At 36.3% G+C, this 57,671-nt stretch carries 61 protein-coding genes, 5 pseudogenes and 1 other annotated feature; of the genes and pseudogenes, 44 read left to right on the top strand and 22 right to left on the bottom strand.

The window, feature by feature from the left end; genetic code table 11:
- Positions 1 to 178 precede the first annotated feature (178 nt).
- From AC3EA5_RS00330 to AC3EA5_RS00315, 4 genes and pseudogenes are all read right to left on the bottom strand, one after another.
- On the bottom strand, positions 179 to 961 hold the full coding sequence (locus tag AC3EA5_RS00330; RefSeq protein WP_488606574.1) for an alpha/beta fold hydrolase: 783 nt from the start codon (positions 959 to 961) through the stop codon (positions 179 to 181).
- A 419-nt stretch (positions 962 to 1,380) separates the two neighbouring features.
- Complete coding sequence (locus tag AC3EA5_RS00325; RefSeq protein ID WP_488606573.1) at positions 1,381 to 1,662, bottom strand: hypothetical protein; 282 nt, start codon at positions 1,660 to 1,662, stop codon at positions 1,381 to 1,383.
- Between the two features lie 10 nt (positions 1,663 to 1,672).
- Positions 1,673 to 2,066, bottom strand: a pseudogene (locus tag AC3EA5_RS00320) (SHOCT-like domain-containing protein).
- Positions 2,067 to 2,081: 15 nt separating this feature from the next.
- Positions 2,082 to 2,447, bottom strand: coding sequence for a DUF2089 family protein (locus tag AC3EA5_RS00315; RefSeq protein WP_488606572.1), 366 nt, complete (start codon positions 2,445 to 2,447; stop codon positions 2,082 to 2,084).
- A 280-nt stretch (positions 2,448 to 2,727) separates the two neighbouring features.
- Here AC3EA5_RS00315 and AC3EA5_RS00310 point away from each other — a divergent pair, with 280 nt between their 5' ends.
- The 8 genes from AC3EA5_RS00310 (at position 2,728) to AC3EA5_RS00275 (ending at position 9,422) form a co-directional block, all read left to right on the top strand.
- Complete coding sequence (locus tag AC3EA5_RS00310; RefSeq protein ID WP_488606571.1) at positions 2,728 to 3,144, top strand: MarR family winged helix-turn-helix transcriptional regulator; 417 nt, start codon at positions 2,728 to 2,730, stop codon at positions 3,142 to 3,144.
- A complete protein-coding gene (locus AC3EA5_RS00305; protein ID WP_488606570.1) occupies positions 3,135 to 3,485 on the top strand; it encodes a DUF3147 family protein in 351 nt (116 codons plus the stop codon). The genes AC3EA5_RS00310 and AC3EA5_RS00305 overlap by 10 nt, the downstream gene beginning before the upstream one ends.
- Positions 3,486 to 3,499: 14 nt before the next feature.
- Positions 3,500 to 4,369: a phosphotransferase gene (locus AC3EA5_RS00300; RefSeq protein ID WP_488606569.1), complete on the top strand. Its 870-nt coding sequence runs from the start codon at positions 3,500 to 3,502 to the stop codon at positions 4,367 to 4,369.
- 189 nt (positions 4,370 to 4,558) lie between these two features.
- On the top strand, positions 4,559 to 5,317 hold the full coding sequence (locus tag AC3EA5_RS00295) for an HAD-IIB family hydrolase (RefSeq protein WP_488606568.1): 759 nt from the start codon (positions 4,559 to 4,561) through the stop codon (positions 5,315 to 5,317).
- Positions 5,318 to 5,550: 233 nt separating this feature from the next.
- A complete protein-coding gene (locus AC3EA5_RS00290) occupies positions 5,551 to 6,435 on the top strand; it encodes an EAL domain-containing protein (protein WP_488606567.1) in 885 nt (294 codons plus the stop codon).
- Positions 6,436 to 6,639: 204 nt separating this feature from the next.
- Positions 6,640 to 7,221 carry a CBS domain-containing protein gene (locus AC3EA5_RS00285; protein ID WP_488606566.1) on the top strand — a complete coding sequence of 194 codons (582 nt, stop codon included), beginning with the start codon at positions 6,640 to 6,642 and terminating at the stop codon, positions 7,219 to 7,221.
- On the top strand, positions 7,143 to 7,553 hold the full coding sequence (locus tag AC3EA5_RS00280) for a diguanylate cyclase (protein WP_488606565.1): 411 nt from the start codon (positions 7,143 to 7,145) through the stop codon (positions 7,551 to 7,553). Before AC3EA5_RS00285 ends, AC3EA5_RS00280 begins: the two co-directional genes overlap by 79 nt.
- Before the next feature lie 171 nt (positions 7,554 to 7,724).
- The gene (locus AC3EA5_RS00275) at positions 7,725 to 9,422 is read left to right on the top strand and encodes a methyl-accepting chemotaxis protein (protein WP_488606564.1); all 1,698 of its coding nucleotides are present in this window, start codon (positions 7,725 to 7,727) and stop codon (positions 9,420 to 9,422) included.
- Between the two features lie 647 nt (positions 9,423 to 10,069).
- Here AC3EA5_RS00275 and AC3EA5_RS00270 read toward each other — a convergent pair.
- The gene (locus AC3EA5_RS00270; protein ID WP_488606563.1) at positions 10,070 to 10,978 is read right to left on the bottom strand and encodes an N-acetylmuramoyl-L-alanine amidase; all 909 of its coding nucleotides are present in this window, start codon (positions 10,976 to 10,978) and stop codon (positions 10,070 to 10,072) included.
- A gap of 1,233 nt (positions 10,979 to 12,211) precedes the next feature.
- Between AC3EA5_RS00270 and AC3EA5_RS00265 the strand changes: the two genes are divergently transcribed.
- Complete coding sequence (locus AC3EA5_RS00265; protein ID WP_488606562.1) at positions 12,212 to 12,634, top strand: SRPBCC family protein; 423 nt, start codon at positions 12,212 to 12,214, stop codon at positions 12,632 to 12,634.
- A gap of 202 nt (positions 12,635 to 12,836) precedes the next feature.
- Here AC3EA5_RS00265 and AC3EA5_RS00260 read toward each other — a convergent pair.
- Positions 12,837 to 13,115 (bottom strand): annotated as a pseudogene (locus AC3EA5_RS00260) (hypothetical protein); the annotation flags it as partial.
- A 10-nt stretch (positions 13,116 to 13,125) separates the two neighbouring features.
- Positions 13,126 to 13,515 (bottom strand): SHOCT-like domain-containing protein, encoded by a 390-nt coding sequence (locus AC3EA5_RS00255; protein ID WP_488606561.1) that lies wholly within the window; start codon positions 13,513 to 13,515, stop codon positions 13,126 to 13,128.
- Between the two features lie 324 nt (positions 13,516 to 13,839).
- Between AC3EA5_RS00255 and AC3EA5_RS00250 the strand changes: the two genes are divergently transcribed.
- The 7 genes from AC3EA5_RS00250 to AC3EA5_RS00220 all read left to right on the top strand — a co-directional run bounded on the left by AC3EA5_RS00250 (position 13,840) and on the right by AC3EA5_RS00220 (position 18,413).
- A complete protein-coding gene (locus AC3EA5_RS00250) occupies positions 13,840 to 14,373 on the top strand; it encodes a sigma-70 family RNA polymerase sigma factor (RefSeq protein ID WP_488606560.1) in 534 nt (177 codons plus the stop codon).
- On the top strand, positions 14,357 to 15,529 hold the full coding sequence (locus tag AC3EA5_RS00245; protein WP_488606559.1) for a hypothetical protein: 1,173 nt from the start codon (positions 14,357 to 14,359) through the stop codon (positions 15,527 to 15,529). Before AC3EA5_RS00250 ends, AC3EA5_RS00245 begins: the two co-directional genes overlap by 17 nt.
- A 256-nt stretch (positions 15,530 to 15,785) precedes the next feature.
- The gene (locus AC3EA5_RS00240; RefSeq protein WP_488606558.1) at positions 15,786 to 16,226 is read left to right on the top strand and encodes a MarR family winged helix-turn-helix transcriptional regulator; all 441 of its coding nucleotides are present in this window, start codon (positions 15,786 to 15,788) and stop codon (positions 16,224 to 16,226) included.
- A gap of 41 nt (positions 16,227 to 16,267) precedes the next feature.
- Positions 16,268 to 16,903: a nitroreductase family protein gene (locus AC3EA5_RS00235; RefSeq protein WP_488606557.1), complete on the top strand. Its 636-nt coding sequence runs from the start codon at positions 16,268 to 16,270 to the stop codon at positions 16,901 to 16,903.
- Positions 16,904 to 16,922: 19 nt separating this feature from the next.
- Positions 16,923 to 17,195, top strand: coding sequence for a putative quinol monooxygenase (locus tag AC3EA5_RS00230; protein ID WP_488606556.1), 273 nt, complete (start codon positions 16,923 to 16,925; stop codon positions 17,193 to 17,195).
- Between the two features lie 236 nt (positions 17,196 to 17,431).
- The gene (locus AC3EA5_RS00225) at positions 17,432 to 17,980 is read left to right on the top strand and encodes a DUF6155 family protein (RefSeq protein ID WP_488606555.1); all 549 of its coding nucleotides are present in this window, start codon (positions 17,432 to 17,434) and stop codon (positions 17,978 to 17,980) included.
- Between the two features lie 298 nt (positions 17,981 to 18,278).
- Positions 18,279 to 18,413 carry a hypothetical protein gene (locus AC3EA5_RS00220; RefSeq protein ID WP_488606554.1) on the top strand — a complete coding sequence of 45 codons (135 nt, stop codon included), beginning with the start codon at positions 18,279 to 18,281 and terminating at the stop codon, positions 18,411 to 18,413.
- Between the two features lie 614 nt (positions 18,414 to 19,027).
- Here AC3EA5_RS00220 and AC3EA5_RS00215 read toward each other — a convergent pair.
- Positions 19,028 to 19,654 (bottom strand): 5'-methylthioadenosine/S-adenosylhomocysteine nucleosidase family protein, encoded by a 627-nt coding sequence (locus AC3EA5_RS00215; RefSeq protein ID WP_488606553.1) that lies wholly within the window; start codon positions 19,652 to 19,654, stop codon positions 19,028 to 19,030.
- A gap of 473 nt (positions 19,655 to 20,127) precedes the next feature.
- On the opposite strand from AC3EA5_RS00215, the gene helD reads away from it, so the two are divergent.
- From helD to AC3EA5_RS00195, 4 genes are all read left to right on the top strand, one after another.
- Positions 20,128 to 22,431, top strand: a complete 2,304-nt coding sequence (gene helD / locus AC3EA5_RS00210) for an RNA polymerase recycling motor HelD (protein WP_488606552.1) — start codon at positions 20,128 to 20,130, stop codon at positions 22,429 to 22,431.
- 261 nt (positions 22,432 to 22,692) lie between these two features.
- The gene (locus tag AC3EA5_RS00205) at positions 22,693 to 23,100 is read left to right on the top strand and encodes an organic hydroperoxide resistance protein (protein ID WP_488606551.1); all 408 of its coding nucleotides are present in this window, start codon (positions 22,693 to 22,695) and stop codon (positions 23,098 to 23,100) included.
- 494 nt (positions 23,101 to 23,594) lie between these two features.
- On the top strand, positions 23,595 to 23,969 hold the full coding sequence (locus AC3EA5_RS00200) for a hypothetical protein (protein WP_488606550.1): 375 nt from the start codon (positions 23,595 to 23,597) through the stop codon (positions 23,967 to 23,969).
- A gap of 7 nt (positions 23,970 to 23,976) precedes the next feature.
- Positions 23,977 to 24,357: a hypothetical protein gene (locus AC3EA5_RS00195; RefSeq protein WP_488606549.1), complete on the top strand. Its 381-nt coding sequence runs from the start codon at positions 23,977 to 23,979 to the stop codon at positions 24,355 to 24,357.
- Between the two features lie 108 nt (positions 24,358 to 24,465).
- Here the strand turns inward: AC3EA5_RS00195 and AC3EA5_RS00190 are convergent, their stop codons facing one another.
- The 4 genes and pseudogenes from AC3EA5_RS00190 to AC3EA5_RS00175 form a co-directional block, all read right to left on the bottom strand.
- The gene (locus AC3EA5_RS00190) at positions 24,466 to 26,208 is read right to left on the bottom strand and encodes a tetratricopeptide repeat protein (RefSeq protein WP_488606689.1); all 1,743 of its coding nucleotides are present in this window, start codon (positions 26,206 to 26,208) and stop codon (positions 24,466 to 24,468) included.
- Positions 26,209 to 26,223: 15 nt separating this feature from the next.
- A pseudogene (locus AC3EA5_RS00185) lies at positions 26,224 to 26,289 on the bottom strand (SEC-C metal-binding domain-containing protein); the annotation flags it as partial.
- Positions 26,290 to 26,562: 273 nt separating this feature from the next.
- Positions 26,563 to 27,546: a GMP reductase gene (gene guaC / locus AC3EA5_RS00180; protein ID WP_488606548.1), complete on the bottom strand. Its 984-nt coding sequence runs from the start codon at positions 27,544 to 27,546 to the stop codon at positions 26,563 to 26,565.
- Positions 27,547 to 27,761: 215 nt separating this feature from the next.
- Complete coding sequence (locus AC3EA5_RS00175) at positions 27,762 to 28,040, bottom strand: hypothetical protein (RefSeq protein ID WP_488606547.1); 279 nt, start codon at positions 28,038 to 28,040, stop codon at positions 27,762 to 27,764.
- A 538-nt stretch (positions 28,041 to 28,578) separates the two neighbouring features.
- Between AC3EA5_RS00175 and AC3EA5_RS00170 the strand changes: the two genes are divergently transcribed.
- The 9 genes from AC3EA5_RS00170 to AC3EA5_RS00130 all read left to right on the top strand — a co-directional run bounded on the left by AC3EA5_RS00170 (position 28,579) and on the right by AC3EA5_RS00130 (position 38,810).
- The gene (locus AC3EA5_RS00170; RefSeq protein ID WP_488606546.1) at positions 28,579 to 29,394 is read left to right on the top strand and encodes an MBL fold metallo-hydrolase; all 816 of its coding nucleotides are present in this window, start codon (positions 28,579 to 28,581) and stop codon (positions 29,392 to 29,394) included.
- A 199-nt stretch (positions 29,395 to 29,593) separates the two neighbouring features.
- Positions 29,594 to 30,085 carry a DUF2975 domain-containing protein gene (locus tag AC3EA5_RS00165; RefSeq protein ID WP_488606545.1) on the top strand — a complete coding sequence of 164 codons (492 nt, stop codon included), beginning with the start codon at positions 29,594 to 29,596 and terminating at the stop codon, positions 30,083 to 30,085.
- A gap of 10 nt (positions 30,086 to 30,095) precedes the next feature.
- Positions 30,096 to 30,317, top strand: a complete 222-nt coding sequence (locus tag AC3EA5_RS00160) for a helix-turn-helix domain-containing protein (RefSeq protein WP_394191482.1) — start codon at positions 30,096 to 30,098, stop codon at positions 30,315 to 30,317.
- Between the two features lie 217 nt (positions 30,318 to 30,534).
- Positions 30,535 to 30,789, top strand: a binding site (T-box leader).
- Between the two features lie 79 nt (positions 30,790 to 30,868).
- Positions 30,869 to 32,422: a lysine--tRNA ligase gene (gene lysS / locus AC3EA5_RS00155; RefSeq protein WP_488606544.1), complete on the top strand. Its 1,554-nt coding sequence runs from the start codon at positions 30,869 to 30,871 to the stop codon at positions 32,420 to 32,422.
- A 348-nt stretch (positions 32,423 to 32,770) separates the two neighbouring features.
- Positions 32,771 to 33,937 (top strand): TraB/GumN family protein, encoded by a 1,167-nt coding sequence (locus AC3EA5_RS00150; protein ID WP_488606543.1) that lies wholly within the window; start codon positions 32,771 to 32,773, stop codon positions 33,935 to 33,937.
- 182 nt (positions 33,938 to 34,119) lie between these two features.
- Entirely contained in the window at positions 34,120 to 34,734 is a 615-nt protein-coding gene (locus tag AC3EA5_RS00145) for a TetR/AcrR family transcriptional regulator (RefSeq protein ID WP_488606542.1), read from the top strand.
- Positions 34,735 to 34,765: 31 nt separating this feature from the next.
- Positions 34,766 to 36,238 carry an MDR family MFS transporter gene (locus tag AC3EA5_RS00140; protein WP_488606541.1) on the top strand — a complete coding sequence of 491 codons (1,473 nt, stop codon included), beginning with the start codon at positions 34,766 to 34,768 and terminating at the stop codon, positions 36,236 to 36,238.
- Between the two features lie 224 nt (positions 36,239 to 36,462).
- Entirely contained in the window at positions 36,463 to 37,995 is a 1,533-nt protein-coding gene (locus AC3EA5_RS00135; protein ID WP_488606540.1) for a DEAD/DEAH box helicase, read from the top strand.
- A 32-nt stretch (positions 37,996 to 38,027) separates the two neighbouring features.
- Complete coding sequence (locus AC3EA5_RS00130; protein ID WP_488606539.1) at positions 38,028 to 38,810, top strand: YqhG family protein; 783 nt, start codon at positions 38,028 to 38,030, stop codon at positions 38,808 to 38,810.
- An 80-nt stretch (positions 38,811 to 38,890) separates the two neighbouring features.
- On the opposite strand, the gene AC3EA5_RS00125 is transcribed toward AC3EA5_RS00130, so the two are convergent.
- The 9 genes from AC3EA5_RS00125 to AC3EA5_RS00085 form a co-directional block, all read right to left on the bottom strand.
- Entirely contained in the window at positions 38,891 to 40,015 is a 1,125-nt protein-coding gene (locus AC3EA5_RS00125; RefSeq protein WP_488606538.1) for a DUF4179 domain-containing protein, read from the bottom strand.
- A gap of 3 nt (positions 40,016 to 40,018) precedes the next feature.
- On the bottom strand, positions 40,019 to 40,555 hold the full coding sequence (locus AC3EA5_RS00120; protein WP_488606537.1) for a sigma-70 family RNA polymerase sigma factor: 537 nt from the start codon (positions 40,553 to 40,555) through the stop codon (positions 40,019 to 40,021).
- A 269-nt stretch (positions 40,556 to 40,824) separates the two neighbouring features.
- Positions 40,825 to 41,010 carry a hypothetical protein gene (locus AC3EA5_RS00115; RefSeq protein WP_488606536.1) on the bottom strand — a complete coding sequence of 62 codons (186 nt, stop codon included), beginning with the start codon at positions 41,008 to 41,010 and terminating at the stop codon, positions 40,825 to 40,827.
- Between the two features lie 353 nt (positions 41,011 to 41,363).
- On the bottom strand, positions 41,364 to 42,275 hold the full coding sequence (locus tag AC3EA5_RS00110) for a S16 family serine protease (RefSeq protein WP_488606535.1): 912 nt from the start codon (positions 42,273 to 42,275) through the stop codon (positions 41,364 to 41,366).
- A gap of 139 nt (positions 42,276 to 42,414) precedes the next feature.
- Entirely contained in the window at positions 42,415 to 43,011 is a 597-nt protein-coding gene (locus tag AC3EA5_RS00105) for a DUF899 family protein (protein ID WP_488606688.1), read from the bottom strand.
- Positions 43,012 to 43,015: 4 nt separating this feature from the next.
- Positions 43,016 to 43,468 (bottom strand): SRPBCC domain-containing protein, encoded by a 453-nt coding sequence (locus AC3EA5_RS00100; protein WP_488606534.1) that lies wholly within the window; start codon positions 43,466 to 43,468, stop codon positions 43,016 to 43,018.
- Positions 43,469 to 43,581: 113 nt separating this feature from the next.
- Positions 43,582 to 43,845, bottom strand: coding sequence for a YqhV family protein (locus AC3EA5_RS00095; protein ID WP_488606533.1), 264 nt, complete (start codon positions 43,843 to 43,845; stop codon positions 43,582 to 43,584).
- A gap of 99 nt (positions 43,846 to 43,944) precedes the next feature.
- The gene (locus AC3EA5_RS00090; protein WP_488606532.1) at positions 43,945 to 44,613 is read right to left on the bottom strand and encodes a peroxiredoxin; all 669 of its coding nucleotides are present in this window, start codon (positions 44,611 to 44,613) and stop codon (positions 43,945 to 43,947) included.
- A 78-nt stretch (positions 44,614 to 44,691) separates the two neighbouring features.
- Positions 44,692 to 45,243 (bottom strand): TVP38/TMEM64 family protein, encoded by a 552-nt coding sequence (locus AC3EA5_RS00085; RefSeq protein ID WP_488606531.1) that lies wholly within the window; start codon positions 45,241 to 45,243, stop codon positions 44,692 to 44,694.
- A gap of 241 nt (positions 45,244 to 45,484) precedes the next feature.
- Here AC3EA5_RS00085 and AC3EA5_RS00080 point away from each other — a divergent pair, with 241 nt between their 5' ends.
- The 15 genes and pseudogenes from AC3EA5_RS00080 (at position 45,485) to AC3EA5_RS00010 (ending at position 56,045) form a co-directional block, all read left to right on the top strand.
- Positions 45,485 to 46,597 (top strand): GNAT family N-acetyltransferase, encoded by a 1,113-nt coding sequence (locus AC3EA5_RS00080; RefSeq protein WP_488606530.1) that lies wholly within the window; start codon positions 45,485 to 45,487, stop codon positions 46,595 to 46,597.
- 24 nt (positions 46,598 to 46,621) lie between these two features.
- Complete coding sequence (locus AC3EA5_RS00075; protein WP_488606529.1) at positions 46,622 to 47,014, top strand: hypothetical protein; 393 nt, start codon at positions 46,622 to 46,624, stop codon at positions 47,012 to 47,014.
- A gap of 75 nt (positions 47,015 to 47,089) precedes the next feature.
- Entirely contained in the window at positions 47,090 to 47,839 is a 750-nt protein-coding gene (locus AC3EA5_RS00070; protein ID WP_488606528.1) for a class I SAM-dependent methyltransferase, read from the top strand.
- 45 nt (positions 47,840 to 47,884) lie between these two features.
- Complete coding sequence (locus AC3EA5_RS00065; protein ID WP_488606527.1) at positions 47,885 to 49,054, top strand: M20 family metallopeptidase; 1,170 nt, start codon at positions 47,885 to 47,887, stop codon at positions 49,052 to 49,054.
- 82 nt (positions 49,055 to 49,136) lie between these two features.
- Positions 49,137 to 49,640: a DUF6933 domain-containing protein gene (locus AC3EA5_RS00060; RefSeq protein ID WP_488606526.1), complete on the top strand. Its 504-nt coding sequence runs from the start codon at positions 49,137 to 49,139 to the stop codon at positions 49,638 to 49,640.
- 154 nt (positions 49,641 to 49,794) lie between these two features.
- Entirely contained in the window at positions 49,795 to 50,037 is a 243-nt protein-coding gene (locus tag AC3EA5_RS00055; RefSeq protein WP_488606525.1) for a hypothetical protein, read from the top strand.
- Positions 50,022 to 50,081: pseudogene (locus tag AC3EA5_RS00050) on the top strand (hypothetical protein); the annotation flags it as partial. The gene AC3EA5_RS00055 and the pseudogene AC3EA5_RS00050, both read left to right, overlap by 16 nt.
- A 170-nt stretch (positions 50,082 to 50,251) precedes the next feature.
- The gene (locus tag AC3EA5_RS00045) at positions 50,252 to 50,404 is read left to right on the top strand and encodes a hypothetical protein (RefSeq protein WP_488606524.1); all 153 of its coding nucleotides are present in this window, start codon (positions 50,252 to 50,254) and stop codon (positions 50,402 to 50,404) included.
- Positions 50,405 to 50,616: 212 nt separating this feature from the next.
- Positions 50,617 to 51,351 (top strand): cytochrome c biogenesis CcdA family protein, encoded by a 735-nt coding sequence (locus tag AC3EA5_RS00040; RefSeq protein WP_488606687.1) that lies wholly within the window; start codon positions 50,617 to 50,619, stop codon positions 51,349 to 51,351.
- A 104-nt stretch (positions 51,352 to 51,455) separates the two neighbouring features.
- Entirely contained in the window at positions 51,456 to 51,677 is a 222-nt protein-coding gene (locus AC3EA5_RS00035) for a copper ion binding protein (RefSeq protein WP_488606686.1), read from the top strand.
- Positions 51,678 to 51,682: 5 nt separating this feature from the next.
- Positions 51,683 to 52,372 (top strand): hypothetical protein, encoded by a 690-nt coding sequence (locus AC3EA5_RS00030; protein WP_488606523.1) that lies wholly within the window; start codon positions 51,683 to 51,685, stop codon positions 52,370 to 52,372.
- Between the two features lie 71 nt (positions 52,373 to 52,443).
- On the top strand, positions 52,444 to 53,865 hold the full coding sequence (locus tag AC3EA5_RS00025; RefSeq protein ID WP_488606522.1) for an MATE family efflux transporter: 1,422 nt from the start codon (positions 52,444 to 52,446) through the stop codon (positions 53,863 to 53,865).
- Between the two features lie 20 nt (positions 53,866 to 53,885).
- Complete coding sequence (locus AC3EA5_RS00020; RefSeq protein ID WP_488606521.1) at positions 53,886 to 55,148, top strand: multicopper oxidase family protein; 1,263 nt, start codon at positions 53,886 to 53,888, stop codon at positions 55,146 to 55,148.
- The gene (locus tag AC3EA5_RS00015; RefSeq protein WP_488606520.1) at positions 55,145 to 55,369 is read left to right on the top strand and encodes a multicopper oxidase domain-containing protein; all 225 of its coding nucleotides are present in this window, start codon (positions 55,145 to 55,147) and stop codon (positions 55,367 to 55,369) included. The genes AC3EA5_RS00020 and AC3EA5_RS00015 overlap by 4 nt, the downstream gene beginning before the upstream one ends.
- 355 nt (positions 55,370 to 55,724) lie before the next feature.
- On the top strand, positions 55,725 to 56,045 hold the full coding sequence (locus AC3EA5_RS00010) for a hypothetical protein (protein WP_488606519.1): 321 nt from the start codon (positions 55,725 to 55,727) through the stop codon (positions 56,043 to 56,045).
- A gap of 163 nt (positions 56,046 to 56,208) precedes the next feature.
- Here the strand turns inward: AC3EA5_RS00010 and AC3EA5_RS00005 are convergent.
- Positions 56,209 to 57,446: pseudogene (locus AC3EA5_RS00005) on the bottom strand (IS110 family RNA-guided transposase).
- Between the last annotated feature and the right edge of the window lie 225 nt (positions 57,447 to 57,671).

Here is a 57,671-nt window from a genome sequence, read left to right as displayed (position 1 = left end):
TTGTAGTATTAATCTGGTGCTTTTGTTGAATATCATCTGACTACTTATACTGCTCTTTCTTATTGGACGAATGGGGAAGGCTCTTTTATCGTTCATTGTTGATTTTTGACCATAGAAAAAACCGCACATGATATGAGCGGTTAATTGAACTATCATTATTTCTTGCTGAAGTGAACGATCAACCAATAAATTGTATCAATAGCTGGTTAAACTTCTCTCGTTCTTCCCAAAAAGGAGCATGACCGCTGTAATGAAAGGGAACGAGCTGTGAATTTTTAATTAGCGCATTTGTTTCCTGAGCTTTGTCAAACGGAACAATTTTATCATGTATTCCATGTATAATCAGTGTGGGAACTTGTATTTTGTCTAAATCATAGTACACGTTCTCATCTCTTAGTGCATTCATGACTGCTACAGTCGACCAACCAGCTGCTTGTAATCCTTGCTGAAAAAACCAGTCCGAAAATCTGGTGGTAATATACTGGAAGAAAAAGAGATCCGTTAATCCCTGCAACATTTTAGGTCGATCATTAAGTGATCCTGAAATGAACATATTTGCAACTTCTTTTTGAACACTATACGGAGATTGCGCGTCAATAAGGACAAGTTTGGATACTCCATAACCTTGGTATCGAGCGATATATCGAATCGAGATTGCCCCTCCTGTAGAGTGTCCTGCTAGTGTGAAATCTTTTAACTGCAACGCCTCAACTACTGCGTGGATATCATCTGCCAATCTGTCAAAATTGTAGCCAGTGAATGGTTTATCCGAATTACCGAAACCCCTCCAGTCAATACCTATACATCGATATCCCATTGCCGGAAGAACATTAAACTGATATTCATACTGATTATGGTTTAATGGCCAACCATGTATAAATAGAATGGTTTTATTTCCCTCTGGGTTTACATCCTCTACATATATTCTTACACCAGGTTCCACTGTAACAAAGTATCCCATGTCGTTCCCTCCGTTTATTTAAAGTGGCATCAACAATAAGATACTCATCTATGGAGACATAAGTGAATTCTAAAAAGGTACTTGTACATTTTTGTGTGAAAAGTGCCATCCACATCAATCCACACTGAAGGGTTTGAGAATGAATTGTCTTTCACTGCAAATAAAGCAAGCTACCGAAAGATACAATTTCGGCAGCTTTTAAGTTTCTATTATGTGCGTTGCTGACCAGTACCTGAAAAAAGATAAACGTAAAAAGCCTTCTGGAATAATCAATTTCATTCCAAAAGGCTTTTGCTATTTCATTCATATATATTTTGTAAGCTGTCCAACCGCTATCTGCTGTAACGACTTGGGCATTAATAAAGCTTGCTTCATCTGGTGCTAAGAAGAAAGCTATGGTAGGTGTATTCTATAATAAATTATAGTCTAACCTTAACCTCAGTACCGTCCTTAGCTTTGACATCTACTAGCACGATTCCCTTATAATTTTTCAGTTCCTTGACGATAGGCATTAGCGTTTTTTTGTCTATTAGTGGGAAGGTAAAGTCCTGTTTTCTTCTTTCGAAGTGCTCTTTTGTCCATTTATTTGCATGTTGCTGAAAAAATTTTGAAGACAAAATTGACATAATGATGTTTAAAATAGCATATGGAATTGGGATGGTAACCCGAACGTCTTTTGCTTTCACTTTTACATGTATCATAAGCAAATCACTAATCAATTATGATTGAAACGGTATCCCCGTTTGCCGATTTAATATCAACAATTTGTCCATCTAATTCGTTTTCGATTGCTTCTTTCAATAATGAGGTTTATGTCTATATTTTTAATGTATTTTTCCGATTGAGGCATACTCGCTGCGATACTATGTCCAGCCATTAATACTACCTTAACAAGTTTTATTGGCAAATTGATCGTGACGTTATCATTGTCGACTGATACAACACGAATTTTTAATGTTTTATCTAAATATTTAGTCGGTTTTTCAAAAAGCTTATTTCCTGTTTCTTCTTTCTCTTTTAATACTTGAATCAGTTCTGACCCCGTATCAGCGTCAATCTTCCCTTCTTGAACCATTGTTAACACTCTTGAAATTTCCTCTTTCATATGAAAAATTCCTCCCTATTCTTCTTTTAAGAGCTTAATGGCTTCTTCTGGTGTGATTTCGCCATTTTCCAACATAGTGACAACTTTTTTCTCGTCTACTTCATTTTTCTTCTTCTGTACATATCCAAGGGATGTAATGATGTCTGTTAGCTTGCCTCGAACCGTTGGATACGAAATCCCCAGTTCTTTTTCAACTTCTTTGATATTCCCTCTGCATGTTAAAAATACTTCCACAAAATGAAGCTGATCCTTTGCTAAGGATGCCAGCTTAGATAATTCAAACTCATTTTCAATCGTAGTGTGACAATGAGAGCACTGCAGCTTTGTGATTTTTAAAGTTTTACTACAAACAGGGCAATCTGTGATTACTTTATAAGCCATAATGAACATCCTTTCTTTTAGTAGTTGTTTCGATTATACAACAAGTAATTGTAAATAAAAATAATTAAAATTTATTTTTTTATTATAAATAATTAATAATATTAAATTGTTATTTAATATTATTAATTATTATTCGATATTATTCATTAAATTAGACAACTGTATTTTAACCACATCCTGAATTTGAACGTGGTTATTTCTTTTGGTATTAATTGTCTTTTATTACATCTTATAATACGATACAATCTTAAGGTAAGATGTAATTAAAGGAGCGTTCGCTATGAATGATAAAGTAAAGCAATTAAATCAATACTGGACAGATATTTATTTTCATCTGCATTACTTCCATAAAGAAAAAATCACCCACCAAGTGGTGCGTATTCTGCAGCTTGTAGATAAAAAGGAAGAGGTTGGGGTGAATGAAATTGCCTCATACCTCCAAGTCTTTCAGAATACGGCTTCCGAACACGTGAAACGTATGATTGAGAAGAAATTTTTGACCAAAGAGAGGGACTTGCTTGATGAAAGAAGAGTCATACTACGACTTACAGAATTGGGGAAAGATGTTCTGCATCGGAATACAAGCCTAGATGAAGAAAAACTGGAACAAATACTGAACCAGTTAGAGGAAAACGAAAAAGAGGTAGTAGAACAGGCATTCAAAATCTTAAGCGAGCGAGCCAAAACATGTTTGTAGTCATGAAGATTATAGCCTCTGCGATTGTGATTGGTGTAGTGACGGAGATTTCCAGAAGATTTCCAACATATGGGGGAGTGGTGGCGGCTCTCCCACTCGTGAGCTTACTTAGTATCATTTGGCTTTATGTACAAGGAGAACAATCAGCCACTTTGAGCAAATTTGCATTAGGGGTATTATGGGGATTTCCGGCAACTGCAATTCTCTTAATAATCGTTTACATCGCTTTGCAAAATTCTATCCATCTATTTCTCTCAATTGCTTTAGGCGGATGTGGTTGGTTGCTGTTCTTATTTATTCAAAATCTTGTTTTAGATTATGTGCGAGAGATTTTAAGTTAGAGAGGACTATATAAATGGAAAAAATTAATGATATTATTTACCTTCTTGTAAACCAAGGAGTAATAAATGATGAAGGTATAGTATTTGGAAAATTAACAAGCGGTACAACAAATGGGACTTTATTTACTATAACAACTACTGAGATACCGAAATATGTAGTGAAAATAGACCAACCTAAAGTTATATCTACAACAGAGGATTTTCTCCTTACTTATAAAGATGTAACGTTGTTGCCTAATGTGCTTTATACAGACGAGAAAAAAGAATTTATAGTCTACTCGTATGTTTTTGGTGAAACCCATATTAATCGAGGTTCTAAATTAGAGTGGATGACTATTCTAATTAAGGAACTTTTAAATAAATACGAAAAAGTAAACAAAGATAACTGGGGAAGAGTAAGTGGTATACAAAGAAATTCATGGGCAGACTTCAATCGAAGTAGTTTGGAATTCGCTCAAAAGGATATAGGCGATGTATTACCAAGTGAAGATCATAAAAGAGTAGAATTATTGGTTAATAAATTGGAGTCATATGAACATCAAGAAGAAATGTTTTACATGCATGGAGATGCTGGTGTTCATAATTTTGTCTATAAGGACAATAAATTAAATGGAGTGATTGATCCTTCGCCTCTAATCGGACCTAAAATGTATGATTTTACTTATGCATTTTGCTCTTCTCCAGATGATTTAAATGTAAGCACACTATTATCAGCTTTCTCATTATTGACTCAAGAAGTTTCCTTTAGTAAAGAACGGCTTTTGGAAGAAGTTCTTTTTCAATTATACACACGGATAGGCGTTTGTATTAGAGTCCATCCTCATGACTTAAGTGACTATCTAAAAGCTTGGAAAGAATGGAGGGAGTATCTTCCTTCTGAATAAACAGGGATTCTTGTTATCTACCTATTGTTTGGATGCCATATGCTCTGCTGCAATAGCTGAAGTAGTACCTGTAGAATGTTGATTAAAAAGTACTACCCAATGCATTCCACACTGAAATGTTTAGGTAAGATCGAATTGTCCTTTTTAGTGTAAAGAAGATTAGTTAAGATGTTAGAGAGGTGATTAATCATGCAATTTGTATTCGATCTTGACGGAACCATTTGTTTTAAAGGCCAACCCTTAACTCAAGAGATTTGCGCTGCTTTAGATGATTGCCAGGCGATGGGGCATGAGATCGTCTTTGCATCGGCAAGACCGATACGTGACTTGCTACCGGTGTTGCCGAAAAAATATCATCATTTAAGAATGGTTGGGGGGAACGGCGCTTTTCGGAATGTGGAGGGCTCAATTGAAGTGAATAGTTTTGATGCATTAGCTTGTAAGCATCTATTTAATATTATTGATACATACCAAGTTCCTTATTTGATTGATAGCAGCTGGGATTACAGCTATACCGGTGAGTTAACCCATCCAATTTATCAAAACATCGACCCTTTAAAGAGTGCAAAGAATATGTCGATCGATTTACTTGAAAATATAGTGAAAGTGGTTCTTTTTACTAGTAATACAGAGATACAAAAAAGTCTGGAAGCACTTTCTTTAACGATACACCTTCACCAAAACGAAGGGATACTTGATATAAGCCCAGAAGGAATTGATAAGTGGAGCGGTTTACAGCAAATTGGACTTAAAGAGAGAGAATTTATTGCATTTGGCAATGACTCAAATGACATCTGCATGTTCAAAGCCGCAAAAGAAAGCATCTGTATTGGAAACCATCCTGTTGCCCAGGAAGTCGCAAGTATCCAAATTGCAGCTGATGAAGTAGCGAAAATGATTTTGTTTATGAGTGAGAAGTATCATACTCAACAAATTGAAGTTATTTAAACTACTAAAAAGTTTCATTTAAGTTAGAAGATCTAAAAACATAGAAACCCAGCAATCTTGTGTAATAAGATTGCTGGGTTTCTATGTTTGAATGGCATATATTTTGAAAACATTTATACGTAATCGATCTAACAGTAAAAAGAAGAGTGAGGAGTATTTACAAAAACTTAACACTGGAAAAATAATCGGTAAGTATACTAAAAGAGGAGTGAAGTAAGCTTTAAGGAGTTCAAATGAAAATTAATCAAATAAACAAATTAGTTAAATACGTAAGATATCTACATAAGCATCATAATAATTTTAAGCAAGAATTTGAAAAGAGTGAAGAGTTTAAAGGATTAATTCAGAAACAAAAAATAACAACCGTATTTCAACCCATTTTATCCTTAAAAGAAAATGAAACGCTTGGATTTGAAATATTAAATCGGCCAGAACCTACATCTTTTTTTCCTACGACAGACAAATTTTATGACTATGTTGGGCAAAGCGAAACTGTGTTTATGGTTGAAGCCTTTTTACGGGATCTTTCGTTAGAGAGATATTCCGAACAGGTTAAACATACGCAAAACCATGATGAAAAACTGGTATTTCTTAATATTCAACCCCAGGTTTTAGCAGACTCAGCATATCGTAGCGGAAAAACATTAGAGTTATTAAGTAAGTACAATCTTTCACCGAGTCAAATCGTCTTAGAATTAACCGAAAAAGAAGCTGTGATTGACTATAGTCGATTTGAAAAGATAATCGACAACTATCGTCAGCAAGGTTTTAGAGTGGCAGTTGATGATGCTGGAACCGGATACAATAGCTTGAAAACACTTGTCTATTTAAAACCAGAATTCATTAAAATCGATAAATCTCTAATTCGTAATATACACAATAACCCCGCACAGCAGCATCTCGTCGAGTTGTTATTGGAATTTGCAGCCCAATCCAAAACTGATGTCATTGCAGAAGGAATTGAAACATTATCAGAGTTAACGTTTCTTCAAGAATTAGGTGTTCCCTATGGACAAGGATATGCCTTAGGTAAACCGAGTTCATTATTAACTAATGGACAGCTTCCTCTCCACCCATCAACTGTTTTACCAACAACTCCTTTTTATCTAGCAAAATAATGTATACAGATGTTTATATAAAGTTGACCCATCTAGTTACTCGAGTAGTTGAGTATAGAAGATGGGTTATTTTATAAATTATTTTCCAAATGTATCTAAAAAGTAAAGTCAAAAGAACCAATTGGTGTAGTTAAATTGAATTACTTTGAGTCGAAAATAAGAAGTTTTACATGTTAATGACTTTAAAAAAATGGAGGAGTTTGTGTGATAGCTTACATAGGAGATATTGCTAAAGAAACACCTATCCTAAATTTTGAAACACCTTGTAATCAGATTGATCTCGTGTTTCAAGACAACCCCAAACTACAAGGAATTGTGTTAAATGACCATAGTTTAAGACCAGGTTTAATTACCCGAACTCGATTTTATCAAAAAATGGGTACTCGATATGGGTATAATCTGTTCATGACAAAATCTATAAGCATCTTGGCAAATAAACAACCGTTAATTGTGGACTATTTCACCTCCTCTATTGAAGTCAGCAAATTAGCAATGAATAGACCAGAAGAAGAGATATATGATGATGTCATCATTGAATTGGATCATACAATCGTTGGGGTTGTAAGTATCAAGAATTTGCTCATGAAAGTGGCGGATATTCAGGTGGAGTTTGCCAGCTACTTAAATCCCCTCACAAGATTGCCGGGTAACAATATTATTAATGAGAATATTAAACAAGCCTGGCGCAGAAAAAGGAATTCAGTTTATTGTATATCGATTTGGATCGGTTCAAAGCATACAACGATTATTATGGTTTTAAAAAAGGTGACGAAATCATTCAGTTAACAGCGGACATATTATCAAATGCAATAGTTAAGAAAGGTGAAGACTTTTTAGGGCATATTGGGGGTGATGACTACATCGCAATCTTTAACCACTATGACTTCCACGACTTCTGCGAGTATGTAATCAAGAGTTTTGACGAAGAGATTATAAAACACTACTCAAAAAAACATATCGAGGAAAAGTTCATTTACGCAGAAAATCGCTCAGGAGAAATGGAAAAAATCCCTTTAGTCACCATATCCATTGCGGTTGTCACAAATCAAAAGAAACAGTTTAGCGGTATAGAAGAAGTAATTGAAGAGGCAACGCGATTAAAAAAATGTGCAAACTGAGAAATGAGAGCTGTTTCTTTGTTGAACCTATCTATCAATCTAAATACGTTCTAAAATAGCCCATGTAGTTATGTTTGTTAAATCAATGTAAAAGGTTTGTAAACGTTTGTGTAAAAGAGACTTTGCCTAAATAGAATATGCTATATTTCGATTTAGGAGGTCGATATAACTATGATGAAATGGGATAAAATACCCTTAAGAAAGAAATATATGGTTGCTTTAGGAAGTTCTTTTTTATTGTTTACATCGGTTATAATCATTTTGGTTTTCCAGGTCTTAGCCAATCTACAGTGGTCTCAAAAACTTGAAAAAACGGCCAATCAACTAGCGGAAACCGATTTGTTATTACTCGAACTTAATCGGCAATATATTTCAATGAGTTTATACGCTGGCGATCCAATGGATGAACACTTAGAAAATTATCAACAATCAAAGACAAATATAGAATTAGTAAAAAGCCAAATTGAAAATGCAATACATGAAATTAATTGGTCGTCATTCGATAAGACTCTAGAAGCGATGTACGTTACATTCGATCAAAGACTACCGGAATCCATTTCTGAGAAAGATAATGTTTCAAAAAGACGTCAATTGATGAGTCTACATAAAAATACAATGGGGTTAGTTGAAGACCTCACTACATATAGAGAAGATCAAAATAGCATAAGAACAGAAGCGTTGAACAAAATGCAAGTGCAAAAGACATGGACAATACTAATTGTGATCGTTGCTTCTCTATTGGCTGTTGTTCTATCTTCGGGTTTATTAATTATGACCAATAGACAAATTAAATCACAATTAAATCGAGTTGCTACAAAAGCGAATGGAATTTCTCAAGGAAATCTGATTCATGAAGATTTAAAAATTCATGCATCCGATGAAATTGGTCAAGTTTCAAATGCAATGAACAATATGAAACGTCAGTTAACTGAGATGATTTTACTCATTCAAGACACTGCTTTTCATTTATCTGATAATAGCTCTGCACTAAATGAATTTTCGGCTGATACGAAAAAAGGATCTAAGACGGTAGAGCAATCTATGAAAAAAGCCCTTTTAAATTCGAAAAGTCAGTTTGAATCAGCACAAACGATCCAACTATTTTTTCAATCATTTTCAAACCAAATGAAAAACTACCGAAGAAAATCACAAGATTTATTGGAACAATCATCACATGCAGAAGAGCATGCATTAGCCAGTAGCGTTTCGATGACAACGACAGTTAATCAAATGATGAAATTAAAAGATTTGTTAAATCAAGCTGAAAATGAACGAAGTAAACTCCAACAACGAACAAATGAAATTGTCAGTATAGCAAGTCAGGTGAAGCAAATTTCAAAACAGACAAATTTACTCGCATTAAATGCTGGCATTGAAGCAGCTAGATCAGGTGAACATGGCAAAGGATTTGCAGTGGTAGCTGAAGAAGTTAGATCGCTTGCAGCACAAGTATCCAGTGCGGCCTCCCATATCCATGAATTAAGTTCGGAAATAACCAGTCAGGGACAAAAAATGTCAGATGTTTTTGCAGCTGGATTATCAGCGTCTGATACGAGCAGTGAAACGATTAATGAAACAGCCTCTAAATTGAAACTAATCACTTCATTTATTGGTACAACCAAGATGCAATTTGAAGAAATGGAAATAATGATGCAAACTCTGGATGCTGAACAAGAATCTACTTATACATCAATCGGCAATTTAACAAATGCTATTCAACAGAATATGGCATTAATAGATGAAACGAATATCTATTTAACAAACCATACCGACGACATAGATACACTTTCTAAACGAATTGAAGATGTAGGCGCACAATCCGAAACACTCTTAAACTCGACATCTCAATTTGAATTAGTAAAGGCTTAAAGAAAACAGAATCCCATTTGAAAATATATTGCTAACTTTGGACAATTTGACACTGAAATCAATGCCGGAACCACGTCTTATTCATACAATAAAAACAGCTCACTTCATCCATGATGATTGAGCTGTTTTTATTGAAATAAGGAATGAAAATTGAGTGTGTAAAAACTTTTACTATCGAGTTTTTTTATTATATTTTAGTTTTTCCAATAAAGAATGTAGCGAACTCAAATACCAAGAAGGCGATAAGCAAGATGGTTTCGCCGACGATAAAGTACACCACACTTCCACTGTTAACTTGTTTATCGCCAGTCCGTTCAGTCGGAACTTTTGCCTGACTTTGTTCGCCGCGATTTTATTTGTCGTAGACTTGTCATGGCATATCCGATGATGCCGAGTACAGCCGTTCCCCAACCTAACATGGATAATAATTTCTCTCCACCCGACAAACCGAATGTCCATATGCCAATGCCGGCAAGCAGTAACATGACGGCATTCTTTTTGTCGTTCTCGAAAGTTGAATGCCGGAGAGTCTGGAAATGGTGAATGTCCCGTTGCTCCAATGTACTGAAAAAACGGCATGGCTGCTATGAGTCTATCAACAAAAGAAATCAGAAATGGCTTTTCCAATACCATCAAACGTAAATGATTCAAGATTCATGAATATATACAGGATACCCAAAACTCTTCAGTTCTTTTGCTAATCGCTCAGCATTTTCTTTGTCATTGAAGACTCCTACTTGAACTGTATATAATGTTCCTTTTGGTGGTGTTGGTTTAGGTTTTACTGCGTTCTCCAACTTAGCTTTAGTAGTCGGTCCGTAAAAACCATCTACAAGTAGTCCATTTAAAGTTTGGAATGCCTTTACTGCGTTTTCGGTCAAAGGTCCAAAATTCGAATCTGCAACCAACTTATAACCTACTTTAATCAAGTTCTCTTGTAGTTGTCTTACATCTTTCCCGGTATCTCCTATACTTAAATAGTCTTTTTCTGTTACTTTCAATTTTAACCCAAAGTATTGAACTAACCCTGCTGCTATCGCTTCTCCATGAGCCTTGAGTTTAGAGTTATCGCGCAATACATTAATGTCGATATATGAATCCATAAAGCCCCCCTCAATCAAGATGGCCGGCATAGATGTTTCTCGTAAAACATGGAAGTTTTGCTTTTTCACCCCTCGGTCTTGTAGTCCAACTGCCTTTACGACTAAAGCATGTATAACCTCGGCAATCTTTTCGGACTTCACTTGTGAATGATTATGCGTATATGTTTCTACTCCTGTCCACGGCCCCCAAGTACCCGTGTTTGCATTGTGGTGGCATGCGATATAGACGTCTCCATTAAATGCATTTGCTTTGTTTGTACGAATATTTAACGATATGTCCGTTTTCCCCGTCGGATCATCAACTCGCAAAATTTCAACATTCTCGTATTTTCGAAGTTTATCGATTGCTGCAAGTACAACTTTATTGTTGAAACTCCATTCTCTTTCCCCATCCGGTGTTCGTTTACCAGGTGTACTTAATCCATGTCCTGCGTCTAATACTATTTTAACCATTCTATTTTCACCCCATTTCTATTTGTCTTTAGTGGAGCTGCAAATGAGAAACTAGTTTTGCTTCCACATCTATAAGTTATTCAGCGGACTCTATTAAACTTGAGTAATTTTTGGGAGAATCTATTGTACGAAACAGTGAAAGATAGGATGACACAACAAACACTGAAGGATTGGTGGTGGAAATTAAAAAATTTATAAATCTTTTCTGAAAAATTGTCCTAGCAAATATACACTCTGACAAAGAAATGTAGATTTCTCGTACTTCTCGTTTCCTATCAATACAATCCTTGACTTTTAATAGTTATGTAATTCGGCGAGACCGTAGAAATTAATCGATTTTTACTGATGCCATTAGTTGATATGTGCATACCTGTTTGAATTTTATAACTTTCATATTCTTTACAACCTTAATCCCACTGAATAAAGTTTGTTATATGACATATCCTAATTTTTATTCAGGAAAATATGACAAATCAACAAAATACCGATCAACAAGGAAACTAAATTTCCAAAAGTGTTAAGGATACGGCTGGAGCAGCACATTGGAAAAGACTGAATTTGCTACTATGAATACAGTGGGTAAAACTGCAAATATGGTGAAAGGTCCAACTAATGTGGCCAAAAAGAATACTGTCAATTCTCCTGGCAATACGAATACAAGCAATCGATTACAAAATTAGCAGTAATAATGCAGCCGCGAATTAATCGTTGGGTGCTTTATATATCTGTAGGATCAGTTAACGAGTACTTTATTACATTTTTTCCAACAGGTTTTTGAAGACGGTGGATATCACCGTTTCAATAACATTTCAACGTTGATACGGTCCATTACTTCAGCTACTGGGTGGGACTCCGGAACTGGATTTGCTATCAATAAAGTCTGTGGAATTAGAAGCTGAAACAAGATTGGTTTAATAAGAGCATTACAACACAATCAGAAATTAGCACATCCATTTCACAAAATCGAAACTCATTTTAAAAAAGCGATCAGCCTACGAAAAATAATTCAGAACAAACATCAGTTGCATAAGAAATTTTAAGAATCCATCAATGAAGTTGATGTTGGATTCTTTTTTGAATTAAAATAGCTCCCTAGGGCAGAAACAAACACGAATGTTTAAACTTTCATGATGATTGTTTAATTTCCGTGGGCATTTTTAAGAAGGAATAAGGGATAGAAATAGCGAATCTAAAGTGAGTAGCTTAGAAAAATTAGAAAAAGGAGTCGAAAAAATGGAGACGAATCATCCGGTAATAACGGTTGAAGCAATTGTGCATGCGCCAGTTGAAAAAGTATGGGAATATTGGACCGTGCCGGGTCATATAACGAAGTGGAGTAATGCCTCTGATGATTGGCATACGCCATACGCTGAAAATGATTTAAAAGTCGGTGGGAAATTTGTTACTAGAATGGAAGCGAAAGATGGCAGTTTTGGTTTTGATTTTGGCGGCACTTATGATGAAGTACGTGTCCAGGAGTTCATTTCTTATACATTAGAAGATGGAAGAAAAGTTGAAATCACATTTATCTCCCATGGGAACGACACGAAGGTAATTGAAGTTTTTGATCCTGAAACGACTAATCCGGTTGAAATGCAGCAAGAAGGATGGCAGGCGATTTTAGAAAACTTTAAAAAATATGCGGCGCAACAGTAATTTAACTTGACAGGTACATGTGCCAAATACAATTTCTATTACATTTTTAACCCCGTCCTATATTTAGAACGGGGTTAAGCTTGATTGATCTTTTAAAATTACATAACTTTATGTCTATTACAGTTTTCTTGGTTGTGTAGCGAGATATTCGGCAATTTCTTTGAAATGCTAACCAATGGTCAGTGTATTCAACAAAAAAATATAGTCTAACCTTAACCTCAGTACCGTCCTTTGCATTGACATCTACAAGTACGATTCCCTTATGATTCTTCAGTTCTTTGACGATAGGAGTGAGCTTTTTTTTGTCTAGTAATGGGAAGGTGAAGTCAAGTTCTCTTCTTTCGAAGTGGTGTTTTGTCCATTTGTTTGCATGTAGCTGAAAAAAATTTGAAGACAGAATTGAAATAACAATGCTTAAAATCGCATATGGAATTGGGATGGTAAACCGAACGTCTTTTGCTTTCACTTTTACATGCATCATAAGCAAATCACTAATCAGTGATGATTGAAACGGTATCCCCGTTTGCCGATTTAATATCAACAATTTGACCATCTAATTCGTTTTCGATGGCTTCAATAATGAGGTTTATGTCTACATCTTTAATGTATTTTTCCGATTGAGGAATGCTCGTTGCGATACTGTGTCCAGCCATTAGTACGACCTTGACAAGTTTAATTGGCAAATTGATCGTGACGTTTTCATTTTCGGCTGAAACAACACGAACTTTTAATGTTTTATCAAAATATTTCGTTGGGTTTTCAAAAAGCTTCCTACCTGTTTCTTGTTTCTCCTTTAATATTTGAATCAGTTCGGATCCCTTATCTGCGTCAATCTTCCCCTCTTGTACCATTGTTAACACTCTTGAAATTTCCTCTTTCATATAGAAAATCCCTCCCTATTCTTCTTTTAAGACCGTTCTGCCAATATATTAATCCTTGGTTTTGGGTTTCGTAATATTCCCTCAGATTTTTACTCGCGTCTTAATAGTAAATTGTAAATAGCTCAATCCATCCTGTACGATTGAGAGCTATTTTTTATTGGAATAAAGAATGGGAGTGAAAAAGTCCGTTTTTAGTAAAGAAAAAAGCAAATGTGTATTAGAAATGTGTTTAAATATGTGTTTAAACAATAGCTTTTATTTTCGTGAAAATGAAACCAAAATCTATTTTGCTTTGTCTAACGGTTAATGAAAGGAGGGGGAAGTTTGAGTAAGCTTGAAAGAGACCGGTTGCTAACGGAAGCAATGGTTCGATATGGAGATTATTTAATTCGTCTCGCTTATGCTTTAGTAAAGGATAAGACACGAGCTGAAGATATTGTGCAAGAAGCCTTTATTCGCTATTACATAACTCTTGAGAATTTTGAGAATCGCTCTAGTGTCAAAACATACTTATATCGGATAACAGTGAATGAGTGTCATAACTATTTTAGAAGTTGGGCGTATCGCAAAACGGAAATTTCTAATTTTGTTAGTACATTAACCGTTCACAAACAAACGCCAGAAGATGAAATGTTGCTACAGGAAAATAATATAAATGTAGCACAGATGGTTGAGAACTTGCCCCTAAAATATAAAGAAGTAGTGTGGTTGCATTACTTTGCGGAGCTGTCGGTAAATGAAATTGGAGTTGTGTTGAACTGTTCAGCAAATACCGTGAAAACAAGATTGGCAAGAGGAAGAAAAATTGCACGCTTATCTTTAAGTGAGGAGGACATCGAACATGCGAGAGAATATTAGACGCCAATTAGATCAATCCATACCAGAAAAAGTCAGCTTAACAAACGATCGAAAGAACAAAATTTTAAACGAAGCAAGTTATCGTTTGGAGAACAAAAAATTCTCGCGTCCAAGACTGTTTAAACCCTTACTTGTTAGCGTAGCAATCGCTGGATTATCATTGTTTTTAAGTTTTCCTTACGTACAACAGTGGTCAGAAGATAGAGCGTTTCAGCAATCGAATAAGAATTCCCTAGTCGATGTAACCATTCCCGACGTGGAATATCCATCATTAATTCGAGCCAAATATGTTGGTGCTACAAATGAATTGGTATACACAGACAACAATGGTATTTATTCTTATTCGATTGATTCAGAAACGAAAAGAGCGCTTGTTGAACCAAAAAAAGGAGCGGGATTATTCGAATTTGCCGTAAATGAAAATTGGCTCGCGTGGGAAGAGAATAAGAATAGTTCATCAAAAATGTATGTCTTAGACCGAACGACTAACGAAATCAAAGAATACTCGGATGAGAATGTAGGAGATTATCATCTTGATGGAGATATCCTGACCTTCAAATCATTTGGCAAAGAAGATCTAAATCCTACATATCAAAGGTTTGATTTACCGTCATTTGAAGAAACAAAAATATATGAATTAATAGGTGATGGTGCTAATAGCAGAGCTTCAATTAGTGAAGGAACGATGGCCATACCCGAACGATTGAAAACGGAAAATGGAAATCGAACAGAATTCTATTTATATGATTTGCATGAAAAAGTTTCAAGAGGTAAATATGCAGTACCTTTTGAAAATGCTCGACTTGTCACATTTACAGACGGTAAGATTTACTCCCAGCTAACGAATGAAGTGGATAGTGAGTCGGTCTTAGCTTACATTGATTTAAAGGATGGGAGATTATATGAATTAGAAGCACCTCCTTTTGGTGATTATGCCGTATATAAAAACTACGTGGCATTAAGTGTCCAATGGAAAGATTCCAATACAGTCAAACTATTTAAAATCTCAGGCAATACGTTAGTTGAATTGCCAACCTTTAATCAAATTAAGGAAAGGCTTGTCAGACCAAGGTTTACTGACGAGGGGGTCCTGATAGTTAACGGAGAAAGTGATCAATTCACCATGTATCTGCAGGATGTAAATCAATTAAAATGATAAGCTAAAACCTGTCCAAGTTGTTGTAATAGATGGTTAAGTTTGGACAATTTGCATTCAAATGAATTAGAAGTTGGACTTGTCCATTATTGATAAAAGAAATGATCCTCCGTATGGTTGGGTCATTTCTTTTTGTCTTATAAATCAGGTGAAATAAATTCCTCGATCCAATCAGTTGATTTTTGTGGGTAGAAGATATATATTAATTGACGGGTCAATGATTGACCTATCAATTACCGGTGGGAGGTAGTTTTAAATGGTCAACTCATGTTCTGAAGAAGGAAAAATTGTTTATAGATTATACGAGATTAGTAAGCAGACGAGTGCAAAGTTTGAGCGTTGTACAGGAATTAGCCAATCACGACTAGATTTATTGAACAAACTGCTTGAAGTGGATGAAATCAGTCAGACAGAATTGCAAAAAGAAGTAAACATTGATCATGCAGCGGTTACGAGACACTTAAAGCAACTAGAAGAAAAGGCTATGGTGACCCGTCGTAAAAATCCAGCAGATAATCGCTTTACGTTTGTTCGTCTAACTGACGAGGGACGTGAAAGAATCATTGCATATCAAGATGAGAAGCAACAATTCATTAAAAAATTATTAACGGGATTTAATGCCGAAGAACGTTCTATTCTTTTAAGTATGCTCACACGTATACAGGAGAATGTCACCAATATTGATCCAAACCAATGATGCAATGTATCAAATTCATGTATGTAAAAAGGAGAATGGAAATGAACAATACACTTATTAACAACTTTGATGAAATCGTAACAGGACGTCGTTCGATTCGAAGTTATGATCCATCAGTAAAAATCAGCAGACAAGAAATGACTGAGATTTTATCAAAAGCAACGCTTGCCCCTTCATCTGTTAACCTCCAACCTTGGCGCTTTGTCGTAATCGACAGCCCAGAAGGCAAAGCAACTTTGGCTCCCCTTGCCAAGTTTAATCAAAATCAAGTGAAAACCTCTGCCGCAATGATTGCTGTATTTGCCGATATGAACAGCATCGACTATGCCGATGACATTTATGGAAAAGCTGTGGAACTAGGACATATGCCTGCTGAAGTCCGTGACACACAACTACCGGCAATCAAAGGCATGGTGTCTGCTATGTCAGTTGAACAATTGAAAGAAATGAACTTAATTGATGCCGGTTTAGTTTCTATGCAATTGATGTTGGCAGCCCGTGCTCACGGTTACGATACAAATCCAATCGGTGGTTATGAAAAAGACCAAATCGCAGAAGCCTTTGGGATGGATAAAGAGAGATATTATCCAGTAATGCTTATTTCAATCGGAAAAGCTGCAGATAAAGGCTATCAATCTGTCCGCCTACCAGTAGAAGCAATCACGGAATGGAAATAAGAAAAGAGGAATCATTTTAATGATAATCATTCACGCTGAATTTAAGATTCAAGAAGATAAAGAACAAGCATTTTTAGAAGAAATCCGCCCATTGCTCACAGCTTCGAAAGATGAGAATGGGAACATTGCTTATGATTTAATGAAGAGTACAGAAAATAATTGTGCTTACACTATGGTAGAAGTGTGGCAGGATTTGATGGCTGTCGAGAGTCACAACAAGAGTGAACACTATACTTCTTTTGTTAATAATGCGCCACAATTTCTAGCAGCACCATTAGATGTGAAACTTTAAGAAGGTACCGAATTAGTAAAATAGATCTGAAAATCAGGTGCTTTTCCAAGAAACAAAATTAAATACACTAATTTTTAGAATCCAGCAGACTACTCGTTGCTGGATTCTTTATTTGCTTAAGATTGATGGTAACTCACATGAAAATACCGATTTCTTTATTACGAAGTGAGTGATTTATTGACTTAGATAATGATATAATTCAATCGAATTTAATTGAATATCAATATTTGAGGAAGGTGAAGTCCTTGGTAAAGCTTAAGGTTAGTGAACTAAAGCAACTCTTAAAAGCGTATGATCAGAAAGAATTAATTCAGCTCGTATCTGAGATTTACAAATTAAACACTGAGGTTCAACAATATGTGTCAATTAAGTTCATGGGTGAGGAATCCATAAATTTTGCTTATGAAAAAGCCAGAAAGGAAATTAAGGATGAATTTTTCCCTAGTAGAGGACATGGAAGCTTGCGTTTAGTGAAAGCTAAAAAAGCGATTAGTGATTTCAAAAAATTAACAAGTGATGAAGATAAAACCCTTGATTTAAAACTTTATTACGTAGAAATGGGTAGTAAGTTTACAAATACTTATGGTGATATTGATAGTAGATTCTATAACAGCATGATCACGATGTTTAGGGATGTTGTAGAAGCTTGTGACAAAGATGAACACGTTTTTACCAAGTATAATGAGAGGTTGTTTGAAGTTGTAAACGAAAGTGAAGGAATTGGATGGGGATATAGTGAATGCTTAAATGACTACTATTACTCAATCGAATGGTTGAATAGTTAAGTGGTAGATTCTATTGTGCACAGGTGAGTAATGCCGGTCTCTTCAAATCAAGAATTACTCAGTTAGTTAACTGGTAAGAATCAGATACCTTTGCAAGAAGCAAATCAAAATAAATACTCAATTATTTAAAAATCCATTAGAATCCAGCAGACTACCCGTTGCTGGATTCTTTATTTGCTTAAAGTTGTATCAATGTTTAATTCTCAATTTCTAAATAATGTCTTAACACCTCATTTACACCCTCTTCATAATCATCTTCTACACTAAAGATGTAAGCTCAAATACAAGGAGGTCCTACATGAGTCAAACACGTTTGAATAAGAAACCCCTACCCATCGCAATCCTTTCGTTTTTAGTGATCAGTGGAGTAGCTGGAACCCTTGCTGTATACCCCTTACATAAACGGCAACGAATTCCTCTAAAAGCTAGATAAGTGAAAATAAAAAATTGCGGTATAAAGGAGAATCATTAACGTGGAAATTCAACGGAGACCTAGGAAAAGAATTACTTTTATCCGAGTTTTAGACTTCTTAAGTAAGTCCACTCAAAGTGCCGAAGCAAAAAGAATTTCTCAATTAAATTCATCACATACTCTTTGGAATTAGCTATAAAAATTTGTAGCGGATCGGTGAGGTGAAAGTTTTGGGTACTATTCGACTTGTATGTCTTACAAACGCCAACATGATCAAAAAATTTGGTGTGACCACTTCAGTAATAACATTCTATTTATTGTCTCTTTAATTATAATTCTCGGAAACCCATGTGCTTATAAAATAATTTACTGTATATCTTCATGTTGGAAATCAAAAAACAGAGGTAAGTTTACTTTTTTGGTAAAGCATTAAAATATAAAATTACAATAAAAAAACACCCGTTTTTAAAACAACGGGTTCTCTTTTGGAGTTCAAAAAATAAATATAGAGAATCGCATATAAATTAGCAAACGAAAAAGCACTGCAAACGCAGTGCTTTTAGCATTTTTATTGATTGCAATTGGACAGAGCTTCATTCTTTGTAATCGCACTATTCTACTTCAATAACATTTTTTTAAATAAATCTTTTTAGATATTCGCCAAATATTTTGTTCATAACTTTGGGGGTGTTTTCTAAATAAACATTAATTTGTTCAATGTTCGATTCGAATTTATCAGAGTTTCTTTCATCTGTTGGAAAATCAGATATCCCTTTAATAATAATGCATTCAACATCATTCTTCTTACAGATATAAGCAATTGCACCCGCTTCTGTATCGGCTATTGTTATTTCGTTTTCTATAAGTTCTAAATAGTCCTTCCACATAACTACGGCTTTATCAGCGGTGCCAATTGTTCCAGTATAAAAATCATTTCCATATTTGGACAAATCAATCTCTACTATGAAGGATTGTTTAATAAGAGGCTCTACTTCTTTTACTGTGCAATCATATTGAATGGCTTTATCGGGCACAATAATATCTAAATTACTGAACTTATCATCTATTCCTGCACAAGTTCCAGCAACGATTACTTTAGTTAGATTAAATTTAGAAATCATATACTGATTACCACCAACACCATTTACTTTTCTTACACCTGTACTATAAAAAACAAGTTCGGTATCATCAATTGTTCTTATGAAATACTCGCCATAAGGATAACCAAAGCGTTCATTATCTTGTATGCCGAAATATGCCAATGACGCTTCATATTCCCACTTTGTTGCTATGCTTATTCCTAATCTAATTATGTATTTGATTTAGCGTCGTCGATTCTTTTCCGCCAAATTTGGTAAGTCTTTTAACAAGTGAATACGCATACCAATCGCAACGAGACAATTATTAATTTTATCGTGCTAATCGTTATGCGAATTAGGGTGCAAATTCAAACATAAACATCTAATAAACATAGATATAGCAACAAAAAAGCAAGCTAATTCATATCCGAACTAGCTTGCTTTGTGTATTATTTTTTCTGTTTTCTAGTGTATGTAAAGAGAGTTAGAAAATGAAAAGCATAAAAAACATGTCCAATACATTGAAAAAATTGTGGACATATGGTAAATTTATATAGTTATACGTATAAAATAAAAAAGGTTATTGTATCCCTATTTTAAATTGTACAGCAAAGTTTTCCGTTTGTCAAATCCATCAATTTTAGGAGTGATTTTTAATGGATTCAGAATTTCAAAAGGAACAAAAACGTGTGGGATGTGTAATTGAGACAATAACGGAGGGAATTAAAAAGTTAGAGGAAGAAAATTCTCAGCGTCGAAACGAACTGGTTACGATACGTAAACATTTTTGGGATGATGTGAAGGTGAATGTTGATAGCTTCGATGATTATCTTGAAACCATCATCGGTTTAAGACAAGAGGCTCAAGTTCTATCAGTAAGCCAAAGCACCGTTAGACAGGTAGCCAAAAAATTATCCGAGCTTCGACGTATGCAAGAGGCACCTTACTTTGCCCGAATCGATTTTATTGAAGAAGGGGATTCCACTCCGGAACAAATATATATTGGAATTTCTACACTAACCGATGCTAGTGGCGAGGAATTTCTTGTATATGACTGGAGGGCACCGGTCTCAAGTGTTTACTATGAGTATCAAACAGGGCCCGCCAAGTATGTAACGCCTGGTGGTGAAATTAAAGGTAACTTGGAGAAAAAAGGGCAATACCTTATCCGTGGCGGTGTTCTAGAGTCTATGTTCGATACGAGTCTCACCATTGGGGATGAGATTTTACAACAGGTGCTAGGAAAAGGAACAGACAAACATATGCACAATATCGTTGCTACTATTCAACAGGAGCAAAACAGAATCATCCGTCATGATCGAGGGAGACTGCTCATTGTGCACGGGGCAGCTGGTAGTGGGAAAACATCGGCCGCCTTGCAGCGGATTGCTTTTTTACTTTACAAATATCGAGAAATGATAAGTGCCGATCAGATTATTCTATTTTCACCTAACTCAATGTTTAACAGTTATGTGTCCAATGTACTCCCTGAACTGGGAGAAGAGAACATGCAACAAGTCACTTTCCAAGAATATTTAAATCATCGGCTAAGTAAAGAGTTTCAAGTAGAAAATCCTTATGATCAATTGGAATATGTGTTAACTGCTAAGGGTACTACTTCCTACAAATCAAGGGTTGCGAGCATTCGATTCAAAGCATCTCCTACTTTTTTCGAAGCGATCCAATCCTATAGAAAGTCTTTAGAGTTATCTGGCATGTTATTCAAGGACTTAAACTTCAGAGGAAAACCGATTGTTACTGCTCAACAAATAGCAGAAAGATTTTATAGTTACGACACAACACTCCGCTTCCATAATCGATTGGAAAAGTTAAAGGATTGGCTAATTAAGAAGTTAAATGAAACGAAAAAGACTGAAATGGAAAAACCATGGGTACTCGAAAAAATGGAGCTCTTGAGTAATGATGAGTACCGTAAAGCTCAAATCTACTTTGCGAAAAAACGTGGCTTAAGAGGAGAATCGATGACCGATTATGAGCTTCAGTCTGAAGATCTTGCTCAATTGATTATCCAACAAAAATTGAAGCCTTTACGTAAACGAGTCCAAACATTTGGTTTCATCGACATAAGGGGGATATATAAGCAGCTTTTTATTGAACCATCACAAATCAAACGTTGGATAAATGGTGAACCACCTGAAGAGTGGGCGGAGATTTGTCGTGCGACACTGGAAATGCTAAACGGAGGGAAACTTTCTTACGAAGATGCTACTCCGTTCCTCCTTATAAAAGAGCTTATTCAAGGTTTTCAAACAAACTCATCCATCAAGCACGTCCTTGTTGACGAGGCGCAGGATTATTCACCGTTCCAATTCGAGTTCCTTAAGCGTTTATTTCCAAGGGCTAGAATGACTGTACTAGGTGATTTCAACCAGGCGATTTTCGCACATGCAAGTGAAATGAATGATTTTAACACACTTATGAGTCTATACGGACAAGATGAAACGGAAGTCATAAACATGACACGGAGTTACCGATCTACAAAACCGATTATCGAATTTACAAGCAAACTAGTACCTAATGGAGACCGGATTATCCCCTTTGAGCGAGATGGGGAGCGACCTGAGCTAACACAAGTGCTCGATCACACAGAGCTGAATCGCAGAATTGTATCTAAGGTCGAAACATTGCGAAGTCTTCGTTATAATAGCATCGCCATCATATGTAAATCATTTGAAGAGAGCAAGAGTGCATACGAAGGGTTGTCAATTATCGACGATATTAAGCTATTGAAGAAAGGCTCAGATGAATACGAACAAGGCGTTGTCGTCATCCCATCCTATTTGTCCAAAGGCATTGAATTCGACGCGGTCATCATATATGATGCATCCAAGGATGTATACGGAGATGAGAGCCTTCGCAGAGTTCTCTATACGGCTTGCACTAGAGCGATGCATTCATTGCAAATTTACAGTGTTGGTGAACCAACCCCGTTATTATAAATCTCATTGTGGAAAGATTACCAATCATGATGAACATAGTGCTCGTCTTAAAAGCCAAGCAAGTGGATTCAACACTTGCTTGGCTTTTTTCAATAAATTGATATCAGTTTTAAAGTATCCATAGACCAGCCAATAAATTAGTTTTGCTCGAAGAAAGAAAATATCAATAAAAAAATGGGGATCAATCCGTAATGTGAATGGGATTGGTCCAAATTCACATAATACGAGAGTACATCACAATAAAATGAGGAGGGAATTTATTTGAAAGAACTTTTTACAGCGACAGTTACGGCTACTGGTGGACGAGAGGGACGAGTCCAATCTGAGGATGGCGTGTTGGATTTAGCTCTGGCAATGCCAGGTGTGAAAAAAGATACAACGAATCCAGAACAACTTTTTGCGGCAGGCTATGCTGCTTGTTTCGATTCAGCTCTGAATTTGGTGGCAGGAAAGGAAAAAATCAAACACGGTGGATCGGAAGTGACTGCTCACGTCACGTTGCATCAAGGTGATGATGGCTATTCACTATCCGTCAGACTGGATGTTTTGGTTCGGGATGTAGAAAAGGATGTAGCCAAACACTTGGTGGAAGCCGCACATAAAGTATGTCCATATTCAAGAGCTCTTGAAGGAAATATTGAAGTGGATGTCGATGGTCGAACGGCATAACTTACAGTTGATTTATTCATATAATTGCTATAGTTACTAGTAGACTAGCAAAATGGATAGTCTCAGATAGCAATGCCTTCCTAGCGAAAACATTAAAAAAGGCCATTAATTTGCTAATTTGATGGTCTTTTTGTTGTTGAAATAGTGATTTCAGTTCAATGAATATACTGATTGATTGATTTATCCCTTAACAGCATTTCATTCAATAAAACGTGCATTCTATAAAATGGTATCTGTGTATTTTACGGTGAAGCATCTGCTATTTCATTAATAGGTATATATTTTGTAAGTCGTCAAACTACTTTCAAAAGTAACGACTTGGTCCTTGATTACAGCATTGTTTGGTTTATCTAGTGAAAAGCTAAGAAATCTTCGGAAATGTGGTTAACTTTAATTGTTGAGGTACATATTATATGAGTGGGATATTTTTTGGCTTTTTTTATGCAAAAATTGTACATAAAAGTGTCGAGTGATATAATAAGGGGGAATAAAACTTGGAACATGAAAAGAAGGTGGAAGAGATGGGAACTATTTTAGATGATAAAATCAACCAATTAGAACGTGAAATGCCCAATCGAAATCGCATCGCACTTTCTAAAATTCGTGATACAAAAGAATGGATTCCGCTTTTGGAAAAATATAATACAATTGAAGTTATTTCTGGTGCTGAAACCGTCGCTCAAATAAATACTCCTGATTTAATTCCACAGTTAATACAAAAAATTAAATTTTTACAAAAAGAATTAGCGAATGCTGAACTTAATAATTTATATGGTTATCGTGTACAAGAAATGGAACCACTTTCCGGTGAAAAATTAGCTGTTGCAGCATCAGATTATTTAGATGAACTGTTGAAAGATAGAGGTTAACATTCTGATGATTAATCATGCTTTATTAAAACAAGCCATTCATGATATTTCATCTATTCAAAATTTGGAAATGAATCCTAAACAATTGGCTGTAGACGTTTATGCTCTTTCTACCATTTTTAAGGATGAAACGAAGTTTGAAAATGTTATAAATTCCGTTATAAATGCGATAATTAACCTGAAAAACAATCCTTCTATCGGCGAAGATTTAAAGTACAATCTTGCTGAATGGAAGTCTTATCATTTTTTCAGTCCTTATCCAATTTACCCGGAAGATGAAGATATGAGATTAGTTTATCAGTCCGTTCTTACGAATATATTGATCCTTGGTTTTGGCCATCGTTATATTCCCTCAGATTTTTATTCCCGTATTAGTAATAGAATATAAACAGCTCAATTCATCCATGATGATTGAGCTGTTTTTTGGTGGAATAGAAATGAGATGCAAATGGATTTTCAACACTCGCTTGGCATTTTCTAAAAATAATTTTTTTTATTACAGTAATCCATAAACTAACCAATACACCAGTTTTGCTTCATCTCGATTTCCCGGTTCGAGGATTAAAGATCGTGGGAAGGATCCAGGATGTTGGCCATCTTTTAATAGGTCTTTGATATATGGGTTGAGTTGGAAGTTTTCAAGTAATTCTTTGCTGACTTTCTGCTTCGTAACTTTCTTTGCAATAGCCAACTCAAAATAATATGAAAAAACATCATCTAAATCAGGATTAATTATGAACAACATGTTGAGAGCTTCTTCATGCAGTCCGAGTTGAATTAGTGCTCGAACAATGAGCCAACGGACACACTGATGATCCACTGGATTGATCTTGAGAGTGGTTTGGAATTGATTCAATGCTTCCTCATACCGGTTTTGAGACATTAGCCAGGTGCCATATGAAAAACGAGCTCTTAAATAAGGACGATTCAAAACGAAATTCCAAGCTTCATCAAATGATTCGTCCAAATTTTTGGAAGCTGCTCTAATCGCTTTCAAATAATGATTTTCTATAAGGACATTGTCTTCAGATTGCTCGGCTTTTAACAGGTGAACATCCGCGATATCTGAATCGAGCTTCTCAGCATTCAATGTAAACTCATGACGTTTTTCATCTGAATTAGCTTCATAAGCTTGGTAACATAATAGCTGAGCGTGTTCTTGATCATTGACAGGCTTGTACTGCGCATTCATATCATCATTCATAAATGTATTAAGAGACTCTAATGTGTCGAATGGTTGGTGTTGCGTTCTCATCACCATTTCCCACATGAATCGTTCCGTGGCCCGAGGATCTGTACCCATTTCGGTAACAATAGAAGGTCTACCATAAAGTTCTGGTTCTTCAGATTCTAATTGTGCAAATTTCATCACTACGAACTCGGTCATTTGATCTCGATACTTTACTAAAGTTGTCGAAGACACGTTGAAATGTGCCGCTATTTCTTTTTGAGTTATGCGAGTAGGCTCAATTAAACCAAAGTCAATCGCTACTTGAATCGCACCTGCCGCAACAGCACTCGCTTTCTTAGCTTTTACTGTTTGTTCAATTAAGAACGCAGTTAGAATGTTCATAACCATTTCTTGATTGTACTGATATTGAATTAGGAATTGGTTGGCTAAGTCTAGTACTTCTTGTTGAAACGGTGTGAAATCAACGTTATTTCTTTCTTTTACAAACAACTGGTACATGTCTAAATAATTCGGTTCAGAGCCTTTTAACTTTTGAATGAGTTGATCAACAAGATGTGAATCAAATTCAGGAATGAAAATCAATCCATCTGTTCCGATAAGTCCTTTTGGACCGCGTCTCGAATCGGGCATTACTATACCAAATAACCATTTCCCTATGTGAGATTCTTCTTCCACTTGATCTCCGTTAATTGTATGCGTTTCGCCAGTTATCTCACTTCGTAATGTCACTGAATGACCTGTTTGAGTGACTATTTTACCCAGTAATAAAAAAGGATGCTGCCACTGATTCAAAACTTCAATTATTTTAGAGCGTCTTTGCTTGCCTATTTGTTTTTTTATATAGTTTGTCCATAAGTCTCCATTTTCAAAGTATATATAAGTATCCATCGCCAGCACTTCTATTAACTGAGGTTCAAAGACGTCGCGAAGAGCAGAAGTCCAGCTACGAAGACGACTATCCATAACCCCATATTCTCGCGGACTGAGTCCTTCTTCAGCAAACCCAGCGATAATAAGATCAAGTTCTTCATCAATCATTACATTCATATCAATGACATTCGTTTTCCCGCAACACTTCTTATATTTCTTTCCGCTACCACAAGTGCAAGGGTCATTCCGACTTACCAAAGTACTTCACCTGCTCTCTGTTTTAGATAATGAAATCGTAACATAAATGATCATGTTCCAACTATTTATGACTTTCACTAGTTACTTGCTAGTATTCTCGGTAATCAAATAGAAAGTTTAGACGTATGGTTAAGTATTATATTAATAAGAACGTAATATTGACGGGTAAAATATCTTATAGGGGATTCCATTCAGAAAAAAACGAGCAGACCCATATTTGGTCGGCTCGTCTTGTTGTTGTTGCATTCAAACTCTAAGGAAATAACTGCATTATTAATATACTTTATCCCCATTAAAGATCGAATTCTTAACGATTACATAGTCTACTGTAGTAATGGCTTCTAATGTGTTGCCACCTGCATAGGAAATAGATGATTGAAGATCTTGTTCCATTTCGATCAATGTATCTTCCAAAGCACCTTTATGCTCGACAAACATTTTCTTGCCCTCTACATTTTTCTTTTCACCTTTTTGGAATTCCGAAGCGGAACCGAAGTATTCTTTAAAGAGTTTGCCATCTTTCTCGAATGTTTCACCTGGAGACTCTTCGTGTCCAGCAAATAGTGAACCAATCATGACCATGGATGCACCAAACCTTACTGATTTCGCGATATCTCCATGAGTACGGATGCCGCCGTCTGCAATAATTGGCTTCGTTGCTGCTTTTGCACACCAACGTAGCGCCGCTAATTGCCAACCGCCAGTTCCGAATCCAGTTTTAATCTTCGTAATACAAACTTTCCCTGGTCCGATGCCAACTTTAGTTGCATCTGCACCTGCATGTTCCAATTCTCTCACTGCTTCAGGCGTTCCAACATTCCCTGCAATCACAAAACTCTCAGGTAAATGTTTCTTAATATGCTGAATCATCTCGATGACTGCATTGGAATGGCCATGTGCAATATCAATGGTAATGAACTCAGGTACAAGTTGTTCAGTAGCTAACTGTTGTATGAAGGCGTATTCTTCCTCTTTCACGCCAACGCTAATAGAAGCTATTAATCCACGAGACTGCATATCTTGAATGAAAGAGACGCGTTTCTCTGGTTGAAAACGGTGCATGATATAAAAGTAACCTTTTTCTGCTAGGTAGATCGCAATCGTTTCATCAATAATAGTCTGCATATTGGCAGGGACTACAGGCAACTTAAACGTATGTTTACCTAAAGTCACCGTTGTATCACATTCAGAGCGGCTATTTACTACACACTTCGCTGGAATTAATTGAATATCTTCGTAATCAAATACGTTTTCCATCATTTACACCCCTAAATCCGAATATTAAAGTTTTGTTTTTTAAAAATGTTCGTCTATAGGGTAATTTATAACATATCCACTCGCATGTCAAAGCTTTTTACAAATCCACATGATTAAATTTATTGATATTCCAAAATTGAAAAAGTCCGCTTTTTGTAAAAATGCACCCAACCAATACACACTAAAAGTTTGGTTGGTGCATTTTTATTTCTAAACTACTCTTTCTTCGAGGTGTATTGGAGCGATGTTCTTTTACCTTTCAACGATTTGGAACCAATCTCTGCAAATTCGCGAGCGAGTTCTGCTTTAATATTATCTGGCTCGATTTTTTGTTGAGGAGATTCGTTTAGAACTTTCAAAGCTTTAGTTCCTATTTCTGCAAACTCACTAGCAGTTTCTTCTTTGATACGACCTGGTGCGATTTTTAGGCTTTTTGGAGACTGAGGTAAAGTTTGTTTGCTATTACTATGGGATTTGTTATCATCTCTGCCCACAATGCATCATCCTTTCTAAATTTGGTTCGTATTAGTTTGTCTTAGGAAATCATATTCATGTAGAGAAATTTTTAAAAAATTAGTGATACCAAATTATTGTAAAAATTTATAAATAAGGTTCTTGATTAACGGTAAAATTCAGATGGAAGATGGAAATTTCAGGGCTAACGAATTGATATGAGAGAAATTAAAAATCTCGCCAGATGGAAAAGGAAAGGATGAAATGAAGTGGTCACATTTTTAGAAAACCTACAGGATTTAACATCTTTTTTGTATTTATTTCAAGCATTTTTTTTCACAGACAACTCAAACTAACTAAGTGGAAAAGAAAACTTTCTAAAGGCGAGATGACCATGTATGTCATTACTTCACTTGCAATTCCTATTTACGGCATTACTTATTTTGTTCTTTTACTTGGAACATAACCTGCACTATTCTGCCCTATATAAAGTTAGAACGGCAAATAATTAATATGAATACTCATTCATTTTATGGTAAAGTCTTCTATACAGAAGGTTTTTTAAAGGGAGCGGGATTCATGATTTTTAAGAAAAAGGTGGAGCAGTCCGAACAAAATGGTGTTCAAATGATTAATGGCACCATCGCATTTCAAGGCGTTAAGCTAAATGTGTACAGCTTTTTGTCGGACGGTGTCTTAATTGATACCGGTGCAAAGTCACTCGAAAAGGAATTCCGCCCATTCTTTGACCGACACGAAATCGATCAAGTTATGATCACCCATCATCATGAAGACCATACGGGTGGAGCGGCTTATCTACAGCAGTTAGGAAAACCAATTTATATGAATGAGCAATTTATCACTAGCTGTCAGTCGAAAGCGAACTATCCGTTATATAGGAAAGTGTTCTGGGGAAAACGAGACCCATTTCAAGCGAAGCCGATGATGAGTACTTTTACGAACAGAGGGACAACATGGGAGTCTATTCACACTCCTGGCCATGCAGCAGATCATATGGCTTTTCTGAATAAAGAAACAGGACAACTATTCACCGGCGATCTATATTGTCAAGATCGGACAAAAGTAGTTCTTCGAGATGAAAGCATTCCAACGCAAATCAATTCCCTGAAACGAGTCCTTGCCTACGATTTCGAAGAGGTATTTTGCAATCATGCAGGGTATCTAAAAGACGGCAGAAACAATCTCAATCGTAAACTCGATTATTTGCTTGAACTACAAAGTGAAATTTTTGTGCTCCATAGTAAAGGGTTACAACCAAAACAAATCAATAAAATCCTCTTCCCTCAAAGATATCCCATTTTGTATTTTTCAATGGGTGAGTGGGATTCGTTACATATCGTAACGTCGGTTCTTAAGGAAGGATTGGCTAATTAAAGATTCACTTTGGTTTGAAATTAAATAAGTACAAGCTACAGAACATTTCTTTGTCATGAGAAATGTTTTTTTCTTTATTAAAAACGGGAAGAATATTTAATTAACAATAAGAATACAATTAAATACAACAATAATTTATTGTAAATCGATAAATTATTTGTTAAAATCAAATTGAAAATAAATTAGTGAGGTGCTTTTTATGAAACGCGGAACAACACTCTTTTTAAAGATAGCTGTCATTTTTATTGGTATTCCGGTTCTAGCTTTGTGTCTCTTTTTATTGCCTCAGATTGCGTCTGAAGCTAATGAAGCAGCTGAAAGAGGTTCGGATGTTGCCTATGTGGTATATGGCATTCTTTTGATCATGTATGTTTCCACTGTCCCATTTTACTTTGCTTTGTATCAATCTTTTAACCTCTTAAGCTATATTGACAAAAACCAAGCTTTCTCCGAGTTATCAGTAAGAGCTTTAAAGAAAATTAAAAATAGTGCTCTTATCATGAGTGGCTTGTATGTACTAGCACTTCCATTCGTCTTTATACTAGCAGAGATCGATGACGCACCTGGTCTCGGACTAGTGGGAATGGTGATGATTTTTGCTCCATTAGTCATTGCTGTCTTTGCTGCTGTACTTCAAAGACTTCTACAAGAAGCCATCGATATAAAATCAGAAAATGACTTAATGGTCTGAGGTGAAAACTATGGCAATTATAATTAATATTGATGTGATGTTGGCAAAAAGGAAAATGAGTGTAACAGAACTATCGGACAGGGTTGGAATAACGATGGCGAATCTGTCTATATTGAAAAATGGAAAAGCAAAAGCGATTCGATTATCAACTTTAGAAGGAATTTGCAAAGCATTAGACTGTCAGCCTGGAGACGTTTTAGAGTACAAAAGTGACGAATATATTCAAGAGTAATAAGGTTGGAATATAAATTTATCACCTAACGGTCACTGCGATTGACACTTCAAAAGAAGTTCGTGTTAATGAAAGTCTCGTCTGATGCAACGAAACGATTTTCAAAGAATGATTTTCAAAGAAAATCAAATTAGCTAAAGGTTACGGATGTATAACAACTTTTTACAAATTTGTTTGTAATACAGAAATCATTTTGCTAATATCATTATTAATAGTTAAACGAGCGATGAAGAGACGAGTAAATAAAACAGAACTTTACAGAGACCCCCGGATGCTGAAAAAGGGGGAAGTGACTTTTATTGAATAAAACCTCTGAGCTTCGTACGGAACTAAGAATTTCTTAGGGATGCTACGACGGTTTCCTCCGTTATTGGGATAGGGTATCACATTATTTGTCGTACCTGATAAGGCTTGTTGAGTAATCAATAAGCAAAACTGAGGTGGTACCGCGAATTCAACTCTCGCCCTCAAGATGAAAATCTTGAGAGGTGAGAGTTTTTTTTATTTTCTAGCATGAAGTGATTAAACATTCTATAAAAGAGGTGACTGATATGCATTGGGCATACCAAATGGCTGAAAAATTAATTGAGAAACACCCAACAAAAGAGGTCTTTACATGTGCTTCGGGAATTAGTCCATCTGGTTCTGTTCATATAGGCAACTTCCGTGAAGTTGTGACTACATATTTTGTAGTGAAAGCATTAGAGGGTATGGGCAAAAAGACAAGGTTTATATTTTCATGGGACGATTTTGATCGTCTAAGAAAAGTTCCGCTAAATGTATCTCCCGACTTCAAGTCGTATGTCGGCTTACCTTATTCAGAAGTCCCAAGTCCTTTTGGGAAAGGATCCTATGGGAATCATTTTGAAAAAGAATTTGAGTCATCTTTGGACCAATTTGGTATCTTCCCAGAATATATCTATCAGAGTACTGAATACCGGTCTGGTCGATATGTACCCTATATCTTAATAGCAATGAAAAAAAGAAAAGAAATCTATGATATTCTCATGCGCTTCAAATCCAGTAAACCGTCTGAAGAAGAGCGAGAAGCTTTTTATCCAATTACGTTGTACTGTGACATGTGCGGAAAAGATACAACGACTCTAGGTGCATTTGATGAAGAATCTTCAAAAATTAACTATACATGTTCTTGTGAAAACAGTGGATCTGAATATGTATCAAGTAGCCGTAAAATAAAGCTCAACTGGAAAGTGGATTGGGCTATGCGTTGGATGGTTGAAGAAGTTGTGTTTGAACCCGGAGGAAGAGATCATTCTTCTGCAACAGGGAGCTATAATGTTTCAAAAGTAATCGCTAAAGAGATTTTTAATTATGAGGCACCAGAATATGTGGCGTATGAATTTATAGGATTAAAAGGTACGAGTCAAAAAATGTCCAGTTCCTCTGGCAACGTCATCACGCCAACTGATTTATTGAACATTTATACACCCGAACTGATCCTTTACTTGTTTGCGAAATATAGACCTAGTTCCGCTTTTAACATTGGGTTTGACGAGGAAGTGTTGCGGAACTATTCAGAGTATGAGAGACATTTAGCTCGTGCAAGAGGGGGAGATGAAAAAGACGAAGTTACGATACAATCCCTTGAATTAATCGGAGCGGAACAATGTTCGAAAAGACCTAATTTCAATCAAGTAGCAGGGATATTTCCTCTCTTAGATTTTAATGAAGAAGTATTGTTAACAAGCTTAAAAGAAACTGATCAAGAATATTCAACTGAGGAAATTAAAATAATTAGTGATCGAGTTGCTTATTGGATTAATCATTGGAACCCACACCGTTCAATAAGAGTAAATCAAGAAAACAATTACACTTACTATGAAAGCCTTACAAAAGAACAAAAAGAAAGAGTGAGTCAACTCGCGAAAGTCATTTCCGATGATTTAGACTTAAAAGGAGACACGTTTATGAGTGCAGCATATGCAATTTGTCGCCAAGAAGACAAAAAAAGAATGCGTGAATGTCAAAAAGAGTTGTTCCAAAATACGTATCAACTAGTTTTAAATGAAAATAGTGGACCAAGATTACCGCTTCTAATTAGTGCGGTGGGAAAAGATCAAATGGTTAAATTACTTACTTTCTAACAGCACATTATATACATCAATCTTGTTATAAGATGTCGTTCTACAGTGATATTTAAGTTGTATTTACGTTTATTTTTTTATATATAGATGGAGCAAAATCGTGAAGACTCGAGCGGAAAAAGCGAAGTACTGATATTAACTCGGACGTTAAGTCCGAGTTAGTTCGAAGCATCCTTGTAAAGTGCAGCAATTTTCTGGAGTATCTTCAATCATATTAAACCTAGCTAATAATCAAAAGATGTTTGAAATTTCTCACAGTCTACTGCATTATTAACAATAGACAGTCTTTTCGTAATCAAGGATGATCGGATTGCGTAGAAGAAATACATTCTATGAAGGAAGTCACTTATGTTAGAAGAAAATATCACACGGATTCATATAGACGGAAAAGAATTAATCCTAATCGGTACCGCACATATTTCGAGACAAAGTGCTGAACAAGTAAAAGAGGTTATTGAAAGAGAAAGACCCGATTCTGTATGTATCGAATTGGATGAACAGCGATATCAATCCGTTATGGAAAACAACAAGTGGAAAGAAACGGACATTTTTAAATTAATTAAAGAGAAGAAAGCGACATTACTATTAATGAATCTAGCCATCTCTTCTTTTCAAAACCGTTTAGCAAAACAATTTGATATCAAGCCTGGCGCAGAAATGATTCAAGGTATTGAATCGGCAAAAGAAACGGGTGCAGAGCTGGTCTTGGCCGATCGCAATATTCAAATTACCTTTTCTCGGATCTGGTCAAATCTTGGCCTAACAGGGAAAGCACAACTTCTAAATGGTATTTTCTTTAGCATTTTCAGTAAAGAGACAATTTCAGAAGATGAACTTGAAAAAATGAAATCTCAAGATACGTTAAACGCGGTTCTTGCTGAATTCACGGAACATTTTCCGAAGCTAAAAAAGCCTCTAATTGATGAGCGAGATCAATACTTAGCTCAAAAAATTAAAAATGCACCTGGTGAAAAAGTAGTCGCAGTACTTGGCGCAGCACACGTACCAGGGATTACAAAAGAAATTCATAAAGATCATGATTTAGATGCTTTAACAACTATAGCTCCTAAATCCATCGTACCAAAGCTAATAGGCTGGGCCATACCTATATTAATTCTGGCCATCATTGCCTATACATTTATAACCAACCCTGCAGCAGGATACGATCAAGCGATCAGTTGGATTATTTGGAATGGTGCACTTGCTGCCATTGGAGCTGCGGTTGCTTTAGGTCATCCGCTGGCCATTTTGTCAGCATTCATTGCTGCTCCATTTACTTCACTAAACCCCTTAATCGCAGCGGGATGGGTTTCGGGACTTGTTCAAGCCTCTATTCGTAAACCGAATGTTGGAGATTTTGAAAGACTATCCGAAGATGTATTTTCCATTAAAGGATTTTGGGATAATAAAGTAACGCGTGTTTTGCTGGTCATTGTTCTTACCAATTTAGGCAGTACCCTAGGAACGGTTATTGGTGGTGCTGATGTCATTCGCGTATTTTTCAATAGCTTATAAATGGAACCTATAATGGCAGCCCTCACAAGTCTTGTATTTAAGACTTGGCGGGCTGCCTTATTTTGAATCTCTACATGACACCTTGTCATATTTCAATTGCATTGTGACAAGGTGTCATATATAATGTAAACTTAGTTCGATATGACAAGGTGTCACTTATGTGTAGATGGGAGTGTTATAGGTTGCCAAAGCAAACCTTTTTTAATTTACCAAAAGAAAAAAGAGAATCATTAATTTCAGCTGCGATGAAAGAATTTTCTCGCGCTCCTTTAGCAGAAGCTTCTATTGCAAATATTATTAAAGATGCTGCCATTCCAAGGGGTAGCTTTTATCAATATTTTGAAGACAAGGAAGACATTTTTTACTTCTTGCTTGAAAGATATTCAAGTACGCTCAATCAAAGATTTCGATCAATTTTAGTGAAAGAAGACGGTGATCTTATTCCAACTTTTATCGAATCTTACAGGATGATGCTTGAGAGCATCCAAAACAAAGAGTTTCGCTATTTTTTCAAAAATGCTTTTTTAAATATGAATTATCGAATAGAAAATACAATATCAAAAAGTATATCCGAAGAAAAAAGGAACAGCCGATTTGCAGAAGTAGCCAAGTTAGTGAACATGGATCTTTTGAACATTCAACATGAAGCGGAATTGTTTCATGTAGTTAAGATTATTAGAGCTGTGACTTTCCAAAACCTAATTCAAGTTTTTGCACTCGAGTTATCGATGGAGGAATCCATTAAAAATTATACACTCGACCTTCATTTGATTAAAAACGGGGTCTATAAAAAGTGATCGACAATAGATGTAGTACGGAGGAATAAAAATGACAGAGCAGAAAAAACCACCTTATGGCATTATCGCCATTTTGTTTACCGGGGCATTTGTGGCGATTTTTAACCAAACGCTTTTAAATATCGCATTGCCTTCGATCATGACGGATTTAAATATAAAAGATGCATCAATCGTTCAATGGCTTGTGACAGGTTATATGCTAGTGAATGGGATTTTAATTCCAGCGAGTGCCTATTTCATTCAACGTTTTTCAAATCGATCTATTTTCATATTAGCGATGTCATTATTTGTTCTCGGAACGATTATCGCTGGTTTTGCACCGACTTTTGGTGTGTTACTTGGGGCTAGAATGGTGCAGGCAGCGGGTGCGGCTTTAATGATGCCGTTATTAATGAACGTCATGCTAGTTGCATTTCCCGTCGAAAAGCGTGGGGCGGCAATGGGGATATTTGGATTAGTGATGATTGTAGCTCCAGCCATCGGACCAACACTTTCAGGTTATATTGTTGAACATTACTCATGGAGAGTGCTGTTTTTCGTGGTCTTACCGATTGCTTTGATTCCATTATTATTAGGGATATTTAAGCTAAAGAACTTAACCTTCCAAAACAGAGAAATTTCGCTCGATAAACCTTCACTCGTCCTTTCGAGTCTAGGATTTGGTGGGATCTTATATGGGTTTAGTGCGGCTGGACAAAATGGATGGAGTGACCCCTATGTTTTAGGGACAATCACGATTGGTGTCGTATCTCTCGTGGTATTCATTCTTCGTCAACTGAAATTAAAAGAGCCACTACTGGAATTTAGAATTTACAAATACCCAATGTTTGCTTTATCATCGGCTATTTCAATTGTCTTATCCATTTCCATGTTTTCGGCGATGATTTTAATGCCGATTTATGTTCAGACGATTAAAGGAATCTCACCATTTGATTCCGGTTTACTCATGTTGCCTGGAGCTTTGGTGATGGGCTTTATGTCACCAGTCACAGGTAAACTATTTGATAAATACGGAGCAAAAGTTCTAGCTATTACGGGGATGGCAATTGTTACTCTTTCAACTTATTACTTTAGTGAGTTAAGTGTAGAAACAACTTACCTTCATATCATGTTCCTTTATACCATTCGCATGTTAGGCATATCCATGGTGATGATGCCAGTTATGACGAACGGTTTGAACACTTTGCCAATGAAAGCTTACCCACATGGCACAGCGATGAACAATACACTTCAGCAAGTGTCTGGAGCGATTGGTTCGGCGTTACTAATAACAGTTATGAACACACGAGCAACTTCTGCAGCCGGCGATTTAGCGAAGAATGGTACCAACCCAGCGGAAATCATGAATGTTTCCCTAATGGAAGGAATCAACTATACCTTCTTCATCTCTACATTCATTGCCGCAGTCGCTTTAGCGTTAACATTATTTATTAAAAAACCAATCAGACAAGTTACGGAAGAAGAGAAAGACCAAGTGTATAAACAAATTCCTGTCGAGGAATAAAAAACGTGAAAACTTAATATTCAACAAAAAGGAGGATCAATTTGAAAGTGAATTGATCGTCCTTTACTTTTTGCTTTATTCTTTGAATCCATGTATTAAAACGAGATTTTTTCCAAGAACGTGATCAACAACTAGGCTTTATTATATTTATTTCACGAAAAAAACATAGGAACTTCTTTTTGGGACAAATTATAAAAAAGAAAACGATGTTTGAGGTGAAGTTTATGATCATAGATAGGTCATCCGAATGGAAAGAAGGCTTAATCGAACGTTTAGAAAATCGTGAAACATGGGATAACTGGACGCTTTATCAGATGAATTATGAAGTGGTGAAAACCAATTTAATTTCTGATTTTAGCGGGTTGCAATCACCCAAGTACTTGCCGAATCTAACACCACTTAAACATCAGTTGGATGTGGCGGAAACGGTTATAGAGCGAATGAATGGAAAAGCGATTTTAGCAGATGAAGTAGGTCTTGGTAAAACAATTGAAGCGGGTTTGATATTAAAAGAATATCTCATTCGTGGTCTTGTGAAAAAAGCGCTCATATTAGCCCCGGCATCACTAATCAATCAATGGGCAGAAGAGTTGAATCAGAAATTTTATATTCCGGCGATTCCTTATAGAAAAAACACGTCATTAGACCATTACAATGTCGTCGTGATGAGTATGGATACGGCGAAGAAAAGCCCACACAAAGAACATATTTATGCACAAGATTACGACATGATCATTATCGATGAAGCACATAAACTCAAAAACCATAAAACGAAAAACTACGAGTTTGTTCAAGGTTTAAAGAAGAAGTTTTGTTTATTATTAACAGCCACACCGATTCAAAACAATGTGTTTGAATTATTTCATCTTATTTCATTACTAAAACCGGGGCATCTAGGAAATTACGAGACATTTCAATCGTCATTTTCTGCAAGCAAGCATAACTGGGAACACGATGAGTATTTGAAAGAATTAGTGAATCAAGTCATGGTACGTAATAGAAGGCAAGACACTGGGATCGATTGGACTACTCGTAAGGTGCAAACCATTCCAGTTCAGTTTACCCAAGCGGAACAAGAAGTGTACGACTTAATTTTAGAGCTAAAACATATCTCTCCAGTTTTTTCGGGTGCCTTTTCGATGATTACATTGCAAAAGGAAATGTGTAGCAGCAAAGAAGCGACCTATTTAACGTTAAATAAAATGCGACAAAAATGTACCGAACCGAAAGAGATTGCCCATGTAGAAGAAATTATTCAAAGACTTATGGTGTTAGAGATCAATGCAAAAGCAGAAAAAGCGTATGAAATAATCAAGCAGGCAAATGATAAAGTCATTCTCTTCACCGAATATCGAGCGAGTCAAGTTTACTTACAGTGGTTTTTACATCAAAAAGGGATTACCAGTGTTCTATTCAATGGTCAGTTCAAGAAAAGCAAACGAGATTGGATGAAGCACTTATTTAAAAATCATGCGCAAGTGCTGATTGCGACTGAATCAGGTGGGGAAGGAATTAACCTTCAATTTTGCCACCATGTCATCAACTACGATTTACCATGGAACCCGATGAAGCTCGAACAACGAATTGGACGTGTGCACCGATTAGGACAAGAACATGATGTGCATATTTACAATTTAGCCATTGAAAACACCATTGAAGACGATATCTTAAAATTGCTTCACACTAAAATCGATGTCTTTGAAAAAGCAGTCGGTAATCTAGACGATATCCTATCGTCATTCAAACAATCGATTTAAGGACTTTAAGGGGCATCTGAAGGAGGAGTTACATGTACCCCCAACAAATTCATAGCTATTTACACGACTTTTTTAAAGAAAATAATTGTCCAATTCTAAATAATCACCCACATTACATGACGGTACAGTTAACCGTTGATATGGATAAACGAATTATGAATCGCCCGTTTTATTGGAGATATCAAGAAAGTACAGGGGCAGAACCAAATCCTGCTCAACTAACGTTTATAACCGATCAAAATAAATTATCGGAAGATGTAAAAGGGGAAGTCATTCACTTTGGTTCCCCGCGACTCAATCAAATTTTCCAAGTAACAAATGAGCTAGGTGCATTTGTTCAGATGTATGAGAGAGTAACACACACACCTGTGACAAAAACCATTTTAAATCCGTGGTTGGGCGTGAATTATCTCGTCTCTTATTACAGCGATCAGACGAGAGAAATGCTCTTTTCACTTGGCATTAACTTAATGACAGGTCGAATAGTGGATCAGTTTCAAGAATCACTCATTAAGTTGCAGTTGGATACGATCATGTCTGATGGCGCTTTTACATTGGATTATTTTATTAAACCCGTGCGTGGACTTGAACGATTAGACGCAGCCATTGATAAATATATTCAAAACGATGATCATTCATGGGCGGAAGAAGCGAATAAGAGATGGCAAAAGGATCGAAAGGTTTTGGAGTATTTCTATGAAGGTGTAGAAGACAAACCGGACTGTTATGAAATGGAGAAAAAAGCAATGAACGAACAATACAAAGCGAAGATTAAAGTGGAGATTGTAAATGGTGGATTGTTTTATTTGAAATAGGTGTGAATTTAAAGCTCAAACAGAAAAAAGGTCCACTTAGCAAAAAAGCTAGGTGGACCTTAAAGAATAGTGTCTTTAACCTAATCCTTATTTATTGGTACTTGAATGGATTCAATAGCGTATGGTTCCATAACGGGCACTAGAGGACCCTCGCCTTTTGAATTAGGATTAGCCACTCTATACACATGCACGATTGGCGTTATAGTGAGAGTTGTCACAGCATCATCCACTACATTCGTCGTAATTCTTGGATAACTTCTATGATTCACATTAAAATCTGTACTATGACCAGTGTCCCGGTAATGAACATACTTGTATTCTTTTCCTAAATTATCGGATATTAAGTATTCGATTGAAACAGCTCTCAATTCTTGCTCTTCTTGTGAAACTATTCGCTCGTCTACTAGTTCCGACAGATATATGGTAGAGGAAACTGGAGTTTGTGTTATTTTTGTTACGCCTACTTCAATCCCTTTATCCTCAGAGAAGACCTCACTAGGAACATATTTTTTTGTTTTAGTATTTAACATGTCTAATGAAAATTGGAAAGACCAACTTCCTAACGTTTCTTGATGAGTGTTATTTAAATTAAGTACAGAATCTCCCTTCCATGTAAGGTGAAGGGCGTCTGGTTTAGACCCTTTTAGTAATTGATAGATATAGATAACAGCGTATTCATGGTCATTGATTTTTTCTACTATATAATTTTCAAAATATCCATTATCCTTATAACGACCTCCGAATTCTTCCACCAATAGTTTTCCTTTTAAAACAGGTCTCTCTCCTAAATCTTTTTCACTCGTAATCGTATAGGCAATTGTAATGTTTTCTCCATCATATACTGCATTAGTTGCCGTAATACTAACCCCATTACTTTCTCGTGTTACCCCTATATCAGTCGAATGATTATCATATTCCTCAAATACATAATTTTCATCATTCCCGAATAATGCAAATATGTTATTAATAAGTGGTACCTTTGTTGCTAAGGCAGGGAATGTAGCACTTAATGTAAAACTAGAAATGACAATCAAGGACGCTACAGCTATTAAAAAAGAATGTTTCTTTTGCTTCATCGACTTCGTTGATGCTATTTTTTTAAACACTTTTTTTTGAATGCGATTTCGTTCCATTGCTGAGAGTGGCATTTCTTCAAACTCACTTACGTTTAGTTTTACATCATTTAACTCTTTAAAAATGGACATCTTTCACACCTCACCCTTCACTAAAATAGTTTTCAACTTTTTTCTGCCTCTAGAAAGCTTATTGTGAACCCAAGACTGCTTTACTTTATATTCCTTGGCAATTTCGTTTGTTGGAACACCTTCTAAGTAATACTTTTCAAATATCGCTCGTTCAGTAGCGCTCAATGTATTCAATATGGAAGATAAATCAACTCCACTAGGCTCGACCATTGATTGAGTATATACATGTTCATCTAACCCAAACTTACTTCCAAATCGCTTTGTTTTTTCAGTTTTGCGGATATAGTCAATCGCTCGATATTTGGCGATTGCAGCAATCCATTGCTTGAACTCGTTTTTTGTGGGATCAAATGAATCAATATGAAACCAAATCGAAGTTAAGACATCTGCGAAGCATTCTTCAATATCTTGTTGATTGCCATTCAAATATCTTCGAATAATACTATTTAGCAGACCTTCATAATTATTTATAAGATAGGAAATAGTCTTTTCATTTTTAATGATTAATTGTTGTACAACGTTTTCATTTGTTATCTTCACTTCAACCTCTCCCTGATCATTTTTGGGTACCTTGCCTATTAATACGTATATAAAATAGAAAACCTATCAAAAAGTTAAAATATTTTGTTTAAAACGTTAAAACATCCATACATTCCCAATCTTAGCTTACACGAACTATTTAGGCATCATCAAAATTTTGTCAATATGAATTTAAATTGCTGATTAGTCCAAGATAATGAAAAATCGGCATCCAACTGTACTGCTAATTGGATGCCGATTTTGGTATTAATTTAAGGATCTTTTTTCGATTAAGCGCAACATTCAGCTTGGTGAGACTTAGTACGAACGTTAAACACTTTTTTCATAAGTTCTAATAGACTTACTTGATCTTTGTTTATACCTGCTTGGCGTGCATATGACGCTTTCTCCATTTGCTGATTTAACTCCATTTTTCTTGCTTCCATCACGTGTTGCATTTCGTAAAAACTAAACATAAAAATCATTCCTCTCATTTTTAAAATTTGTAATTTGCAAGTATAAAATATGCTTGTTCCGTGTCAATAAGAATTGAGTCATGAGAGTTAAAAAAACTTGGTGGAGTCGATAAGAAAATATTTTCTTTGATTACTTAGGAAACTGGACTTGATGTCAATGCCGATGTTTTTTTACCTCTTGATATAGTTATATGCTAAATGATTGCAAAATGCAACTAATAAATAAAGTTTTTTTAAAAATAAATGGTTTATTAAAATTTGCGTCTTAACGATAATTTTTGGGTGAAAATTATCGTTAAAGGTTCTGATCTTTGCTGAGGTCAACAAAACTAACTATACAGATTTTGGCCATCTTACTTGCTATTCAATTCTTTGATTACTCTTACAGCCTCATCAATACTATTGACGGGTAAAATCTGGATGGTTAATTTGTTTTCTGCTTTTACTTTTTCAGCTTCTTCCAAATTTGCAGCCGGTAGAATGATAAATGGGAAGTGGTTATGCTCGGCTATCACCATTTTTTCCTCAACCAATCCAACTTCCTTAACATCTCCATTTCGCTCTAAGGTGCCCGTAACGCCAAATGTGAGTTTGTTTTCTAATTCGTTTTGATAAATTAATGCAGAAAGACCTAAGGCTAACCCTGCGCTAGATCCATCCGAATTCTCTCTACTCAAAAATTCGTTAATAAATGAAATTTCTCCTTGAACATACCTTTTCACGTTTTCTTCCATTACAAGGAAATCATCTTGAACTAAACCGAATAACTTTAGTAAGTCATTTGTTCTGCTAATGTATTTGATTCGATTAGTAACTTCATTGAAATTGAAAATTCGATTGTTCTCACTTTCTAAAGAAAAAATAATATCTTTCTTATTGTGAGAGTCTTGAATGTCATAGACTTTCACGGCAAGGATATTTATGCCGGAGCCTTTCAAAAGTTCTTCAGGGTCATTGTATCCAGTCACTGCATAGGTATGAGATTCATAACCAACAAGCATCAATTCATAACCGAACATCATAGTCAAAAAGGTAAATACAAAGATTATGTGAAGCCTCTTTACTTTATTTCTAACAAAGATGATGAACAGAATTAAACTAATGACCATCATCACAAATATGATGGCTAAAAGAACAAAAATAGTAATTAAATCCAATATATAGGCAACTAATAGTGAGGAATGGATTAAAATGATGATTACGATGCTATTCAACAAGACTAAACGTTTGCTGTACTTCTTAATTTTACTCTCCTCTAGTTCCATTTCTCATCAAGCCCCTATTTTTGCAGGATTTTAACGCCTGAAATTTCTATTATGTAAGGTACGCACGAGTTGTAGTAAATATGTTCATATCCCAAAACCCCCACTCGTCTAAGGTTTTCAGATGAGTGAGGGTTTAATTTTAGTTATTTAAATGTCTAACGGCATTCGGATTAAAACCTGCTGAGCCAGATGGCAACAACTCAAATAAGTGCCAAGGAGAACTATAGTTATCTCCAGGTCCAAAGAAATCGTTAGCAACTAAGTAGATTTCATCAGTAGGGGTTTTTCTAAATACAGAAACGCCAGGATACACTTGTCCGTCTATGAAAAAGCCTAGATCTTGTTTAAAGGTATTATTTTGCGTGGAGATCATTTTAAATTTCCAGTCTCTTTCTTCCGCTAGTGTTGCTTGAACCTCAGACGAATCTGGAGACGCAAGAACGAAAGGCGCTTTGTGAGCTAGGTAATGATAGACGCCATTAAATCCGTCTGCCCACATGGTGCAATAGGAACACGATTTGCCCATGTTTTGAATGACAATGAGTTCATCTTTTTCACCAAATAAATCAAGAAGTGAAATGGATGTTCCTTCTTTCCCTTCAAACTCGTAATTTTGGACGAGCTTATGTGGCTCAGATTTTCGTAACTCTTTAATGCGTTGTTTTTTTTCAGCAATTTCTTTTTCAAGTTGCTCAATTTCTATTGTCGCATTCATCCATTTCGGCTCCTCTCGTATGATTCTAAATAAATACTTCCATCGTTTTTCCGCTTTCTAGGTAAGTCTTTAAATTACTTAAAATAAATGGCCAGCCATTATTAACTCCTCTAAAAGTATCACTTTCTTCTACGTAATCCGCATCTAACAAATTCTTGTGCATTAATGTCAACTTTACTATATGGTTATCCATTTCTTGTAATGAAAACGAGACAATCGTTGGTACCTCGCGCACAGTTTCGTCACCAACACTTTCCCATGTATACGTCATTTCTTTATTGTGCTCATAGCTCAATATTTCTCCTGAGTCCGTTAATTCGCCTCTGAAATATTCGACACGAGAGCCCACTTTCCAATCGGACTTAATAGCTGTTCCAAAAAAATATTGTTCCGTGTGTTGAGTGTTTGTTAATGCATCCCACACTTTTTCTGCGGTTGACGATATGTACATAACATATTGAAAAGTAGATGAGTTCATATAAATCCTCCATTATTCGTTGTATATGTATAGTTCGCTTTCGAATGAATGAATCCTTTAAATCTGCAAATAAAAAAGAAAAGTCATCAGAATAACCATTCTTCAGCCTTTTCCTATTTAGACTTCATACTCATGATGATCATAACAATCCCGCTAAAAAGAAGGATGCCTTTCTTTAATGATATCTTTTCTGAGAGCCCTGATAATCCTATTCCTGTTGTAACGATTAAAATGACAGGTCCCACTAACGCGAGCATAGTATTGATATAAAAAGCTTTTTCTAAATCATTATATTTTAACATCAACATGGCAGCGGTTATTTCAATACTTCCAGAAATGAGTCTCAATGCAATCATAAAAAAAAGTGCCTTTTCCATTAACCCAAACACCTAGTCACCCTCTACGATGGATTCATTACTAATTATATGTAGAGAATAGGCGTTATAGGTCATGCAAAGACACACATTTTACATACATCATTCATCTAAAGGTTTATAACAGAACCACCAGTCTAAACACTGGACATCCCCTTGTTGAGCTTCTTCTACTCGTTTCTCTACAGCCATTACAGTTCGTGGCGGAGGAATAATTACCTGACTTCCTAAGTACGAATTGTTTGGCCAGTTTACAGGTGTTGCTACTCCGTTTTCTGAAGTGACTTGTAAAGCCTTCACAACTCTTAAAATCTCATCAATATTCCGACCGACACTCGGAGGATAATTTAACATTAATTGGATGATTCCTTTTGGGTTCACAATGTACACGGTTCGAACGGTTGAAGAGCCTAAGTTAGGTGATATCATCCCTAATTGCATCGAGAGCTTTCCAAGCTGATCCGCGATAATAGGAAAACTGATGGATACATGAAAATGATCCCGAATCCATTCCATCCATTTCATATGCGCAAAAACATCATCTAAAGATAAGCCGATTAATTGTGTGTTTAGCTTCTTAAATTCATCGCTTTTAAGTTGAAACTCTACAAATTCCGTTGTACATACTGGCGTAAAATCACCCGGATGTGAAAATAGCACAAACCATTTCCCTGCATAATCATCAGGCAATGTTAGTTTTCCTAATGTGGATTCAACCTCGACATGTGGAAATGGCTCGCCTAAAAGAGGTGGACAACCTCGTTCTTTCATTCTACTCGTTCCTCCTAAATCCGATAATGACACTCCTAAATAGGTATATGCATGATCCCGGTATTCAGTTATGAGTATTTATTCCGCAGCGATGTTTAATTTATTCCGTTTGCCGACATACCAAAAAATCGTAGCTAAAATCATAAACAATAGGATTGAAATGTACCAAGGTAGTTCAGTAATGACCTCACCAAACGCTGTATAGAAGATTGCTGGCATGATTACACCAACCATGGAGAAAATCATATATTGCTTAAAGGTTTTTGACATTTCGATTAAATACAACGAAAGTAAATGGAAATGAACAAAAGGCATAATCCGTAAAATCATGACTTGGCCAATTGTAATGGAGTTATTTTTAAACATTTTATCTTTCAATCTCGTCACCCTAGCACGAAACTTCGGGAATTTCATCACAAGCAAATATGACACCCAGCTCATTAAAGTAAGTCCGATAAACGACAAAATGGCACCTTTAAAGAACCCGAATAATACGCCACCTGCGATACAAACAACAATAACAGGTAAGAATAAAAGCGGTCGCAATAAATGCAATAAGACAAATAGTATGGGTGCTAACCACCCCGCATTTTCTATGAAAGTTTGAAGGGTTTTATCAAATTGATCCATATATACCCTCCTAAAAATAATGTGACTTCTATAAAAGGAAGAATAACCTAGCAGGCATGTTTTTACAATTAAGTGTGACCATTCTTTCTTAACTTCTATTAAAACGGATGGGTATTCTAGAATTTATGCCGTCATATCGAAATTATGCAGATTGATTTGAATGAGAGGTTATGTCCAGCTGTGACCCCACAAGCGAGAGTAAGGGTAATAGAGCGATTATAAGAGGAGTTTTACTAAATATGTGGAATTTAATAAAGAGAAGCATCACAACAACGTAGAAGAAGGGTCGGATGAGAAGATGCAGGAAATAAAGTGGAAAGAAATAGATTTAAGCACCATAAAAATAGAGTACGTAGCGAAACTCTATTCGACTGTATGGGATAAGGATCCAATCGAATTTCAAGAACGGTTTAACCGTCATATAACGTACCCTCGATTTCATGCAGTCGGAGCGTATGCAGAGGATAAATTAGTCGGCTATGTTTACGGTTACGCTTCACGACCGGGTCAGTACTACCACGATAAATTGGCAGAAGCTTTAAAGGAAATGCCTGAATGGATGAATGAAACAATGGAATTGGTCGAATTGATGGTCAATCCAGATTTCTCTGGTCAAGGCATTGGCAAACAACTTGTTACGAAATGGTTAAGTTCCTTGCATGGACATGTGTTACTAACAACTAAAGAAGATAATAGGAAAGCTCAAGAACTTTACGAAAAGCTTGGGTTTGAGCAACTAATAAATGATTTCCACCCAAACGATTCAAGCAACTGGATCATATACGGAAAAGTGATTCCTTGGATACTTCCTAACATTGAAACGGATCGACTTCTTTTAAGACCGTGGCAAAAGGAAGATGCAGAAGATTTATACAAGTATGCGAAAGATGATCGCGTAGGGCCAATGGCAGGTTGGGCACCACACCAAAATGTCGAAGAAAGTCTTGAAGTCATTGGATTCTTCCAATCTGCAGGAGATACATATGCGATTGAATGGAAAGAGACGGGTACAGTAATTGGTGGTATTGGCTTGCACGACCGTCGACCTGATATAGATCGAAAGCATTTGCCTCAACGAGAAATCGGTTATGTGCTTAGTCCAGAATATTGGGGGAAAGGCATCATGCCTGAAGCCGTTGAAGCAGTTGTTCATCATGGATTTGTAGATATGAATCTCGACATTATCTGGTGCGGACATTTTGACTTTAACAACAACTCTCGTCGCGTCGTCGAAAAAACAGGTTTCCGCTATCTTTGGACGAAGCCATTTGTTCTTACGAGACTAGGTAATCGCGAAGTGCAAAACTTACTTTATATACAGACTCGAGAAGACTACTTTCAAAACCGAAACTAAACTGCCTCTCTTGGAGGAACTAGTGTGACTAAATCAGAATCCTTAACAGCGATTACTATAGGCACTTTATATGCACTCAGTATTTCATTGGTGATACCCATTATTGGGAATTTAATGTATTCAGAGTTGATTTCTTTCCCTTTTTTTCTCCTGATGACGTTGAACCCTTCAATTGGTGCATTTGGAATTCTTCTTCATTTGAAAATCAGTAAAGGGAATTTAGTATGCTTATTTGCCAGTCTAATTCTCGGTTTTTTCATATCATTCTTCTCGATGTTCATCGCATTATTTTTGGACAACATGTTTAAAGATAAAATATATTGGTCTTTATTGGACGTTGAATCATTTAAATGGTTTTTGGCATTTGCTATGATCGGTACTATACTTTTTATTCCAACCAGCTTTGTGTTTATTTAAATTTCGCTTAAGTATTTTTCCATTTCGAATAAAGGCAAGAATGATTAGAAGATTGAAGTAAAGGAGAGTGTTCGCATGAGGGAAACCTATTTTTATGAAGCTTTTGAAGGGCTTACGAGATTAGCCCCTGGAAGTGAGCATTCTACTAAAACGGCTATTTCTCTGGTGAATATTCAGCGAGATAGAAAAATCAATATATTAGATATAGGTTGTGGGATAGGTACACAAACTTTACTTTTAGCTGAGATGTTTCCAAATGCGCATATAAAAGCTATCGATACAAGTGAACATTTTCTAGCTGTGTTAAGAACGCATCTAGTTGAAAAAGGTCTTTCTGAAAGAGTCGATGTATTAAACCTATCCATGTTTGATATGGATTTTCCCTTTGAATCATTCGATATCATTTGGGCAGAGGGTTCCATCTATATCGCTGGATTTCAAAGAGGGTTGAAAGATTGGAATCCATTTTTGAAACAAGATGGCTATCTTGTGTGTAGTGAAATTTCTTGGTTACATAATAATCCCGCAGTCGAAAGTAAGAATTTTTGGGAACATGGCTACTCGGAAATGAATACGATTCCAGCAAAAATAAAACAAATAGACGATGCCCAGTATTCGTATCAATCATCATTTACCCTGCCTAAAGAAGACTGGACAGAGGAATACTATAAACCTTTAGAAAAGAATCTTCTTCAAATGAAAGATAAATATGAAGGTAATGATATTGCGTTAGGAATTGTGGACATGCTCCAACAGGAAATCGATCTATATAACCAATACAATCGTGATTATAGCTATGTGTTTTATGTCATGAAGAAGAGATGATTTTTTAGGTGTATACCTAGTAATTGCTAGAGAGGACGTGTAGAAATGAAAGACCAAATGAAGAAAGAGTTACGGGGTATAGAGCAGGATTTATGGGCAATGAGTGATCACTTATATCATCACCCTGAGCTTGGGGACCAGGAATTTAAATCCATGGAGCTACTCGTCAATTATTTAGAACGCCATGATTTTCATGTGGAAAAAGGCATTGTAGGTCGTCCCACTTCATTCCGTGCAGTATTTGATAGCGGGGTTAAGGGTCCTGCTATTGCATTTCTAGCAGAATACGATGCACTACCAGGTGTTGGTCATGGATGCGGACATAATATGATTGGAACAATGGGCATTGGTGCGGGTGTTCTTTTATCTAAAGTTGTCTCGGATATCGGTGGGAAGGTTGTCGTCCTTGGCACACCTGCTGAAGAAACGAACGGTGCGAAAGTAACCATGGCTGAACAAAGTGTGTTTCAAGACATTGATGCGGCAATGATTCTTCATCCATCTGATGAATCTTATGAAAGTGGAGATTCACTTGCAATGGACGCCATTCAGTTTGATTTTAAAGGACGTCCGAGTCATGCGGCAGCTTCACCTGAAAAAGGCATCAATGCACTTGATGCAGTATTACAGTTGTTTAATGGTGTAAATGCTCTGCGTCAACATGTGCGTTCGGATGTTAGAATACACGGCATTATCACAGAAGGTGGTGTTGCGGCCAATGTCGTACCAGAATATGCTTCAGCCCAGTTTTATGTAAGAGCTGCAGATCGGACTTATTTAAATGAAGTGGTAGAGAAGGTAAGAAAGATTGCAGAGGGGGCTGAGCTTATGACTGGTGCTCAACTTTCCATGCATAACTACGAATTAAGTTACGATAACATGATTACCAATAAAGTGATGTCGAACCTATTCAGTAAGAATTTGAAGTCAACCGGAGTGGAAACCATTCATCCTTCGAAAGACTCCTATGGTTCACTAGACATGGGAAATGTCAGTCAAGTTTGCCCATCCATTCATCCGTACATTGGACTTGATTCACCAGGTCTCGTATTCCATACAACGGAAATGGCCGATCTAACCATCACAGACAATTCTCATCACATTTTATCTCGAGGTGCATTGGCAATGGCACTTACAGGTTATGATTTGCTGGCAAACCCAGAATTGCTTGAGCAAGTAAAAGCGGAATTTGAAGTGAGAAACAATAAATCTTAAAAGGTCATACGGATAATTCTTTACATTTATTTTTCGCCCTCAATAAAGAAAGAGTAAATTTTTATAGCAAGGAGGTGCACGAATGCTGACCATTCAATGTTCAAAAAAATTGATGGATTATATAAACAAAGATATCGACCAACTACCTGACATCCAGGACAAATTATTCTCGTGGCACGCGCATCTATTTATTGTGCAACGAAAAAAATACATAATCATTATGAACAATCAATCTCGCTATAACTTTGTTTTGGGGCCACTATTAAAAAAAGACGTAAAATATTTAGATGACCTCATTATTGAGGGGATTAAAGATAATCTGAAAGCTGACGAAATCGAGCAGGCGATGATCGACGAATACTTGAAACAAATGGATGAATTTAGTTACACAAAAACGAGTGAGAGATCAATTATCGGACAAATAAATGACTGTATAAATTATCTTGAACATTTTAGGAACGCCGATGGTGATTTAGATCTAGCTAAAATCAATCGAAGGTTAAACAAATTTCCTATGTTAAAACTACCCTTAAGGTATTCAGGTAGAACAATGAACAATGACTTGCGAGAACGATTTTCTAATTAACGTGGGTACTATAATTAAAAGGCTTGGAGCCATAATAAATCTCCAAGCCTTTTTTTGTACTACTTACTTGCTACATACCGCCGATTTACTTTTGAAATCTATCCATACAATTTTTAAATAGTTAATGAAGCATGTTGGTTTAACGGCTGGGGTTATGTTTTGGAGCAACTTTCAAGGAGATTTATTTCTTTCAACGCTTTTAGGTATGCTCTTTGGGGTACTTGCGGGTTCTCTATGTGGAATTTGTTTTGGTCTACTTGCATCTATAGAAGGATTAATATCTGGCTTAAGGGGTGGCATGATGGGGGCGATGCTAGGAGAAACAATTGCGCTTGAACATGCGACTGATGTTCTTATCAAAATGATTACACTCCGACAAAGGATGGAGAAAAGGTGACAAACCATAAATGGGTATCTAAAAGTGATCTTTCAGCCAAATAAATCACACCCATTCTCAAAAGTAAAAGAGCTGATTCCTTTATGGTTCAGCTCTTTTTACTTGTGACTATATAAATTAATATAGGATTTAAAGTTAGTCTTGAGTCTGCATAAATTCTTCATATTTATAAATTATCATTAAATAGTGAATAGTTGGGAGGTGAATGTTATTCATGAACAAAGTGGCAACATATTTTCGTACGAAAGTTCTAATTATGGTAGCTTTACTCATGATTTTTCTTCATCAAACCATTATTCATATTAGAATTGATGAGGAATTTTCACAATTGGTATTAAAAGGTGCAAATCATCGAAATGTGCTTTAGAAAATTTTTCACAAGAAACGATGCATCATATTCTGTTGATGGAATATGCTAGCGAACGTCGAGTTGGCATTACTTATAAAGAGTTCAATCTGATTGTAAGTTCTGATATGAAAAATACAAATCTTACAATTTTCACGGAAATTGGCTATCCAAATGGCGAAGATAGTTGTTGGGAAAGGAACATTGCAGGAAAAGAGAGGGAATTGGTAAGTATGTATAGTTTATTATCGAAAATCAGTACTACACTAAGTGAACCGTTTAGTATTTTTGCACATTCTTTTTCTGATTACCCGTTTCTGGTAGCAATATTTCTTGGTATCGTCGGGGCAGTAGCCCCCTGTCAATTGACAGGGAATATAAGTGCAATCACGTATTATGGAAATCAGGCAATACAAGACCGAACCGATTGGCTGGATGTTTTTTCATTCATTCTTGGGAAAATTTTTGTGTTCAGCATACTGGGTCTCCTGGTATGGCTCTTTGGACAAACATTTGAGCAGAAGATGATAACTTATTTCCCGTTTTTAAGAAACATAATAGGTCCTTTAATTATATTTGTGGGACTTGTCTTGCTGGGAGTTTTTAAACTAAATCTAATTAATAGAATTACAAGCAGAATTCCACTGATAATGAGAAAAGGGAAAATTGGTTCATTCTTGATGGGTGTGAGTTTCTCAATTGCTTTTTGTCCAACCATGTTTGTTATATTCTTTGTTTCACTCATGCCATTGGTAGTAACTTCACCTTATGGGATGCTTTTGCCGATAGTGTTTGGAATCGCAACTTCCTTGCCAATAATAATTGTTCTCTCCATTATGTGGTTCCTTGAAATAGACAATCAAACATTCATGAATAGTAAAAAAATTGGATTTTTCATTCAAAAAACTGCTGGTTATTTACTAGTCATAATTGGAATACTTGATACAATAACGTATTGGGCGATATAAATGGCGTTGATCTAACTTTAAATATATAGGGATTATTGCTAGGGTGCTTCATGTAATAAAGAATCATTAAAATTCTTAGTTCTCATAATGAAGTCTAATGCTGCATCGTTAAAAGAAGTGTTCTCATAGTCGGGATGTCTTGTGGATATTGTGTAAATAAAATTGAAGGTCATGTAGGAAAACTATCTGGAGTAGAAAGCGTGAAGGTTAAACTTTCCATTGGACAAGTAGAAGTGGCTTTTCAAGAGAATCAGGTCACTTTAGAAGAGATTAAAGGAGCTAATCAAGAGACAGGTTATGATGTCGTCGAACCAAAAAGAAATTAAAAGGAGTGTTGAAATTGGAAAATCATAATCATCACCATCAAGGTCATCAGCAATCAACTGAGTCTGAAGTATTTGTAAATGCCAGCTACGAGAACGGAAAAATCTATGTGGAGTTACAAGACAAAAATCAAGAGGCACCCGAGCTTGAAGTGAGTCATGAAAAAGAATTCCATTTAATTGTAGTGAGTGAAGATTTAAGTAAATATAAACACTTGCATCCGATTCAAACGGAAAAAGGAAAATTCGAACAAGAAGTTGATTTAGAATCAGGCATGTATAAGCTATTCGTGGATATACAGCCTAAAGGATTGGCTTATCAGGTGAAGCCAGTACATATTCACGTGGACCATCATACTTCCTCTGAAAAAGTCGGACTTCAAGTTGATCGTGAATTCATCAATACCATAGACGGTCGTCAAGTCGAGCTTTCTATTGATTCATTGAGAGCCCACCATCCAACTGTGTTCACATTTGATACTAAAGACATTTCACCAGAACCGTATCTCGGAGCCCTTGGACATGTGGTGATACTAGATGAAAAAGGAGAACAGTTTATACATGTTCACCCATCATCCGATGAGGATACTGTATTTGAAACGGTATTTCATAAACCAGGCCTTTACAAGGTATGGGGAGAGTTCAAATTTGATGGGAAAGTGATTGTTTACCCGTTTGTAATCGAAATCACGGAGTAAATGCCTGCAGCCCATACATCAAGTATGGGCTGTTTTTAATAAAGTTTGGATAGGTAAAGGAGGAACCCAAAATGAATGAGGGAAAGGTGTTACAAGATAATAACGTTACACGGACAAAAATAAAATTGGTTTTCTTACTTGCGTTACCTGCTGTTGCAGAGAATTTTTTTCAAACGTTGCTAGGCTTCGTAGACACATTATTTGTATCTAAAATTGGTCTTGCCGAAGTCTCCGCTGTGGGAGTGACAAATGCAATCCTTGCTATTTACTTTGCAGTATTTATGGCAATCGGTGTTGCAGTAAATGTGTTTGTGGCAAACAACTTAGGTGCTGGGAAGATTGAAAGAGCCAGACATATCGCCCAACAGTCAATTATCTTGTCTGTGCTAGCAGGACTACTATTTGGTGTAGTGACACTGTTTTTTACTGAGCCTCTTCTACTGTTGATGGGTGTTGAGACCGCTGTGTTACAAGCCGGTACTATTTATTTCAAAATAGTAGGTATACCGTCAATAGTTATGGCGCTCATGTTCACACTGAGTAGTATCTTGCGTGGGGCAGGAGATACCAAATCACCTATGAAAGTAAGTATTGTGGTCAATATTGTCAACATTGTACTTGATTACGTGCTAATCTTTGGATTCTGGATGATCCCAGGCCTTGGAATCGTAGGGGCGGCACTTGCTACGGTGCTTGCTCGTATTGTAGGAACTTTACTGCTAATGAATTATATTCGAAAGACCGAAGTGATTGCATTTAGAAAAGATTTTTGGAAACCGGACTTTGAGCATTTACGAGAATTGGCGAATCTAGGAAGTCCCGCAGCCATCGAGAGATTAGTGATGAGGGCCGGCCAGATTGTCTATTTCGGATTCATTGTCGTCCTAGGAACAAATACGTTCGCAGCACACCAGATTGCAGGGAATCTCGAAATATTCTCATATATGCTCGCCTATGGATTTGCGACTGCTGCTACGATATTGGTTGGACGGCATATCGGAGCCGGTGATCGTGAAAGTGCAAAAGAATATGCCAAACTAAGCACCTACTTAGCAATGGGATTCATGTCCCTATTTGGTATCTTGCTTTTCTTTTTAGGAGGATGGGCGGGTTCCCTCTTTACGGATGATTCACAGGTGATCAACGATATTGATATTGCATTAAAAATTGCGGCTTTCTTTCAACCGTTCTTAGCTATCGTCCTTGTTCTGACAGGTGGGTTTCAAGGAGCAAACAATACAAAGTTTCCAATGTATTTGACCAGTGTTGGAATGTGGGTGATCCGTACGGGAGCAGTCTACCTGTTAGCTATCCAACTTGAGATGGGGATAGCGGGTGTATGGATTGCGATAGGACTTGACATCGTATTTAAGGCGATTGTCCTTTGGATTCAGTTCAGCAGAGACCGTTGGATTAGAGTGATACCTGAACCACAAAGTCCCTGTCACCCCGAGACAAGAAACGAAAAATCAAGATGTGTGAACAACTATTAACGTAGGAGGATTAAGAAAATATGAAAAAGTATTTGGGAGGGTTCATATTACTGTTCATCCTAATCGGAGTACTCATCGGATGCTCTGAATCTAGTGGGATGCAACATTCAGATATGAATATGGATAACCATGACAACATGGACGGCGAGATGGATCATGGCAACATGGAGGAAGCACATGGAAAACAAGTTGAATTGAAGAGTTCAAGTGGAGAGAATGAGATTTCTATTCCAGTCGCTATGAAAAGTGAAAGTAAAGAAGAGACTCGGTATACAATTCGTGCAAAGAAAGGACATACTGAAATCTATAAAGGAATCAAGTCTGATACGCTTGGATACAATGGTTCTTTGTTAGGACCTATGCTCACTTTTAAGGCTGAGGAAATGGTGACGATGAGATTGATCAATGAACTGGAAGAAGAAACGACATTTCATTGGCATGGTCTTGAGATACCAGCAGATATAGACGGTGGGCCTCATGATACATTGAAACCTGGGGATGAGCGTACCATTACTTTCAAAGTTAAGCAGGATGCAGCTACGTTATGGTTTCACCCCCACCCGAAAGGTAAGACGGCAGAACAAGTCTACAATGGACTGGCAGGTCTGATTTATATTGAAGATGAAGCGACCAACCAATTAGGCCTACCAGATCAATATGGAATCAACGACATTCCCTTAATTATTCAGGACAGAATGTTCAAGGAGAAGCGATTAGATTACCAAACTGCCAAAAATACAGATGGAACAATAGGCGATACAGTGCTCGTAAACGGAACTGTAGATCCTAAACTGACATTGGCGAAAGAGAAAGTAAGATTGCGATTGTTGAATGGATCGAATGCTCGTAATTACACACTCAGTTTGGACAATGACGATACGCTTGAACAGATTGGAACGGACGGTGGATTATTGAATAAACCTATTCAAAGGAATGAAGTCACTTTGACTCCTTCTGAAAGAGCAGAAATAATCATTGACTTCTCAAAAGTGAAAGCTAATAAAATGGCTCTAGTAGACGACGAAGGCGTGAAAATCCTTGTGTTCAATTTAAAAGATGAAGTCAAATCTTCAAAAGATCTACCAAAAGAGATGAATGACTATGAAGTCACGCAAGAGGAATTATCGCTTCCTGTGACCAAGAAGATCGAACTATTTGGCATGATGGACAATGTCACCATCAACGGAAAGAAATTTGATGCAGATCGAATAGATTTCGAACAAAAAAAAGGTGTTACAGAGGTCTGGGAGATTTATAATAAACCAGATGAAATGGGGGGATGATTCATCCTTTCCACATCCACGGTACCCAATTTAAAATCATTTCGAGAGATGGGAAAACTCCACCTGAATCGGAACAAGGTTGGAAAGACAGTCTTTCTGTATCCCCCGGTGAAAAGGTGAGGGTTGCAATCGAATTTCAATATGAAGGTATATATATGTTCCATTGTCACATCCTCGAACATGAAGACAATGGTATGATGGGGCAAATTAACGTTTATTGAATAATATGATTGAATTTCATATGTGAAATTATGTTCTTTGACCACGCTCATGTATAAATAAGAAGTTATTTATTACAATAGAGAGTTCATAGTAAACATGTTTACTAAGACTAATTTAAAAGGCTATGTTAAAGGTAAAGGTTGATTTATAGTGAAATGGTATGGTGACACCTACCTTCATCTGCTTAAATTAAATTTACACCAACTGGATATTTATGTTAAAATAATAAAAAGTTTGTGAAGGTTTGCACTTAAACTAACGCGGCAGGTTAGTTGCACAAGCAATATAATAATTTTCGTAAAATAAGGTAGGACAATCAATTTTTTCGACAGTTCAATTCGAGGGGGGAAATAAATGAAGTATTTGTTATCGGTAATAACTGTTATCTTTCTTGTGGGGTGCAGTTCATCTACATCTTGGGCGTACCAATTCCTAAAATACAATGACGTGCATTATATTGTTACGGAGGAAAAAGTGGAAAGCTATGACCTTGGGGAGAAATTAGGAGAAGTGAAATACTACCTTGAGGAAGAACAAAACAGCAAGGATTTATCTTCAAATATTTACCCTAAAGGAACAGATTTTTATGAAATTAATGGGATAAGTTCGTTAGAGGCAATAGCAGTCAAAGATGTTGAAGGGGAAATAATTAAACTAGTGGCAGAGGGAGAATGATGTAAATAAATATTGTTCTTATTAAACTAAACCAGCCAATAGTTTGTCAATATTTATTAATGAAAACTAAAAATAGTTCATGCTATACTTATTTGTGCATGCCAAATAACCTTTCAAATCTCTTTATTTGGAAAGGTTTAGGCTCTTTGGTTATATTTTTGAACTAGGCTAGATCTTGGAAATCTGATTTACTTTTTAAAAGTGCATAAATCCACTGTAAGAGTTTATTTGCACATGCTATCACAGCTACCTTAAAAGGCTTTCCTTCTTCACGTTTCTTATCATAAAACTCTCGTAGCCTCTTATTTCGAGGAATGAGTTCATCGGTCGTTTTTTTCTTGCGACAATCACGTATGGCACATTTAACGGCCATATATAAGGCGTGTCGTAGTCTACTGGAACCTCTTTTGGTAATCCGATTCAAAGTGCCTTTGAATGTACCAGATTCAAAAACACTTGGATCAATTCCTGCAAACGCCACTAGTTTTTTAGGGTGATTAAACCGATTAATTTCCCCGATTTCAGAAATAATCGTTGCCGCGATCTTTTCGCCGATACCGGGGATTGATTGGAGAATCTTATATTCTTCAATACTTTTCGCTAAAGCATCTATTTCATCTTCAAGGTTGGATAGATGTTTTTTGTATTCAAGAAGCATATTTATATACATATTCATGCTTAAATTAAGGCTATTATATAACGTCTTCTGAAATGGGTTACGACCTGCGGCAGCCTTCAATTTTTCAGACTGACTGTTTGCCCATTTCTGCGAACGGCTTTTACATAATTCTTTTATTTTGGTTGCGATGGTTTCTTCACTAGTTGCCAAAACTTCTTCTGAAGTAGGAAATGCTTGTAGTGTTAGTAATGAAACGTCTGAATACAAGTCTCCAAAAACCCCACAGTATTCAGGAAATACTTGATCTAAAACGGATTGGAATTGTAGTTTAGTTTGTACATACATTCCTGTAATATTTTCATGCTGTCTGGTAAGGTTACGTAAATTTAAGAGTTGGATTCCTCTTTGTTTATAAGGTTCTAGGTCCTCTTTATAAAACATCTCGCAGAGATGACGAGCGTCTATAATATCAGTCTTTACTTTACGTAAACTTGAGCTCTCTTTGCTCGATACGAAACGAGTGGATTAACCATGATTAATAAATATCCTCTGTCTTCGAAAAATTGAACAACTGGTACATGATAATGACCGGTAGATTCCAAAACAATAGGGGGCCTTTCTCCAGAAACCTCTTCTATTTCTCTAATAAACTCTAAAAGAGATGTCAGCCCTTCAAGTGTATGTGCTACTTTAAAGCTCTTTTTATACGGTTGCTTTTTATCCAAGAATGCTTGAACCTGACTTTCACCTTTTGCGACATCCAGACCAATTACTGGATTCATCATTATTTTCCTCCTTGTCATATAATTAACCGGTAACCCCTATTCCTCCATGTAGTATCATAGCTTCGCTTGTTATACGAGATCAGAGTCCCAACCAGCCTCAATCATGTTTCTACAAGTAGGGGGCGAACTGTTTAGTTGACGGGATCACTAGCCCCACGGGTGCTTACGTTCTACCCCGGCTACCGCTATCATATATCGATATAAAAAATGGTCAACCAGAAA

The sequence above is a fragment of the Paenisporosarcina sp. genome, assembly GCF_057785155.1.
Note: the sequence above shows the minus strand (reverse complement) of the source record. Positions and strands in the feature narration are given on the sequence as shown.

Excerpts from the sequence above, each read along its gene's own strand:
- AC3EA5_RS00330 (WP_488606574.1), bottom strand. The coding sequence starts at position 961 with ATGGGATACTTTGTTACAGTGGAACCTGGTGTAAGAATATATGTAGAG.
- AC3EA5_RS00325 (WP_488606573.1), bottom strand. The coding sequence starts at position 1,662 with ATGATACATGTAAAAGTGAAAGCAAAAGACGTTCGGGTTACCATCCCA.
- AC3EA5_RS00315 (WP_488606572.1), bottom strand. The coding sequence starts at position 2,447 with ATGGCTTATAAAGTAATCACAGATTGCCCTGTTTGTAGTAAAACTTTA.
- AC3EA5_RS00310 (WP_488606571.1), top strand. The coding sequence starts at position 2,728 with ATGAATGATAAAGTAAAGCAATTAAATCAATACTGGACAGATATTTAT.
- AC3EA5_RS00305 (WP_488606570.1), top strand. The coding sequence starts at position 3,135 with ATGTTTGTAGTCATGAAGATTATAGCCTCTGCGATTGTGATTGGTGTA.
- AC3EA5_RS00300 (WP_488606569.1), top strand. The coding sequence starts at position 3,500 with ATGGAAAAAATTAATGATATTATTTACCTTCTTGTAAACCAAGGAGTA.
- AC3EA5_RS00295 (WP_488606568.1), top strand. The coding sequence starts at position 4,559 with ATGCAATTTGTATTCGATCTTGACGGAACCATTTGTTTTAAAGGCCAA.
- AC3EA5_RS00290 (WP_488606567.1), top strand. The coding sequence starts at position 5,551 with ATGAAAATTAATCAAATAAACAAATTAGTTAAATACGTAAGATATCTA.
- AC3EA5_RS00275 (WP_488606564.1), top strand. The coding sequence starts at position 7,725 with ATGATGAAATGGGATAAAATACCCTTAAGAAAGAAATATATGGTTGCT.
- AC3EA5_RS00270 (WP_488606563.1), bottom strand. The coding sequence starts at position 10,978 with ATGGTTAAAATAGTATTAGACGCAGGACATGGATTAAGTACACCTGGT.
- AC3EA5_RS00265 (WP_488606562.1), top strand. The coding sequence starts at position 12,212 with ATGGAGACGAATCATCCGGTAATAACGGTTGAAGCAATTGTGCATGCG.
- AC3EA5_RS00255 (WP_488606561.1), bottom strand. The coding sequence starts at position 13,515 with ATGAAAGAGGAAATTTCAAGAGTGTTAACAATGGTACAAGAGGGGAAG.
- AC3EA5_RS00245 (WP_488606559.1), top strand. The coding sequence starts at position 14,357 with ATGCGAGAGAATATTAGACGCCAATTAGATCAATCCATACCAGAAAAA.
- AC3EA5_RS00240 (WP_488606558.1), top strand. The coding sequence starts at position 15,786 with ATGGTCAACTCATGTTCTGAAGAAGGAAAAATTGTTTATAGATTATAC.
- AC3EA5_RS00235 (WP_488606557.1), top strand. The coding sequence starts at position 16,268 with ATGAACAATACACTTATTAACAACTTTGATGAAATCGTAACAGGACGT.
- AC3EA5_RS00230 (WP_488606556.1), top strand. The coding sequence starts at position 16,923 with ATGATAATCATTCACGCTGAATTTAAGATTCAAGAAGATAAAGAACAA.
- AC3EA5_RS00220 (WP_488606554.1), top strand. The coding sequence starts at position 18,279 with ATGAGTCAAACACGTTTGAATAAGAAACCCCTACCCATCGCAATCCTT.
- helD (WP_488606552.1), top strand. The coding sequence starts at position 20,128 with ATGGATTCAGAATTTCAAAAGGAACAAAAACGTGTGGGATGTGTAATT.
- AC3EA5_RS00195 (WP_488606549.1), top strand. The coding sequence starts at position 23,977 with ATGATTAATCATGCTTTATTAAAACAAGCCATTCATGATATTTCATCT.
- AC3EA5_RS00190 (WP_488606689.1), bottom strand. The coding sequence starts at position 26,208 with ATGAATGTAATGATTGATGAAGAACTTGATCTTATTATCGCTGGGTTT.
- guaC (WP_488606548.1), bottom strand. The coding sequence starts at position 27,546 with ATGGAAAACGTATTTGATTACGAAGATATTCAATTAATTCCAGCGAAG.
- AC3EA5_RS00170 (WP_488606546.1), top strand. The coding sequence starts at position 28,579 with ATGATTTTTAAGAAAAAGGTGGAGCAGTCCGAACAAAATGGTGTTCAA.
- AC3EA5_RS00165 (WP_488606545.1), top strand. The coding sequence starts at position 29,594 with ATGAAACGCGGAACAACACTCTTTTTAAAGATAGCTGTCATTTTTATT.
- AC3EA5_RS00160 (WP_394191482.1), top strand. The coding sequence starts at position 30,096 with ATGGCAATTATAATTAATATTGATGTGATGTTGGCAAAAAGGAAAATG.
- lysS (WP_488606544.1), top strand. The coding sequence starts at position 30,869 with ATGCATTGGGCATACCAAATGGCTGAAAAATTAATTGAGAAACACCCA.
- AC3EA5_RS00150 (WP_488606543.1), top strand. The coding sequence starts at position 32,771 with ATGTTAGAAGAAAATATCACACGGATTCATATAGACGGAAAAGAATTA.
- AC3EA5_RS00140 (WP_488606541.1), top strand. The coding sequence starts at position 34,766 with ATGACAGAGCAGAAAAAACCACCTTATGGCATTATCGCCATTTTGTTT.
- AC3EA5_RS00135 (WP_488606540.1), top strand. The coding sequence starts at position 36,463 with ATGATCATAGATAGGTCATCCGAATGGAAAGAAGGCTTAATCGAACGT.
- AC3EA5_RS00130 (WP_488606539.1), top strand. The coding sequence starts at position 38,028 with ATGTACCCCCAACAAATTCATAGCTATTTACACGACTTTTTTAAAGAA.
- AC3EA5_RS00125 (WP_488606538.1), bottom strand. The coding sequence starts at position 40,015 with ATGTCCATTTTTAAAGAGTTAAATGATGTAAAACTAAACGTAAGTGAG.
- AC3EA5_RS00115 (WP_488606536.1), bottom strand. The coding sequence starts at position 41,010 with ATGTTTAGTTTTTACGAAATGCAACACGTGATGGAAGCAAGAAAAATG.
- AC3EA5_RS00110 (WP_488606535.1), bottom strand. The coding sequence starts at position 42,275 with ATGGAACTAGAGGAGAGTAAAATTAAGAAGTACAGCAAACGTTTAGTC.
- AC3EA5_RS00100 (WP_488606534.1), bottom strand. The coding sequence starts at position 43,468 with ATGAACTCATCTACTTTTCAATATGTTATGTACATATCGTCAACCGCA.
- AC3EA5_RS00095 (WP_488606533.1), bottom strand. The coding sequence starts at position 43,845 with ATGGAAAAGGCACTTTTTTTTATGATTGCATTGAGACTCATTTCTGGA.
- AC3EA5_RS00090 (WP_488606532.1), bottom strand. The coding sequence starts at position 44,613 with ATGAAAGAACGAGGTTGTCCACCTCTTTTAGGCGAGCCATTTCCACAT.
- AC3EA5_RS00085 (WP_488606531.1), bottom strand. The coding sequence starts at position 45,243 with ATGGATCAATTTGATAAAACCCTTCAAACTTTCATAGAAAATGCGGGG.
- AC3EA5_RS00070 (WP_488606528.1), top strand. The coding sequence starts at position 47,090 with ATGAGGGAAACCTATTTTTATGAAGCTTTTGAAGGGCTTACGAGATTA.
- AC3EA5_RS00065 (WP_488606527.1), top strand. The coding sequence starts at position 47,885 with ATGAAAGACCAAATGAAGAAAGAGTTACGGGGTATAGAGCAGGATTTA.
- AC3EA5_RS00060 (WP_488606526.1), top strand. The coding sequence starts at position 49,137 with ATGCTGACCATTCAATGTTCAAAAAAATTGATGGATTATATAAACAAA.
- AC3EA5_RS00055 (WP_488606525.1), top strand. The coding sequence starts at position 49,795 with ATGTTTTGGAGCAACTTTCAAGGAGATTTATTTCTTTCAACGCTTTTA.
- AC3EA5_RS00045 (WP_488606524.1), top strand. The coding sequence starts at position 50,252 with ATGAACAAAGTGGCAACATATTTTCGTACGAAAGTTCTAATTATGGTA.
- AC3EA5_RS00040 (WP_488606687.1), top strand. The coding sequence starts at position 50,617 with ATGTATAGTTTATTATCGAAAATCAGTACTACACTAAGTGAACCGTTT.
- AC3EA5_RS00025 (WP_488606522.1), top strand. The coding sequence starts at position 52,444 with ATGAATGAGGGAAAGGTGTTACAAGATAATAACGTTACACGGACAAAA.
- AC3EA5_RS00020 (WP_488606521.1), top strand. The coding sequence starts at position 53,886 with ATGAAAAAGTATTTGGGAGGGTTCATATTACTGTTCATCCTAATCGGA.
- AC3EA5_RS00015 (WP_488606520.1), top strand. The coding sequence starts at position 55,145 with ATGATTCATCCTTTCCACATCCACGGTACCCAATTTAAAATCATTTCG.
- AC3EA5_RS00010 (WP_488606519.1), top strand. The coding sequence starts at position 55,725 with ATGAAGTATTTGTTATCGGTAATAACTGTTATCTTTCTTGTGGGGTGC.